This is a genomic window from Catelliglobosispora koreensis DSM 44566 (assembly GCF_000379685.1).
Classification (GTDB): Bacteria; Actinomycetota; Actinomycetes; order Mycobacteriales; family Micromonosporaceae; genus Catelliglobosispora; species Catelliglobosispora koreensis.
Genome location: NZ_KB903258.1, coordinates 54,540 through 106,354, shown reverse-complemented (window position 1 = coordinate 106,354; position 51,815 = coordinate 54,540). Strand labels below are relative to the sequence as shown.

The following is a 51,815-nucleotide window of genomic DNA, read 5'->3' as shown; positions in this document are numbered from 1 at the left end:
CCACTGGGTAGATAGGCCAGAACTGTAAGCCCAGCAATGGGTTCAGGTGACTGGTACTAACCGGCCGAGGACTTCAACACACCACAGCAGAAAACATATGCCCTGCACGCGTCCACTTTGCACATCACAACTTGCAAACAACCCCCGCAAAAGGGAAACAGCAAGTTCATAGAGTTTCGGCGGTTATAGCGGCAGGGAAACGCCCAGCCACATTCCGAACCTGGAAGCTAAGCCTGCCAGCGCCGATGGTACTGCACTAGCGATGGTGTGGGAGAGTAGGACACCGCCGGACAAACATCGATGTTAAGGCCCACCAGCAATGGTGGGCCTTAACTCGTTTCTAACGCTTTTGAATAGCGCCGCGGATTTCCACCATTAACTTCGCTGCCTCGTTTATGGACCGTCCCGGGAATAGCGCTATAGCGATACTTCCGTGGTCGGCCCAACCGCAATAGGTAAGCAAGTCTTGGCCTTCTCCGCTTTCGCCGCACTTCATGTGTCCGTTAAGGGGACCGGGTTCCACTGTGGTGAGTTGGCTGGAGTCACCGCTGCCTCCGGCGATGGCCATGAAGGTGCCTAGTTCGGCTTCTGGGTTGAAGAGGAACACCGTCGCGGCCGCGATGATGACGCTCTTGTTCACGTTCTGGTCGGCGTCCAGGTAGATCGCGTCGATGGTGTTGCTCAGGTCGTCGTCGAATTCAGCACGCAATGCCGTGATGAGATCCGAGGACGCTTGCTTGCCGACTTCGCTCGTGTGGACGGTGAACGTGCCGACGTTTGGCGGGACGGTCAGTTCAGGGGACCGTTGCGACACCATGCGCCAGACCGTGGGGCCAAGTGTCAGCGAAGCCACCACAACGCTCACTCCGAGGACCGCTAGCAGGATTTTTACGCGTGAGGTGCGGGGGCGCGACTCTGGTTCAGTCGGCTCTTGCAGCGAAACGAGCTCTGTCACGACAGTGGAGCGTAACAACGTTTTGGGGCTTAGTAGACTTGCGCGGTGACCGACACACCACAGCAGCTAGCGGCGGCCTACCAACCAGGCGACGTCGAGCACCGGCGTTATGAGCACTGGGTGGCGTCGGGCTACTTCGACGCGGATGCGAAAAGCGATAAGCCCCCGTTCTCGGTTGTCATTCCGCCGCCGAATGTGACGGGTTCGCTTCATGTTGGCCACGCCCTCGATCACACGATTCAGGACGCGCTCGTGCGGCGTAAGCGGATGCAGGGTTTCGAGACGCTGTGGCTGCCGGGCATGGACCACGCGGGTATCGCCACGCAGAACGTGGTCGAGCGAAAGCTTGCGGCTGAAGGACTTTCGCGGCACGACTTGGGCCGGGAGAAGTTCGTCGAGCGGGTGTGGCAGTGGAAAGCCGAGTCTGGCGGTGCCATTCTCGGCCAGATGCGCCGCCTTGGTGACTCCGTCGACTGGAGCCGTGAGCGGTTCACGATGGACGATGGCCTGTCGATGGCGGTGCAGACCATCTTCAAGCGCCTCTACGACGACGGGCTGATCTACCGGGCGGAACGCATCATTAACTGGTGCCCCCGCTGTCTGACGGCCCTGTCCGACATCGAAGTCGAGCACACCGACGATGAGGGCGAGCTCGTTTCGATCCGCTACAGCGACGAAATCGTGGTGGCGACGACCCGCGCCGAGACCATGCTCGGGGACACCGCCGTCGCCGTTCACCCAGACGATGAGCGTTACAAGCATTTGATTGGTACTGAAGTCGAGCTCCCCCTGACCGGCAGGCGCATCCCGATCGTTGGTGACTCGCATGTGGACCCGGCTTTCGGGACTGGCTGTGTGAAGGTCACTCCGGCGCACGACCCGAATGACTTCGAGATCGGCCAGCGGCACAACCTGCCCTCGATCACGATGATGGACGAGCGGGCGATCATCACGGTGCACGGTCCGTTCCAGGGGCTGGACCGTTATGAGGCACGGCCCGCCGTGGTCGCGGCTCTGCGGGCACAGGGCCTGATCGTCGCCGAGAAGCGCCCTTACGTTCACGCGGTTGGGCACTGCTCCCGTTGCAAGACAACGGTTGAGCCCCGGCTGTCACTGCAGTGGTTCGTCAACACCAAGCCTCTGGCGCAAGCCGCTGGGGATGCCGTGCGCGACGGCCGCGTCCGGATCGAGCCGGCTTCCCTTGCGCCGCGGTATTTCTCGTGGGTCGACAACATGCACGACTGGTGCATCTCGCGTCAGTTGTGGTGGGGTCACCGGATTCCGGTGTGGTACGGCCCGAACGGCGAAGTCGTTTGTGTCGGCCCCGATAACGAGCCGCCCTCGGGCGAGGGCTGGGTTCAGGACGAAGACGTTCTCGACACTTGGTTCTCCTCTGCCCTGTGGCCGTTTAGCACGCTCGGCTGGCCCGACCCGACGGATGACTTGGCCAAGTTCTACCCGACTTCGGTGCTCGTCACCGGGTACGACATCTTGTTCTTCTGGGTCGCCCGGATGATGATGTTCGGTCTCTATGGCATGAATGGCAAGCAGCCGTTCAATGTCGTTGCGCTGCATGGCATGGTGCGTGACCAATACGGCAAGAAGATGAGCAAGTCGTTTGGCAACGTGGTGGATCCACTGGACTGGATCGACCGCTTCGGCGCTGACGCGACGCGGTTCACCTTGGCCAAGGGAGCTAACCCGGGCGCCGATGTGCCGGTGAGCGAAGAGTGGTGCCAGGGCTCACGGAACTTCTGTAACAAACTGTGGAACGCCACGCGGTTCGCGCTTATGAACGGCGCGCACGTCGAAGGTGACCTGCCGGCGGAACTGTCCACTGTGGACAAGTGGATCCTGTCGCGCTTGCAGCACACCATCGCCGACGTGAACGAACAGTTCGAGGCGTTCGAGTTCGCGAAGGTCTGTGACACGCTGTTCCACTTCGCTTGGGACGAAGTGTGCGACTGGTATGTCGAGTTGTCGAAGTCGGCCCTCAACCCTCGCGTCCTGGGTCACGTGCTCGACCAGTTGCTGCGGCTGCTGCACCCGATCATTCCGTTCGTGACCGACGAGCTGTGGTGCGCGCTGACCAAGTCGGAGGGTTCCGTCATGGTCGCCTCCTGGCCGGTCGCTGACGAAGCGCTCATCGATGACGTTGCCGAGGCTTCGGTCGAGCTGCTGCAGCGGGTCGTGACCGAGGTGCGCAGGTTCCGTTCGGATCAGGGCCTCAAGCCCGGCCAGAAGGTCGCTGCCAGGATCGAGGGGATGACGGCCCACGAGGACCTGGTGCGCTCACTCGCCCGCCTGGAGCCCGCTGGAGACGACTTCACCGCCACCGCCACCGTCACGATCGCGACCGGCGCGCCAAGCGAGGCGACCGCCGCAAGCGCGGGGACTATCACCGTCGCGCTGGACACGCGTGGGTCGATTGACGTGGCGGCGGAGAAGGCGCGGTTGACGAAGGACCGGGCCGCGGCTGAGAAGGAAATCGCGCAGGCGACCGCGAAGCTGGGCAACGAAGGCTTCCTCGCCAAGGCACCCGCTGACGTGGTTGGAAAACTGCGTGACCGGCTCGCTGTGGCGCAGGCCGATGTGGCCCGGATCGACGAGGCACTGACTAGGCTGACTGCGTGAGCGAGTACGCCGAGGTCGAAGCCGAACTCGATGCCCGTGGGTTCACACGGTATGTGTTTGACCTGAGCCGCATTGTCGAACTGCTCGATGTGCTGGGCAGCCCGCAGCGGGCGTACCCCTCGATCCATATCACCGGCACGAACGGCAAGACGTCGACCGCCCGGATGATCGACAGTTTGCTGCAAGCGCACGGCTTGCACACCGGCCGGTACACGAGCCCGCATCTGGAAACCGTGCGGGAGCGGATCAGTCTCGACGGTGAGCCCATCGACGAGGAACGGTTCGTCGCGGTTTACCGCGAGGTCGGTCCGGTCGCGGAACTGCTGGACGCACGCAACGATGAGTCACTGAGCTACTTCGACATGACGACAGCGCTCGCGTTCGCCGCCTTCGCTGACGCCCCAGTCGACGTCGCCGTCATCGAGGTCGGCTTAGGCGGGGAGGAAGACTCCACCAACGTCATTCAGGCCGGCATCGCCGTGATCACGCCGATCGGGCTCGACCACACCGAGTGGCTCGGCGATACGTTGCAGGACATCGCTTTGGCGAAGTCGGGGATCGTCCACCCTGGAGCGACGCTGATCTGCGCCGCACAGCCGCCCGAAGCGATGGAGCCGATCCTCGACCGCTGTGCCGAAATGGGCGCGACCCTGGCCCGTGAGGGCAGCGAGTTTGGTGTGCTGGGCCGGTCGATGGCCGTGGGCGGTCAAGTCCTGACGCTGCAAGGGCTCGGCGGTGAATACGAGGACATTTTCGTTCCGCTGCACGGCCCGCACCAGGCGCAGAACGCCGCGGTCGCCTTGGCCGCGGTCGAGGCTTTCCTTGGCGCTGGCCCGAATAAGCAACTTGATGTGGAGCTGGTGCGCGAGGGCTTCGCGGGCACGTCGTCGCCTGGACGGCTGGAGAAAGTGCGCACGGCGCCAACGATTCTCGTCGACGCGGCACACAACCCGCACGGCATGGCCGCCACAGCGAAGGCGCTCACCGAGGAATTCGCGTTTGAGCGTCTGGTCGCCGTCGTCGCGATCCTTGGCGACAAAGACGTGCACGGCGTGCTCGAACAGCTCGAACCCGTTGCCGTGCATATCGTTTGCACGCGCAACTCGTCTCCGCGCGCGATGCCAGCCGAAGAGCTCGGCGAGATCGCCATCGAGATCTTCGGCCCGGATCGGGTGACGGTCGAACCAGAGCTGCCTGACGCGATCGGGGCCGCGGTCGGTCTCGCGGAGTCCGATGTGGAGCTTAACTACTCCGGGATCGGCGTGCTGATCACCGGGTCGGTGGTCACCGTCGCGGATGCGCGAAAGCTCTTGCGGCGATGAGCACACGACCGTCGAAGGACCGGGTTGCCCGCCCCGTCAACATGTCGTTTGGCGGAAAGCCCAGTGGGCTGCGCAATCCCAGCAGCGCCATGCGTGGGCTGGGCGCGATCACGCTAACGATGGAAGCACTCGTGCTCTTGCTGGCGATCCTGCCGATCCGGACGCTTGAAGAGGGAATCAGCAACGCCCAGCTCGTCGTGACCGCGGGCGGTGCCGTCGCCGCGATGTTGTGCATAGGCTTGCTGCGTAAGCCGATCGGCTGGCGGCTGGTGCTTGTCTTGCAGGCCTTCTTCGTGTTGTGCGGCTTCCTGCACTGGATGATTGGCGCGGTCGGCGTGACCTTTGGCCTCGCCTGGCTTTACGTCCTTTACGTGCGCCGGCGCGTGCTGCTCTAGGCGCTGCGGGCTTTCCACTGGGTGATGGCGATGCCGTGCCCGTCGGGGTCACGGAACGCGGCTGCGACAAGCTCAAGCCGCTCGCCGTGGTTCACGACGCGGGGCGGGTACGTAAAGCGAACGCCCCGGATCTTGAGTTCCTCGTATACGGCCTCAACGTCGCCGACTTCAAGGTTCAAGTGCACGACGCGCTTGTGCACGGGCGATAGCTCGGCCGCGGTCACGAGAACGAGCCGGGTTTCGCCCGAGGCCAGGATGACGGTCTCAGGACCGCCATCAATCTCGTAGAAGCCCAGCATGTCGCGGTAGAACTCCAGTGAGCGGGCCAGTTCCGTGACCAGAACCGTGATGCCGACACCGTGAATGGAACCAGCGGACGCGGGCCGGGCTTGCGGTGATGAGTGAATTACTTGACTCGGCTCAGCCGCGAAGACCGGGCCCTTTTGCGGCGGTGTGGCTTCGACCGGTTCGGCTAGCGACGAAAAGTCAATGGAATCGACCTGTGCCAGCGGCGGCTGGCCCGGCTCCTGCAGCGGGCTGCGCTGCAACGGAACCAGCTCGCCTTCGAGGACGGCGACGGAATGCGTCTCGGTCTGCGACGCCCAGGCCGGCTGACGGCGGGGGAGTGATCCCGGATCGCCGAGCGACATCGACGGCGCGGCGGGCTGCCTGTCGTCGGGGTCAAAGGCCAGCTCTTCGTCGTCAAAGGACGACTCGTAGCGTTCGCCGTAGGTGCCGACGCGGTCCCACTGGATTTTGATGCGCCGGGCATCGGCGACCGAGACCAGCGCGGGAAGGGTTTCGCCCACGTCAGGCCACTTGGTGACCGGCACCCGCGGGTCGCGGATGACCACTGTCTGCCCAGGATGGCCTGGTGCGTCGACGAGCACCTGCATCTCGCAACGGCCGAAGTCGGTCGTCAATGGAGGAGCCGACACCTTGACCACGTGCACGGTGCCGACCACATAAGCCTTGTCAGTGCTGCGCATGGAGGTGGTCGTCAGCAGCGCGACCGCGACAATGAGCATCGCCGCACCGGCTGCGCCAAACGGCCAGTCCTTCATGCCGGCAGCCATCGATATCACGAACAAGCCGAGGGTGCCGAGGGAGACCGCTATGGTCACCCGGCCCGGCCGCACCGGCTTGCGCCCCAAGCGCGCCACGTCAATTCCTCCCCGATCCTCCCTCTTGCTCAGACTAGGCCCGTGTGTCGATCGTGGAAAGTATGTGTCGGCAGCCTGATCCCACCCGAACGTATCGATACAGGTCATCCATTCGTGGTCATCACAGTGTGTCGAGGCTCGCCGTGCGCCTGCTTTCGTACTCGAAAATCTTGAGCAGGACCGCGGCGATGATGGCGTAGCCAGCACCGATGGCGACCTCGAGTCCCAGTCCGGGAAGGACATTCGCGAGGGTTTCGCCGCCCGCCAGCTCCCGTGCGGCCGCCGCCGCGTGCGTCAAAGGAAGAAAGTCACCGATGGCTCGAAGGGCGGCGGGAAGGTTCTCCCGTGGGACGGTGGTCCCAGATAGTAGGATCATCACGGCGACCATCGAATTGGAGATCAGCCATACGTCGCGGAACCGGAGCCCGATCGAGCCGAGGACGAGGCCGAAGAACGCGGCTGACAGTGAAGCGGCGGCGAGCGTGAGGATCAGCCCGAACCAGGCCGTGCCCGGGACACTCATGTTGAGCAGGAACTTTCCGACCACGAGGGTGAAGGTCGCGACCAGCAAACCGTTGCCGGCGTAGGGAAGCGCCCGCCCGAGAAAGATCAGGGTCCGGCTGCGAGGGGAGAGCAGCACATTGCTCAGCGTGCTGTAACGCCTTTCGTTGGACACCGCCATGGTGCCGCCGAACAGGCACAGAGCAGACGCGGCCAGCACCGCGTTGCCGACGATGTAGAAACCGTCGTTGGCCACACCGAGCTGACGCCCGAGGTAGGCGAAGAAGAGCAGCTGAAAGACCGGGCCAACGAGCAAGGTGCCGATGAACATGGACGGCGTCGTCCAGTTGAACAGGGCGCGGTAGGCGATGGCACCGCCGACGAAGATCAGGCGCATGGCGGTCTCCCTAAGACAGGGCCAGGGTGGCCGAAGCCCGCGCCCGGCGTTCCACATAGGACATCATCAGGGCGCCCGCGGCGAAGCAGGCGGCGCTGATCGCGAGGCAAGCCGCTACGGACGGCCAGACCGCGCCACCTGACGCGGCCTCGTGCACGGCGCGCGCTCCCCACGTCGTGGGCAGGATCGCGGCGAACGGGTTCGTCCAATCCGGAAGGACCGTCAAAGGCACGAGCATTCCTGACAACAACCAGATGGGGTACTCCAAGGTATTGCAGACCGCGTTGGCGTTGCGCATCAAGACGAACGTCGAGGCGAGCAGCAGACCGAACATGCCGAGCCCGATCACACAGGCCGGGACGGCCACCAGGAACAGCAGCGGGTGACTGAAATCGGGCACGATGCCGAACAGCAGCCAGCCCCAGCCCAGCGTCGCCGCCATCGTGTAGAGCCCCTGCAGGCCGGTCGCGATGGTGACCGGGAGCACGCTCAGGGCGAGCGGGCGCGGCGCGATGACCATCATCTCCAGCGTGCCCTGCCAGCGCTGGCGCTGGATCGCGCCGCCGGAACCGAAGATGACCGACGACCAGATGCCCATGAGGCCAGCGCCAACGGCGGCCTTGACCATGTTCTGCGGCTCGTCACCGGCGCGCAGCAGGTAGACGGCCATCGTCGCCTGGATGATGGGAACGATGAGGCCAGTGGCGATCTCGAACAGCCCCCGGCTCATGGTCTTGAAGTGCATCAGGGTCCCGATGCCGATGAGCCGCAGCACCCTCACGAGCGGTCTCCCGCGACGATGGCGACGTAGGCGTCCTCGAGCGTGGGCTGGCGCGCGGCGACGCGGCCAAGCCGGATGCCCCCGAGGCGGGCCAGCACACTGGGCTGAACGTCCACATCGGAGACCGACTGCACGGTCAGCAGCTGAACCGCTCCTTGGGTTTCGAGCGTCGCCTCGCGTACCCCATGGAGGTTTTTGATGTCTTTGAAGGTCTCGTCCTCAAGCCCATAGGCCTCAACCTCAAGCACGGTGCGGCCATCGGCGTGGTGCTTGAGTTCTTCAGGCGTGCCAAGGGCTTTCAGCTCGCCCTGGGCGATCACGGCGATCCGGTCGCACAGCTCGTCGGCTTCGGCCATGTAGTGCGTGGTGAGCAGCACGGTGGTGCCGGTCGCGGCCAAGTCGGCGACGGTGCGGCGCAAATCACGCGCGGCCACGGGGTCGACGCCGATCGACGGCTCGTCGAGGAAGAGCACGGACGGGCGGTGCAGCAGGCCCCGGGCTATGTGCAGACGCTGGCGCATGCCGCGCGAATAGCCCTCGACGCGCTCGCGTTCACGGCCGGTGAGGTTGACGAGTTCGAGCAGCTCGCCGATGCGCTGCTTCTGCTCGCGGGGCGGGATGCCGTAAAGCTCGGCGAAATAGCGGAGGTTATCCAGACCGGAAAGCCGGTCATAAAGGCCCCGGTCGCCACCGAAGACATAGCCGATCCGCTGGCGAACTTCGCGGGTTTCCGCAACGACGTCCTTGCCAAAGATCCGCGCGTGCCCGCCGGTGGGAATCAGCAGGGTGTTGAGCATTTTGATGGTCGTCGTTTTCCCGGCGCCGTTCGGCCCGAGCAGGCCGAACAGTTCCCCCTTGGCAACGGTGAAGCTGACGCCCTTGACAGCCTCGACTTCTTTGACCTTCGGCCTGAGCCACCCCGTGCGGCTGCGGTAGGTGCGGCGCAGCCCAGCCGCCTCGATCGCGTAGTCAGTCACGGCCGTGACCCTAAACGGGTCACGGCCGTGATGATAAATAGATTTCGCTCAGCCCTTGCCGTTGCTGGACGGCTTGGCGGTGATCACCAGAGCCGTGTCGACGGGCACCTGAGTGCCAGCCGGAACGGACTGCTTGGTGACGACATAGCTGACGAGCAGGTTGAGGGGCTGGTCGCTGCCTTCGGCAACAAACTTGATGTTGACGAAACCGGCCGCTTCCAGGGTCGCCTTAGCCGCGTCCGCCTTCATGCCCACAACGTTCGGCATGGCGACGGTCTTGATCGTCGGGCTTGCCGACGGGCTGGGTGAAGCGGTGGTGGGGGTTGGTGAAGGCTTCGGCGCCTCGGTCGTAACCGCGACGGTCGGCGACGGGGATGACGCCGCAGGGGTTGTTGGATCCTTCTTCCACCACTTCATGTAGGCAAAGCCGGCACAAAGGAGCAACAGCAAGATCAGGAGCAGTAACAGGAGGAGTAGCCACCGCTTCTTGCCGTCGTCGTCCTTGTCCTTATCGTTGCCGTCACCATCCTTAGTGGAATCGTGCTTGCTCTTGTAGCGGCCGGATACCGAATCACGGTCCGCTTCACCACCGGGATTGTCCTGTGTGGTGTCTTCGGAGTCTGCCATCAGTGGCCTCTCGTTCTAAATATGAACACCGCACATGATGGGGGTCGATGCACGTCGGCGTCACTCGCCCGTAGGGCCAGAACCTTGTCGGATTCTTAACCCGTTCGCGGTGACCTTTAAGGTTCGGGTAGCATTTGCGCAAAGCATTGACCCGGCTATCACCGGTGAGCTCCCGGAAGAACAGGACGTTGTCCCTAGTAGAACCGGGCGGGGTAAGGCCCGTCACAGCCTTCACGAGCGGCTCGCCTTCGGGTGAGCAAGCGAGGTGGTACCGCGGGTCGTAAAAAACTCGTCCTCGCACTGTTTCGAAAAAACAGTGATCATGAGGAGCTCGCGATGGCATATCCACAGGTAACGCCCTCCCCGGACCTTCCGGGCTTAGAGCGTGCTGTCCTGGACTACTGGAACGCCGACAAGACCTTCACCGCCAGCGTCGAAAACCGCGACGCCGGCGTCAACGGAGCTAACGAATTCGTCTTCTACGACGGCCCGCCGTTCGCCAACGGGCTGCCGCACTACGGCCACCTCCTGACCGGCTATGCCAAAGATGTGGTGCCGCGGTACCGCACGATGCAGGGCCGGCGCGTGGAGCGGCGATTCGGCTGGGACTGCCATGGCATGCCCGCCGAAGTGGAAGCCGAAAAGCAACTCGGCATAACCACGAAAGCCGAGATCCTGCAGATGGGCGTGGCCGCCTTCAACGAAGCCTGCAAGGTTTCGGTGCTGCGCTACACCGCTGACTGGGAACGCTATGTCAACCGGCAGGCGCGCTGGGTGGACTTCAGCAACGACTACAAGACGCTCGACCTGGACTACATGGAAAGCGTCATGTGGGCCTTCAAAACCTTGCACGACAAGGGTTTGGTTTACGAGGGCTTCCGTGTGCTGGCCTACTGCTGGCGCTGTGAGACGCCACTGTCCAATACCGAGACCAGGATGGACGACGTCTACCAGGACCGGCACGACCCGACGCTGGCCGTCCGGTTCCGGCTCGACGATGGCTCGGACATAGCGGTCTGGACCACGACGCCCTGGACCCTGCCTTCCAACTTGGCTTTGGCGGTCGGACCCGACGTTGACTACGCCGTGATGGTCAAAGACGGACACCGTTTGCTCCTTGGGGCGGAACGGGTTTCGTACTACGCGGCGGAGCTTGAGGGCTACTCTCTTGCGGAGACGGTGAAGGGTTCTTCCCTCGTGGGCAAGCGGTATGAGCCGCTGTTCCCGTATCTCGTGGACGCCGCCGGGCCGAATGCCTTCCAGGTGCTCGGCGCCGACTTCGTGACCACCGAGGACGGAACTGGCGTCGTGCACCTGGCACCCGCGTTCGGTGAAGACGACCAGGTCGCCTGTAACGCGGCCGGGATACCGACCGTGGTGACCGTCGATGAACGCGCCCGGTTCACCTCGCTGGTGCCTGACTATCAAGGCCAGCAAGTGTTCGAGACCAACAAGCCGATCATCAAGGTGCTCAAGGAGCGCGGGGTCGTGCTGCGGCACGAGACCTACACCCACTCCTATCCGCACTGCTGGCGCTGTGAAACCCCGCTGGTCTACAAGGCTGTGTCCTCTTGGTTCGTTCAGGTGACGGCTTTCCGCGACCGCATGGTGGAGCTCAACCAGGAAATCAACTGGGTGCCCGGGCACGTCAAGGACGGTCAGTTTGGCAAGTGGCTGAGCAACGCGCGCGATTGGTCCATCAGCCGCAACCGGTTCTGGGGTTCCCCGATACCGGTGTGGAAGTCCGACGACCCCGCGTATCCACGTTTGGACGTCTACGGATCGCTCGCCGAACTCGAACGCGACTTTGGCGTGGCGGTGCACGACTTGCACCGTCCGTTCGTCGACGACCTCGTGCGCCCCAACCCGGACGACCCGACCGGCAAGTCGATGATGCGCCGGGTGCCAGAGGTGCTCGACTGCTGGTTCGAATCCGGGTCGATGCCGTTCGCCCAGGTGCACTACCCGTTTGAGAACACCGAATGGTTTGAGCACCACTACCCGGGTGACTTCATCGTCGAGTACATGCCGCAGACCCGTGGCTGGTTCTACACCCTGCACGTGCTGGCGACCGCGCTGTTCGACCGGCCAGCATTCCGATCCGTTGTGTGCCATGGCATCTTGCTGGGCGACGACGGGCGCAAGATGTCCAAGAGCCTGAAGAACTACCCGGACGTCTACGAGATGTTCGACAAGTACGGCTCCGACGCCATGCGCTGGATGCTGATGAGTTCGCCGATCCTGCGCGGTGGCGACGCTCTGGTGTCAGAGGCGGGAATCAGAGACGCGGTGAGGCAGGTTCTGCTTCCGCTGTGGAACGTGTATTACTTCTTTACCTTGTACGCCAACGCTTCTTCGTTTACCGCTTCCTGGAAGACGTCGTCGTCACATGTCTTGGACAGGTATGTGCTGGCCAAGACCAGAACACTGGTCGCTGACGTGACGGCGCAGATGGATCTCTACGACGTCTCGACGGCGTGCGCCACGGTTCGGTCCTATCTGGACGCGCTGACCAACTGGTACGTGCGGCGCAGCCGGGACCGGTTCTGGGCGGGCGACGCGGACGCGTTCAACACCCTCTACACGGTGCTGGAGACGGTTTCCCGGGTCATAGCGCCCCTGGCGCCGCTGACCGCTGAGGAAGTGTGGCGTGGGCTGACCAACGGGCGGTCCGTGCACTTGGCGGACTTTCCGCTCGTGACGGACTATCCGGCCGACGACGACCTGGTGTCCGCGATGGACAAGGTCCGCGACGTCTGTTCCGCCGCGCTGTCCTTGCGCAAGGCCAAGGGATTGCGGGTACGCCTGCCACTGTCCACTTTGACCGTTGCCGTCCCCGGCGCCTCGTCGCTCGGCGACTTCCGCGATCTCATAGCCGATGAGGTCAACGTCAAGGAGGTCGTGCTCACCGACGACGTCAAGGCGCACTGTGAGCAGGTTCTCACGGTGGTGCCGCGGGTCCTCGGGCCACGCGTTGGCGGGTCCGTGCAGCAGGTCATCAAGGCGGTGAAGGCCGGCGACTGGACACTCGTTGACGGGCAGCCCACGGCGGCCGGAGTCACGTTGCAGGAAGGCGAATACGAGCTGAAGCTTGTGGCCGCTGACGCGTCGCATTCGGCTGCCTTGCCGGGAGAGTCGGGAGTGGTTGTGCTCGATACCACAGTGACCCCTGAGCTGGAAGCCGAAGGGCTGGCCAGGGACGTGATCCGGGTCGTGCAGCAGGCTCGCCGTGAGGCCGGGCTTGACGTGACCGACCGCATAGATCTCGTGGTCTCCGGATCGTCATCGGTGAGCGCGGCTGTCCATGCACACGAGAAGTTCCTGGCTGGCGAGGTTCTCGCGGAGTCGGTCAGCTTCGGTGAAGTGGAGGACGGCTTCGCTGGCGAAGCGGGCGAAGAGCAAGTCAAGGTGCGAGTAAGCCGCCGCTAGGGTTACCGGCGCGGTTACGGTATCTTCAGCGACCGTCAGGTTTATGAAGGGACGTTACTGTGCCGGTGCTCTACACGATCGGGATGTATACGGCTGGCCCAGCCATCCGTGTGCTTTGGCGTCCCAAGGTGGAAGGACTGGAGCACGTTCCCGCGACCGGCGGGGCGATCTTCGCTGGCAATCACCTGTCGGTGGCCGACGAGTTCATTCTTGGCGCCGTCGTGCCACGGCCGATCGCGTTCTGGGCCAAAGAGGACTACTTCAACGGCACTGGCGTCTCGGGCCTGTTCTTCAAAGGACTGATGAACGGGCTCGGCGCCATCCCGGTGCACCGTGCTGGCGGACGGGCCGCGCTGAGCGCCTTTGACGAGGCCATCCCGCACCTGCAAAACGGCGGTCTCGTTTGCGTCTATCCCGAAGGCACCCGCTCACCGGATGGCCGCCTCTACCGTGGCCGCACGGGCGCTGCCCGGCTCGCCATGGCCGCCGGGGTGCCGATTGTGCCGGTCGGTTTCATTGGCACGGAGAAGATTCAGCCCATCGGGCAGGTGCTGCCGTCGGTCAAGCGCGACCAAGTCACGATCAAGTTCGCCAAGCCCATCGACGTCACCGAGTGGAACGACGCCGAGTCGCAGAGCACCGCCGCGCGCGAGATCACCGACCAGCTCATGCGGACCATTCAGCAGCTCACGGGCCAGCACTACGTGAGCCGCTACGCTCCGAAGAAGGACGACTGAGCGCGCCAGGTAGCCTTATGGGTTATGCGCGGAGAGTCGTTATTCCCCCAGCTTGAGCAGTTGCTGCCGCAGGTGAGCAAGCCCATCCAATACGTGGGCGGCGAGCTTGGCGTAACTGTCAAACCGTGGGACTCCGTCCCTGTGCACTGGGCGCTGATGTACCCAGACGCCTACGAGGTCGGCCTGCCCAACCAGGGCGTCCAGATCCTTTACGAGGTGCTCAACGAGCGCGCGGACGCGCTGGCCGAGCGCACCTACGCGGTGTGGCCGGACCTTGAGAAATTGATGCGTACCTATCAGGTTCCGCAGTTCACGGTGGACTCGCACCGGTCGGTCGGTCACTTCGACCTGTTCGGCGTCTCGTTTTCCACCGAGCTCGGCTACACGAACCTGCTGAACGCGCTCGACCTGGCGTTTATCCCGCTGCTGTCAAAGGACCGCACGGACGAGCACCCGATCGTCATCGCCGGCGGCCACGCCGCGTTCAACCCGGAGCCGATCGCCGACTTCATCGACGCTGCCGTGCTCGGTGACGGTGAGGAAGCCGTGCTCGAAATCACGGACATCGTTGCCGCGTGGAAGGCGGAAGGTTCGCCTGGCGGGCGCGACGAGTTGTTGCTGCGGCTGGCTAAAACCGAGTCGGTCTATGTCCCGCGTTTCTATGACGTGGACTATCTGCCCGACGGCCGTATCCAGCGCGTGATCCCGAACCGGGCCGATGTGCCCTTCCGAGTGCACAAGCGCACCACCATGGACCTCGACGCGTGGCCGTATCCGAAGAAGCCACTCGTGCCATTGGCGGAAACGGTGCACGAGCGGTTCGCGGTGGAGATCTTCCGCGGCTGCACGCGCGGTTGCCGGTTCTGCCAAGCGGGCATGATCACGCGGCCGGTCCGCGAACGGTCCATTTCGACCGTGGGACAGATGGTCAAAGAGGGGCTGGAGTTCTCCGGCTTCCACGAGGTCGGTCTGCTATCGCTGTCGAGCGCTGATCACTCCGAAATCGGCGACATGTGCAAGGGCCTTGCCGATCAATACGCCGGGACCAACGTGTCGCTGTCGTTGCCATCGACTCGCGTCGACGCGTTCAATATCGATCTGGCGCAAGAACTTTCGCGCAACGGGCGCCGTTCCGGTCTCACCTTCGCGCCCGAGGGTGGATCCGAGCGCATTCGCCGCGTCATCAACAAGATGGTGTCCGAAGAGGACCTCATCCGGACCGTGGTGACGGCCTACACCAACGGCTGGCGGCAGGTGAAGCTCTACTTCATGTGCGGCCTGCCCACTGAGACCGACGAAGACGTGCTCCAAATCGCCCGTCTGGCACAGGAAGTCATCAAGAACGGGCGGGCCGCGACGGGTTCGCGCGATGTCCGCTGCACGGTCTCCATCGGAGGGTTCGTTCCCAAGCCGCACACGCCTTTCCAGTGGGCGCCAATGGAACACCCCGAGGTCATCGACAACCGGCTCAAGCAACTCAAGCAAGCCATCAACTCCGATAGGTCTCTGGGCAAGTCGATCGGTATGCGGTACCACGATGGTGAACCCTCGCTCATCGAAGGTTTGCTCGCGCGCGGAGACCGCCGTGTCGGTGCCGTGATCCGTGAAGTGTGGGAACAGGGCGGCCGTTTCGACGGGTGGAGTGAGCACTTCTCTTATCAGCGCTGGATTGACGCTTGCGCTGCCGTCGGCATCGACGTCTGGTGGTACACCACGCGTGAACGCAAGCAGGAAGAGGTTCTCCCCTGGGATCACCTCGACTCCGGTTTGGACAAAGACTGGCTGTGGCAGGACTGGCAAGACGCGCTAACGGAATTCGAGCAAGACGACTGCCGCTGGACGCCGTGCTTTGACTGTGGCGTATGCCCATCGATGGACACCAGCATTCAGATCGGCCCTACCGGCCACAAACTGCTGCCGCTGACGCCTGTTAACGGCCTGCGGGTGACCACATGAGCAAGCGCCAGCCTCCGGGTGGGCAAGCACCTGTGGTCCAGCGGGTCCGGATTCGCTACGCGAAGCGGGGACCGTTGCGGTTCACGTCGCACCGCGACTTCGCCCGTGCGATTGAACGGGCGATCCACCGGGCTAACGTGCCGATCGCCTACTCGCAGGGGTTCACGCCGCATCCCAAGATCTCGTTCTGCTCGGCTGCCCCGACCGGGGTGGCGTCCGAAGCTGAGTACCTTGAGCTGGGCTTGCGTGAGGCTGTTGAGCCAGAACAGCTGCGCACAGCGCTCGACTCAGCCCTGTCTCCGGGACTCGACATCCTGGAAGCGGTCGTATCGAGTACACCCGGAAGTCTCGCGGACCGGATCACGGCGGCCCGGTGGCGAGTCGAGGTGCCGGGTGTGACCTTATCCTCACTATCCAGCGCGGTGGACGCCTTCATGGCACAGGAAGAAGTGCTGGTAGAGCGGCTAACCAAGCAAGGAAGGCGCAACGTAGACGCACGCGGGGCCGTGGTGAATATGGCACCTTACGGTTCCGAGGGGGCACCGTGTGCCATACTCGACCTTGTCGTACGGCAGGTCACCCCGTCCGTGCGGCCCGATGACGTCCTGTCCGGCCTGAGCGTCGTGGCTGGCCTTGAATCCTCGGCGCCTGGCGGCTTCTTGAGCTGCAGGGCGACCCGGCTGGTTCAGGGCACACTGACACCGCAGGGGGAGATCGTCGATCCGCTAGAGCTGGATCGCGCGACACCGGCCGTTAACGGTTAACAGACTTTGCACAGGCGGTTCCTGAGTGGCTGCGTGAGGTGCTTGAACGATCCGGTGTGGATCGCCAGAGCATAAGTGCGCCCGGGAATGCCAGAACTGGGAGACAAGTCCGGATGCTCGACAACGAGCCCACACAACCAGAAAACGCGCCGGAGAACGAAAACGAGGCGCCACCCAAACGACGGCGAGTCCGCAAGACCGCCGAAGCCGCTGACGGGGAAACCCCCACACGCCGGCGCCGTAAAAGCGCCGACAGCAGCACTGAGGACGACAGTGCGGGCGAGTCAGCAACAGACGCTGACAATTCGCCTAAACCGTTCGCCACCTCCGTGCTGTTCATGGCTCCTTCCGCTGTGCCAACGGCGCAAGCTGCCCCAGCCGCTTCGGCCGCTGAAGAACCGGTGACCCGCAAACGCCGCAAGCGTTCGCGTGACACCGAGGAAACCGCGGCCACAGAAGAAGCACCGGCTGAGGCTCCCGCCGACGACGAACACGACGATGACGAGGAAGCCGGCCGTCGCCGTCGCCGCGGCCGTCGTGGCCGTGGCCGGGGCAAGGGCACCACTGACGAAAACGGCGATGAGACTTCAGATGACGCCTCTGAGGAGGCTCACGAAGACTCCTCAGACGATGACGAGCCGTTAACCCGACGTCGCCGGCGTCGCCGCCGCAAGGGCGAGAGCGACACCGAGACCGAAACCGACGTGCACACCGTCGTCAAGATCCGGGAACGGCGCAAGCCCGACTCCAGCTCTTCCGACGAGGTCCAGGGCGTCACTGGCTCGACCCGGCTGGAAGCCAAGCGGCAACGCCGTCGCGATGGCCGCGAACAGCGCCGGACCAGGCCACCGATCCTGACCGAAGCCGAGTTCCTGGCGCGCCGGGAAGCGGTCGACCGGGTCATGGTGATCCGGGAGAGCGCGGACCGTACGCAGATCGCCGTGCTCGAAGACAACGTGCTCGTGGAGCATTACGTCACCAGGTCGGCGGCCAGCACCATGGTCGGCAACGTTTACCTCGGCAAGGTCCAGAACGTGCTGCCCAGCATGGAAGCCGCCTTCGTCGACCTCGGCCGGGGCCGCAACGCCGTGCTTTACGCCGGTGAGGTCAACTGGGACGCCGCGGGACTGGAAGGCAAAGCCCGTTCGATCGAGCAGGCCCTCAAGTCCGGTGACACCGTGCTGGTGCAGGTGACCAAGGATCCGGTCGGGCACAAAGGCGCCCGGCTGACCAGTCACATCGCGCTGTCCGGCCGTCACCTCGTCTACGTGCCCAACGGCAACACCTCGGGCATCAGCCGCAAACTGTCCGATGTGGAGCGTCGCCGGTTGCGCGACATCCTCAAGAAGCTCGTTCCCGAAGGCGCGGGCGTCATCGTGCGGACCGCCGCCGAGGGAGCGTCCGAAGAGGACCTCGAGCGCGACGTCACCAGACTTCAGGCCCAGTGGGAAGACATTCAGGCCAAGGCGGCCGAAGGTGGCGCCCCGGTGCTGCTTTACGCCGAGCCTGACCTTGTGATCCGGGTTGTCCGCGACCTGTTCAACGAGGACTTCAAAGAGCTTGTCATCCAAGGCGATATCGCCTCGGAGACGGTCGAGACCTACCTCGGGCACGTGTCACCAGATCTCGTTGGCCGGGTCCGCCGGTACGCGGGAGTGACCGACGTCTTCTCGACCTACCGCATCGACGAGCAGATCCTCAAAGGCTTGGACCGCAAGGTTTTCCTGCCCTCAGGTGGCCACCTCGTCATCGACCGCACGGAAGCGATGACCGTCGTGGACGTCAACACCGGTAAGTACACCGGTGCGGGCGGCAACCTCGAAGAAACGGTTACGCGCAACAACCTTGAAGCGGCCGAAGAGATCGTGCGCCAACTGCGCCTGCGTGACCTCGGTGGCATCGTGGTGATCGACTTCATCGATATGGTGCTGGAGAGCAACCGCGAGCTCGTGTTGCGCCGCCTGACCGAGTGCCTCGGCCGTGACCGCACCAAGCACCAGGTCACCGAAATCACGTCACTCGGCCTCGTGCAGATGACGCGTAAGCGCATCGGCGCCGGGTTGCTCGAAGCCTTCAGCGAGCCGTGTGAGCACTGCAAGGGCCGGGGAGTCGTGGTCCACATGGACCCGGTGCCCGAGCGCAAGCAGCTGGCAGCACCGGTCGTGGAACGGCCCGAGCGCGTGGAGCGGCCCGCCAAGGAAGAGCGCCGTTCGCGTGGCACGGAAGCGTTCGTCGACACCGAGGGCTACGACCTGTCGCGTTATGAGAGCGTGACGGACCCCGACGACGATGACGACATCGAAATCACTGACGAGGAAACCGCTGAGGCCAGCGGTGACGAGACAGGCGATGCTCCGGTGCGCCGCCGTACGCGGCGGGGCGGACGCCGCCGTACCCGGCCGTGAGCCCTTTCTGACTCGCCCTCGATCTGCGTAAGCTGCCCAGTGGACCTGAACGGTTCATTGGGCAGTTTTCTTACGCCATCATCGTGGGGAGAAATAGATGCGACGCATGCTGATTGCCGCGGCCTTGTGCCTGAGCTTGTGGCCCGCGGCGGCCTGTTCCAGCGGCGGGACATCGGGGGATACAGGCAAGAACAACACGGCTTCTCCGGGCGCGTCAGCCGGGCAAGACGGGGCTAGCCCGGGAGCGTCGGGGTCACCGGGCGCGACGACCGGTGGCACGTCGACTGACAAGGCCGCGTGCGACGCCGTCACGGCCAAGCTGAGCGCGTGGGGCACCACGTTCGCCGAGATCGTTGGCCGGCTGGGATCAGCGGGCAACGACGTGAAGAAGATCGAGCCGATCGTCAAGGACGCTCAGGCCGCCAACACCAAGTTCGCGGGCGAGTTGCGCGCTGAGGCCGCCAAGGCCAAGGACGCCGAGCTCAAGAAGACGGCCGAAGGCCTCGCCGCGACGCTCGACAAGATCAACGGTTCGCTGAACGCGCAAAAGATCGCCCAGGATCCCAACTCCCTGTTGGCTATCTTTGATTCACCCGAGTTCGCCGCGTCCGCTGAGGCTTTTGAGAAGATTTGCGGCGCCTCCTGATGGCGTGACTTAGCCGACTGCCCGCCCGGTTTGGGTAACTGGGCGGGCATGACGTAGGCTTTCTCTTTGTGTGTGCCGCCCTGGCGTGCGCGCGCGAAATCATCCGCCAGCAGCTAACGACAGGAGTCCGCGTCTCATGTACGCGATCGTCAAGACCGGCGGCAAGCAGTACAAGGTCGCCGAGGGCGACGTGATTGAGGTCGAGAAGCTCGCAGGCGAGCCCGGCGACGCAGTGGCGCTCACGGCAGTGCTCCTCGTTAATGGGGACGACCTGGTGACCGACGCCAAGAAGCTTGCCAAGGTTTCCGTTTCCGGAGAGCTCGTGGCCCACACCAAGGGCCCGAAGATCCGGATCCACAAGTTCAAGAACAAGACTGGCTACCACAAGCGCCAGGGTCACCGCCAGCCGCTGACCCAGGTCAAGGTAACCGGCATTAAGACCGGGAAGTAGGCAGAGCGATGGCTCATAAAAAGGGTGCTTCCAGCTCGCGCAACGGCCGTGACTCAGCGGCCCAGCGCCTCGGTGTGAAGCGTTTCGGCGGTCAGGTTGTCAAGGCAGGCGAGATTCTCATCCGCCAGCGCGGCACCAAGTTCCACCCGGGTGACCTGGTGGGCCGTGGCGGCGACGACACGCTCTTCGCGCTCGCAGCCGGTTCTGTGCAGTTCGGCCGTAGCCGTAACCGCAAGACCGTCAGCATTGTGCCGATCGAGGCCTAGCAAGTTCTTTTAAGCGGGCGGGAGACGTGAAGTCTCCCGCCCGCTTATGTTTTTTTAGAAGGAGAATGGGGACGTGGCGACTTTCGTAGACCGGGTAGTGCTGCACCTGCAGGCAGGCGATGGCGGTCACGGCTGTGTCTCCATCCACCGGGAGAAGTTCAAGCCGCTTGGCGGCCCCGATGGCGGAAACGGCGGCCATGGCGGCGGCGTTTTGCTCGTCGTCGACCAGAACGTGCATACCTTGCTTGACTTCCACTTCCGCCCGCACATCAAGGCGAAGAACGGCGCCGGTGGCGCGGGTGGCAACCGCGACGGTGCCAATGGCGGCGACCTCGTGCTCAAGGTTCCGACGGGCACCGTCGTGCAGACCACCGATGGCCAAGTCATCGCCGACCTTGTCGGCGTGGGCACCACGCTTGAGGTCGCCCGTGGCGGCCGTGGCGGCCGTGGCAACGCCTCGCTAGCCAGCTCGAAGCGCAAGGCACCTGGCTTCGCCGAGCTTGGCGAGCCCGGCGAGCGCCTTGACGTCGTGCTTGAGCTCAAGAGCGTGGCCGATGTGGGGCTCGTTGGCTTCCCCAGCGCTGGCAAGTCTTCTTTGATCTCGGTGATCTCGGCGGCCAAGCCGAAGATCGCTGACTATCCGTTCACGACACTCGTGCCCAACCTGGGCGTCGTGCAGGCCGGTGCGCAAACGTTCACTGTGGCCGACGTTCCGGGGCTCATCCCGGGTGCCGCGACCGGAAAAGGCTTGGGACTACAGTTCTTGCGGCACATCGAGCGATGTGCGGTGCTGGCTCACGTCGTCGACACGGCGACCTTGGAGCCCGGCCGCGATCCCGTCGCCGACATCGAAGCCCTCGAAGCGGAACTGTCCGCTTACGGCGGGCTCGCCGAGCGGCCACGCATCATCGTGCTGAACAAGATTGACATTCCCGACGGGCGCGACCTGGCCGAGATCGTGTTGCCAGATCTGGAGAAATTTGGCTGGCCCGTTTACCAGGTGAGCACGGCGACGCGCGAAGGCCTTCAGGAACTCGTCTATGCCTTGGCGCGCTTGGTCGAAGAACACCGTGCGGCGCAACCGGTGCTAGAACCAACCCGTCTGGTACTACGCCCGCATGCCGTGGACGACAGCGGTTTCACCGTCGAGCGCGATGACGAGGATGTGTGGGTCGTGTCCGGGCCCAAACCCGAGCGGTGGGTGCTGCAGACCAACTTCGACAACGACGAGGCCGTGGGCTTCCTCGCCGACCGCCTCAACCGGCTCGGCGTCGAGGACAAGCTGGCCAAGCTCGGCGCACAGGCCGGCGACCCGGTTCGCATCGGCAAGATGGAATTCGACTGGCAGCCAGCGGTTCTGGACGATTTCGTGCCGACGCACCGTGGTGTCGATGAGCGGCTGGAGGACAAGCCGCACCGTGCCAAGGCCGCCGACCGTCTCGCCGCGCGCAAGATGCGCCGTGTGCGTGAAGAAGGCGACACCGCGGGCGACTTCGCACCTGACCCGGAGTAACAGAGCGGAAACACAGGCTGTCTAGCCTCGGGTGGGTGTTGATCCAGAACAGGGAGATCACCCACCCTGACGTCACCCTTCTCGTTCGCAGTGCCGAGGACGAGTTGCGCATCCGTTACCCGGACGAGGTGCCGTCTTTGCTTGCCGCGCATGCCAAGTTCGTTGTCGCCTATGTCCTCGGCCGCCCTGTGGGTTGCGGCGCATTGGTGCTAATGGACGCCGGCGTCGCCGAAATCAAGCGCATGTTCGTGCAGGAGACCAGCCGTCGTGGTGGTGTCGCCCGGCGGCTCCTTCACGCACTGGAGCGCCGGGCTGACGCGGCTAACGTGACCACGTTGTTGCTAGAGACCGGAAACAGCAACACCGGGGCCATCGCGCTTTACGAGAGCGCTGGGTTTGAGCGCATAGAACCCTTCGGTGAATACGTTGGTAACCCGCTGTCCGTCTGCTTTAGAAAGAAGATTTAGACGGATGGCACAGTAAGGCCGATCGCTTCCGAGGCCCGGCGCAGTGTGGCGGCGGCCCGGGGCCTGGCCCGTTGCGAGCCAGCCGTGAGCACGTCACTCACATCGCTCTTACTCAGCGCCGCGAACCGTTGCTGAATCGGCTCCAGCACCGAGATCACGGCATCGCAGACCGCCGCTTTGAGCTGTCCGTAGGAGGCGAAGTCGCCCTCCTGGCCGGAACACGCTGTGTAGATCTCCATCAGGTTGGTCACCCCAGGCTGCCGCTGACGGTCGTGCCGCACGAGGGTTCCCGTGTCGGTGACTGCCCGCATTACCTTGCGCCGCACTACATCCAGCGGATCGAGCAAGCCGATCACGCCGGAAGTCACCCGGTTGCTCTTGCCCATCTTGGCGGTCGGTTCCGACAGGTCCATCACCCGCGCGGCGACCTTGGGCAGCACGCCACGCGGAACGGTAAACGTCTTGCCGTAGCGCGTATTGAACCGGTACGCGACGTCGCGCGCCAGCTCAAGATGCTGTGCCTGATCCTCGCCCACGGGCACCTCGTCGGTGTCGTGCAAGAGAATGTCGGCGGCCATGAGCACCGGATAAGTGAGCAGGCTCAAGCGAACCGGATCGGGCCCAGCCGACTGCTCCCGGAACTGAATCATGCGCCGGGCCTCGCCGTAGCCGGTCGTGCACTCGAGCAAATAGTGCAGCTGAGCGTGCTCGGGCAGGTGTGATTGGACGTACAAAGTGGTGCGTTCGGGATCGATCCCCGCCGCGAGCAGCAGGCCGGCCGCCTCAATCGTCTTGTCCCGCACGCGCTCTGGGTCGTGGTCGACCGTGAGCGCGTGCAAGTCGACGATCATGACGACGGCGTCACTGTTTTCCTGACTCGCGACCAGTGGCCGGATCGCGCCCAGCAGATTGCCTAACTGAAGCTGCCCCGTGGGCTTGACTCCGGTCAGGGTGCGGGTGCGCGTGGTGATGGTGGTGGTCATCTGGCTCTCCTTAAGACAAAAGCCCGCCGGACAGCCAGCAAAAAGGCCGCCCGGGCGGGCGGCCTGTGAGTGTGGGAACGCGAATGCGGGCCGCCCGTTAGGGCAGCCACCAGCTCATGTTGGCTTTCATTCGCACGTGGGCATTTTCTCGTGAATGCCTTGTTTTGACAAGGGGCCACTGGCTCCTCTTGCTGGGGTGATTTTTGGGTTAGCTGGACTTTGTGTCGCAGCGGGTTTTTGCGGTTGTCCGGGGAGACGGGGCTCTGGTGCGTGAGATGCGGCCAGACAGCGTCCGGGAATTGGTGCGTGCCATCCAGGAGGCGGAGCTGGCGGGTGGCGAAGTGATCAGGGTGGTCGGCCCGCACGCTGGGGTAGTGGCGGCCATCGATCTCATTCTGCGCTTGCGGGCGGCGTCGGCTGACCTGTCCGAGGAGGAGATGCTCACGCTGCTGGAGCTGTTGCCCTTGTGACCCGCTGCTAGCCTGCGCCCAGGTGATCAGGCAGGATGGCTGCATGCCGCATCTAAGCCTGACGCACAGCGAGGCCACCGCCCGCGCTGCCGCCATTCGTGGTCTTTCCTACGACCTGGAAGTCGACCTCACGGGTGACGCGAAGACCTTCACCACGGTAACGACCGTCAGGTTCGGCATCGATCCGGGTAGTTCCACGTTTTTGGAGGTGCGGCCGGAGTACCTGATCGATGTCAGGGTCAACGGTGAGCGGGTAGACGCGAGTGTGGAGAAAGGCCGGCTGGAGCTGACCGGGCTCGCCGCGATCAACGAGGTCATCGTGACCGCGGAATACGCCTATTCGCACTCCAGCGAAGGCATGCACCGCTTCGAAGACCCGGCTGACGGAGCGGTGTACATCTACGCGCAACCGTCCATTACCGACGCTCCGGCCTTCATGGCCGCCTTCGATCAGCCCGACCTCAAGGCGCCGGTGAAACTGACCGTCAAGGCTGACCCAACATGGCTCGTGCGGGGAAATGCCGAAGGCGAGCAAACCTCGCCGGGGCGCTGGGAGTTCGAGCCGACGAAGCCCATCGCGACCTACCTGATCACTTTGGTGGCCGGGCCCTACTTCCAGCTGCATGACGAGCACGACGGGATTCCGCTCAGTGTGCTGTCGCGTCAGAGCTACCGCGGTGTTCTTGAGCGCGACGCCGCCGAGATCTTCGAAGTGACCAAAGCTTGCTTCGACCGCTTCCACGAACTGTTCGGCATCCGTTACCCGTTCGGCAAATACGACCAGGCTTTCGTGCCCGAGTTCAGCTGGGGCGCCATGGAATTCCCCGGCTGCGTCGTGTTCCGCGACGAATACCTCTTCCGTGCCGCGGCGACCGACACCGAGCGCCTCGAGCGTGCCGCCGTCATCGCGCACGAGATGGCACACATGTGGTTTGGCGACCTCGTCACCATGCGGTGGTGGGATGACTTGTGGCTCAACGAATCCTTCGCCACGTACATGGGATACCGGCTCACCGCCGAGGTGACGAAATGGCCGCAGGCGTGGACCCGCTTTGGGGTCAACCGCAAAAATTGGGGGTACGCCGCGGATCAGCGCCCCTCCACGCATCCCGTTGCGCCGCAAGAGGTTCTCGACACCGACGACGCGATCAACAACTTCGATGGCATCTCCTATGCCAAGGGTTGCTCCGCACTGCGCCAGCTTGTCGCGTGGATCGGTGACGACGCGTTCTTCGCCGGGCTGCGCAAGCACTTCGAGCGGCACGCCTGGGGCAACGCGACGCTGGCCGATCTGCTCAGTGCGCTGTCAGAGTCCAGTGGGCGCGATCTTGAGGCGTGGGCACAGGTGTGGCTGCGGGAACCACAGGTCAACACGTTGCGGCCACACGTGTCCTACGACCCGCAAGGGGCGATCGAACGGCTGACCGTGGAGCAGATCGCCGCCCCGGTGCTGCGGTCGCACCACATCGGCATCGGCTGGCTTGAGCCTGGGGGCGGCTGGAGGCGTACCCACATTGAAATTTCTGGCGAAACCACCGAAGTGCCGCAGCTTGCCGGGGTTAAGGCCGAAGCGTTGCTGCTCAACGACGGCGACCTGACCTTCGCTAAGGTCCGGCTCGATGACCGTACGCGCGCAGGCCTCGCCGGGATCATCAAGGCGCACCCAGACTCCCTGGCGCGCGCTCTCATGTGGACGTCGGCGTGGGACTCCACTCGCGACGGTGAGTGGCCGGCCAGCGAGTTCGTCAGCCTTATCGCGGCAGCCCTGCCAGCTGAGCAAGACGTGACCGTGATCGAGTCGGTGTTTCAGCTGGCGCGCACGATCGGCGTGCCGCGTCTCCTGCCGCCAGAGCAATACGCCTGGGGCATGGCGGCATTGGCCGAGACCGGACTGGCCATTGTGGACAGTTCCGAGCCGGGCAGCAGCCGTCAGCTCGCCGGATTACGCGGCTTCAACGCGACGACCTCTGACGTAGCCCACTTGCGTGGGCTGCTCAATGGTGGCCAAGTGCCCCCTGGACTGACCGTCGACGCCGATCTGCGCTGGCAGATCCTGTGCCGGCTGTCCGTGCTCGGCCAGGTCACCGAGGAAGAAATCGCCACTGAACTGGCCAGCGACCAAAGCGCCCGTGGCAAGGAAAGCGCGACCCGGTGCCGGGCGAGCCGTCCTGAGCCGGAGGCCAAGGCCGAGGCGTTCGACATCTTGATGCGTGAGCAAAGCTTGTCCAACCGCATGGTCGAAGCGGCCGGGTTCGGTTTCTGGCAGCCGGAGCACGCGGAGCTGACCGGCTCCTATGTGGAGCGGTTCTTCACCGAGTTGCCGCAGGCAGACCGATCCGGAGACATGCTCAAGACGGTCGGTCACGCGGGCTACCCGGTGTTCGCCGTGTCGGAGAACACACTCAGCCTCGCTGACGATGCTCTGGCCGGTGACATGCACCCGCAGCTCAGAAGGGCACTGGCCGATGAGACCGACGATCTGAGGCGAGCACTTAAGGCGCAGCAAGCGACAAGATCGGCTTAGGATAGAAGACGTGGCACACCGGGTGGGCGTGATGGGCGGGACCTTCGATCCCATTCACCATGGTCACCTGGTCGCTGCCAGTGAAGTCGCCGACAGCTTCGCCCTCGACGAGGTCATCTTCGTCCCGACTGGACAGCCGTGGCAGAAGTCCAACCGGGCCGTTTCGCCAGCGGAAGACCGCTATTTGATGACCGTCATCGCGACCGCGTCAAACCCCCGCTTCACGGTCAGCCGGGTGGACATCGATCGTGATGGGCCGACGTATACCGTTGACACGCTTAGGGATCTGCGCGCCAAACTCGGCGACAAGACCGATCTTTACTTCATCACCGGCGCTGACGCTCTGTCCAAGATTCTGTCCTGGAAAGACGCCGCGGAGATGTTCAAACTGGCCCACTTCATCGGGGTGACCCGGCCGGGGTTCCGGCTGACCGGCAAGCACCTGCCCGAGGAAACGATCAGTCTCGTGCGCGTGCCAGCTATGGCGATCTCCTCTACGGAATGCCGTAATCGTGTGGCCGCTGGCCAGCCGATTTGGTACCTGGTGCCAGATGGTGTTGTGCAGTACATCACCAAACATCACCTTTATCGTCAGCAGAGCCCTGCGCGAGTGTGAGAGGCTAGAGACAGGTCTACCTAAAGGAGAACTGTGCCCGCATCCGAGCGTGCCGTGGAGATGGCGCTCGCCGCCGCCCAGGCTGCTGCCGACAAAAAGGCAGAAAACATCGTCATTCTCGATGTCGCGGACCAACTCGTTATCACTGACGCGTTTGTGCTGGCTTCTGCGCCCAACGAACGCCAGGTGACAGCGATTGTGGACGCGATCGAGTTTGCCCTGCTTCAGCTGCCGGAGAAGGCTAAACCGATCCGCCGTGAGGGTGAGCGCGCGGGACGGTGGGTGCTGCTTGACTTCAACGACATCGTGGTGCACGTCCAGCACAACGATGAGCGTGAATTCTATGCGCTGGACCGGCTCTGGAAGGACTGCCCGCGCATCGAGTTCGTCGATCAGGCACTCATCTCGTGACAACGGTCATCCTCTGGCGTCACGGCAACACCGACTGGAACAACGCCCGGCGTTACCAAGGGCAAACCGACATCCCGCTCAATGAGCGGGGCGTCGCGCAGGCTGCCGCCGCCGCGACTCGGTTGGCGCTGTACAAGCCGGGGTTGATCATTTCCAGTGATCTCAGCCGGGCGGCCACGACCGCTGCCGAGCTGGGCCGGGTCACCGGCCTGGCGGTGGAGCGCGACGCCCGTCTGCGAGAGCGCAGCTTCGGCCCGTGGGAAGGGCTGACTCGCGACGAGGTCACCGAACGCTATCCAGAGGCCATGAAGCGCTGGAAAGTGGGCGAGACTCTCCCTGAGGATGGGCTTGAGCCCCTCGCTGACCTCGGCAAGCGCGTCACCGAAGCGATCCGCCAAGCGGCCGACCGGGTTCCCGGAGGTGTCGCGGTGGTGGTCACGCATGGTGCGTCCGTCAAATGGGGCATTAGCACCCTGCTCGGCTGGCCCGACGAAATCGCCCGAACCGTCCGGCCACTCGACAATTGTCACTGGTCGGAGTTACGCCTGGAAGACGGCAAGTTCTGGGTGCTGGCCAGCCACAACGTCGGTCCGCACGCAGGCGTGTGAGTCTCGCGCAACGCAAGCCCGGCGAGTAGCGTCCGAGCTGTTATGACTACTCGACTGCGCATGCTGATAACCGTGGCACTGGCTAGCGGCGTTTTTGTGGCCGGCTGTGCTCAGGCGAACCCGGAGAATAACGTGGCCACACCCTCTCCCTCCGCTTCCGAGCCGGTGCCGCGCCTTAGCGCCTCCCCGGAGCCGACCGGCAAACCGACACCCGGCGCTGGTGAGGTCACTCTCACCGGCATGGTGGAACGCTTGGAGATCGAAGGCGGCTGCCTGGTGCTGCGCGCCGACACCGCCAAGACCTACGAACTCAAGGGCGGCGACCCCAATACCCTCAAAGCCGGCAGCCGCGTCACGGTCACCGGCAAGGTCCGGTCCGACATCATGACGGTCTGCCAGGTCGGCCCGGTGCTCGAAGTCATCTCGTCACGGCCAGCCTGATCGGCTAACGTGCCCGCATGCCCGTAGTGGTCGTCACCGACTCCACCGCTTACCTGCCCGAGACCGCCGCGGCCGGCGGGATCACGGTCGTGCCCTTGCACGTGGTGATGGGCGGCGCCTCCGGACGGGAGGGGGTCGAGATCGGCCCTGCCGCCGTCGCCGAGGCGCTTTCCGCGCATCGCGGGCGCGTGTCCACTTCGCAGCCCACCCCCGGCGAGTTCGCTGCCGTCTACCGGTCGTTGCTGGGCTCAGGCGCTTCGGCGATCGTGTCGGTGCACCTGTCTGGCGCGCTTTCGGGCACCAGTGGGAGTGCCGAGACGGCGGCCGGCGATGTGGACGGTGAAATCATCGTGGTGGACTCACGGTCCACGGGCATGGGGCTCGGTTTCGCCGTCCTCGCCGCGGCAGCCGAAGCCGCGCGCGGTGGTACTGCCACGGAGGTTGCCGCGGCAGCAGAGGCAGCGATCGCTAAGACGTCGACGTTCTTTTATGTCGACACGTTGGAGCACCTGCGGCGCGGCGGCCGGATCACCGCCGTGTCGGCGTTGCTGGGCACCGCGCTAGCCGTCAAGCCGCTGCTAGCCGTTGTGGACGGCCAGATCGCCTTGCGGGACAAGGTGCGCACCGCTGGGCGGGCACTGGATCGCTTGGTAGCTCTAGCGTTTGAAGCAGCGGGTGACAGCCGGGTAGACCTTGCCGTGCACCATCTCGCCGCGCCCGCCCGCGCCGAAGCCTTGACCGCGGCGTTGCGCGACAAGCTTGGTGACCGGATCAGAAACCTTTACACGAGTGAGGTTGGCGCCGTCGTGGCGGCACATGCCGGGCCTGGCCTGGCCGGGGTTGTCGTGCACCGGCTTGACTGATATCCACAGGAGCGTTGCTATCCACAGGTGACAAGATCGCTTGGGGGATAAGGGCTTTTCGTTTTTCTAACTTCTTTTTGTGCGTACTCCGTATGACCCGGCGATGCCGAAATCGCTTGTGGGCTCAGCCTTTGACCCCGGCCGGCGTGGCTTGAAGGCGCTAGCCGCGGCCGGCGCGCTCGCGTTGCTCGCGGCCGCCTTCTTCGCCTGGCAGTCAACACCCGTGCCAGAGCCGGTCCCGGTCACCTCAGCGATCACAAGCGCGCCCGTTGAGGGATATCTCGTGGTCGCGGTGTCCGGCAAAGTGCACCAGCCGGGCCTGGTGAAGCTGGCCCCCGGAGCACGCGTCGCCGACGCCCTCGCCGCGGCCGGAGGACCGCTGCCCGAGGCGGATCTGTCCACCCTGAACCTGGCCCGCAAAGTGACCGACGGTGAGCTGATCGTCGTCGGCCAGCCCAGCGGTGACGTGGGCCAAGTCGGCAAGGTCAACCTCAACACGGCCACGCTGGCGCAATTGGACAGTCTGCCGGGGGTCGGGCCGGTGCTCGCTCAGCGGATCATCGACTACCGGGCGAAGAACGGTGGCTTCCGTGACGTGGCCGACCTGCGTCGCGTGGACGGGATCGGCGAGGAGACCTACGCCAAACTCAAAGACCTGGTCGTCATCGGGTGAAACACGACCTGCGCCTAGCGCCCGCAGCGATCGGCTGCTGGCTCTCAGCACTGACCACCTTGCACACCGGCATCATCACCGGCCTCTGGCTAACCGCAACCGCCGTGGCACTCGCCGCCCTCTTCGGCTTCCTCCGCTTCCCACCGCACCACAGCGGACGGCACGAGTCAGACCGAGCCGCGAGGGCGGTGACACACGGGTCAAGCGACATCGCGCGGCCGGTAAGCCCGGCGCGTTCGATGGCGATTCGCATGCCGCGCCAGGGAGCATCGGGCCCCCACGGGGCGCCAGACGAAAGTGCGCTGGGTCGGCCAGGCGAAGGCGTGCGGTTGGCGACTCGTGTGCGCGGCGAAGATGTGGCGGGGGTGCCGTGGGCGGGTCATGGAGCAGGAAGCAGCCGATGGCGGCTGGTGGCGTGGGTGGGGGCGTGGCGGTGGACGATCGCGGCAGCGTGTGCGGGGGCGGCCTGTGGCGCCGGGGTGACTGTCGCTCACTTGGCTGTTCGTGATGCGGAACCGGTCGCCGAACTGGTCGCGCAGCGGGCGACTGCCGAGGTGGAGCTGGCTGTCCGAACCGATCCGCGGCTGATCAAAGGCGGATCGTGGCTGGTGCAAGCCGACCTCGTCAACGTCACGGGCCAGTTCACGGCTGACGTGCGCGTCCTCGTGCTCAGTCGCGACCAGGGCTGGCGGCCGCTGCTGCCCGGACAGCACGTGACGGCGACTGTCCGGTTCGGACCGCCCCGGGGAGGCGACCTCACCGCAGCGGTCTTATCCGCCTCGTCAGCGCCTGTGCCGAAGGGTGAGGTCCCGTGGGTGCAGCGAGCGGCCGGCGGGCTGCGGGAGCGCTTACAGACGGCCGTAGAGCCGTTGCCGGACAAGCCTGGCGGTCTGCTGCCGGGACTCGTCGTCGGGGACACGAGCCGCCTCACGCCCGAACTGGAGGAGCAGTTCCGCGAAACAGGCATGACGCACTTATGTGCAGTGAGCGGAAGCAACGTGGCCATCGTGGTCGGGTTCATCCTGTTGCTCGCCAGGTGGGCCAGGCTCCCTCCACTGTGGACCGCTGTTGCCTGTGTGATCGCGTTAGCCGGGTTCGTCATTCTCGTGCGGCCGTCGCCCAGCGTCGTGCGGGCGGCCGCGATGGGGGCGATCGGCCTGATGTCGCTCGCGAGTGGACGGCCGAAGGCGGCATTGCCAGCGCTCGGCGCCGCCGCCATCACGCTGATCCTGCTCGATCCGGAGCTGGCCAGCGATCCAGGTTTCGCCCTATCCGTGACGGCGACATCGGGCTTGCTGTTCCTGGCACCACCGATGCGAGACGCGTTGCGCCGCAAAGGAATTCCGTCCGGGTTGGCCGAAGCCCTAGCTGTGCCAGCTAGTGCTCAGCTCGCCTGCGCGCCCATCATCGCCGGCCTGAGCGGTTCGGTCAGTCTGGTGGCGGTCCCGGCCAATCTGCTCGCCACGCCCGCCATCGCGCCCGCCACGATCATCGGAGTGGCCACCACGCTCATCGCGCCGCTGTGGCCCGCCGCGGCGGAGTTCACAGCGTGGCTGGCGAGCTGGCCCGCCTGGTGGCTCGTGCGCCTGGCCGAGACGGGCAGCGGCATGCCAGCAGCCGAGGTCGCCTGGCCGGGTGGCATAGAAGGGGCGCTGCTTCTCGCGGCGATCACCGCCGCCGTGCTGATTTACGTCCGCGTCCCTCAGGCTCGCCGCCTCACTGTGGCGGTAGCTGCCGTTAGCGCCCTTCTCCTCGGCACGACGCGATTCATCACCCCAGGCTGGCCGCCCGACGGCTGGCTCGTGGTCGCCTGCGATGTGGGGCAAGGCGATGCCACGGTGCTCAACGCCGGGCAGGGAAGAGCGATTGTCATCGATACTGGGCCGGACCCAGCCGCAGTGTCCGGGTGCCTGGAGCGCCTTGGCATCACGGAAGTGGACCTGCTCGTCATCAGCCACTTTCATGCCGATCACGTGGGCGGCTTGTCTGCCATGAAAGCCCGGCACGTGCTCACGCCAGCGTTTCCGGAACCGGTCGCCGGCCGTGACGCGGTCCGCCGCAGTGGACTACCGCAAAGCGAAGTCACCGGCCCGGTGGTGTTCGCGGTCGGTGAAGCGGTCTTAGAGGTCCTCTACAGCGGTCCGCTGCGCGGCACCCGGTCGGACCCCAATAACAACAGCGTCGTCCTGCTCGCGACAGTCCGTGGCGTCACGGTGCTCCTGCTGGGCGACGCCGAAACCGAGCAGCAGGAACGGCTGCCCCGGCGGACCGTTGACGTGCTGAAAGTCGCCCACCACGGATCGTCCTATCAGGACCATCGGCTGCTGGACGTGTTGCGGCCGAAGGTGGCGCTCGTCTCCGTTGGCGCGAAGAACGACTACGGCCACCCGAGCCCACATATCCTGGCCGCTTTGCAGCGCAATGGTGCCGTTATCGCGCGCACCGACCACGACGGTGACATAGCGGTCTCGCTCAGTGCCCGTGGCCTGGCGCTGAGCAGGCGTGGCACATCCGGGTGACGTGGCGCGGGCTGAGGGTGGACTCGTGCCCCGGTGCGCATGCGACTATGGGCAGCGTGGTGAGTCAGGTTGCGTCCCCCAAACTGCCACCGGTCGTCCTCGTGCTCGGTGACGAGGAACTGCTGGTGTCGCGTGCCATCGCTGAAACCACCGCTCAGGCCAAGGCCGCCGACGCTGGTGCCGAGGTCCGGGAGTTTGACGCGGGGAGCCTGTTGCCCGGCGAGCTAGCTGAGCTGCTGAGCCCCTCGCTGTTCGGTGGACGCCGTGTCGCTGTGCTGAAGAACGGCCAGGACGCCAAGAAGGACCTCGTGCCGGTCATCATGGCCTACGTGGCCGACCCTGATCCCGAGGTCACGCTGCTCGTCACACATGCCGGTGGGGCGAAGGGGAAGGCGTTCGGCGACAGCCTGCAAAAGGCTGGTGCGACGGTGGTTCCCGCCGTGAAGATCGCCAAGCACAAGGACCGGATCGACTTCGTCACCGGAGAGTTTCGCCGTCTCGGGGGCAAGTGCGGGGCAGACGCCGCGGAGGCACTGCTTGAAGCCGTTGGCCACGACTTACGCGAGCTCGCGGCGGCGTGCTCACAGCTCGTCGCCGACACCGGCGGACGGATTGATCTAGCGACAGTCGCGCGTTACTACCGTGGCAAGGCCGAGGTCAGCGGGTTCAGCGTCGCTGACGCCGCCGTCGCGGGGGACACCGCAGCCGCGCTGGAAGCACTGCACTGGGCTTTGCACACCGGCGTTGACCCAGTACCCATCGCTGATGCTCTTGCTGATGGGGTGCGGACCGTGGCGCGGGTCGCGGCGGCCGGGCGCGGGAATGCTTATCAAATGGCTGCCACGCTTGGCATGCCAGCGTGGAAGATCGAGAAGGCGCAACGTCAGGCCCGGGGCTGGTCTCCGGATGGCCTGGTGTCAGCGATGCGGGCCGCTGCCGAGTGCAACGAGGCCGTCAAGGGAGGTTCCGAGGATCGCGCCTACGCGATTGAGCGGACCATCTTCGCGTTCGCGAAGGCTCGCCAAGGCGGCCCGCGATGACAGTGGTGCGATCGCGGCGGGCCGGGATCGGCCCGGAAGAGGCGAAGAACCGCCCGCTCTACGCCAGAGTCCTTGGGCTGCAATACCTTCGGCCCAGTGGACTGCTGTGCTTCCTCTACTTCGAAGGCGCGATCGCGCTCGGTGCCCTGCTGGCCCTAGCTGAGCTGGTGGACTGGTGGGTCGTCCTCGTGCTGCCGGCCACGATCGCGGTGATGGTGAAAATCAACGACGTCATCGCTGGAGCGGCCCTGCTTTCAGCCAGTGCCCGGGTGCCAAAGGCTCGCGGGCGGGCGAAGGTGCCGGCGGCCCCGGTCAGCCCGGCACCCGCCGAAGACTGGCGTTCCAGGCAATCGGCAAGCCGCCGCTACGAATAACAGGCGCGTGCGGGCACGCAGAAAGCCCGGCCCTCACCGAGGACCGGGCCAACAAGACCTGATTAAGCGGAGATCGAGCTCAGCTTCTTGGCGATGGCCGACTTGCGGTTGGCCGCCTGGTTCTTGTGGATGACGCCCTTGCTGACAGCCTTGTCCAGCTTGCGTGAGGCGTCACGCAGGAGGGCAGCGGCGTTCTCGGCGTCACCGGCAGCGCTGGCCTCGTGGAACTTGCGGACAGCGGTCTTCAGCGCCGACTTGACCGACTTGTTGCGAAGCCGTGCCTTCTCGTTCTGCTTGTTGCGCTTGATCTGAGACTTGATGTTCGCCACGCGACAGCCTTCGTCCTGCTCGTCAGTGTTGATTAGTTTGGGAGCGGCCGTTTCCAGCCGCGACGTGCCAGATTACCAGGCCGCCCCGCCTAGGGCCAAAACGGGCCTAGTGTGACCATCCCCGCCGTCGCGAAAGCCAGTGCATCGCCAGGTCACGGTAGTAGCCCTGATGCGTGCGGATGTGCGGTGAGCTGTCGATGCCCGGACGTTGCGCCGCGTGGGTGTAGAACCCGGCCAGCGACGCCAGAGCGGCGTCTAGCAGCTCAGGGCTGACCCCAGCGCCAAGTGGGTGTGCCGCGAACAAGGCGTCGGTGTCAAAGCCGCTGCCTTCGGCGGTCAGCAGCAGGGTCACCAAATCGAACCAGGGCGGACCGTAAGCCAGCCAGTTCCAGTCGCAGATCCAAGCGCGCCCGGCGTCGTCGAGCACGATGTTGTCGAGGCGCAGATCACAGTGGAAAAGCCCGGTGGCGTCCCTGGTCTGGCTGTGAAAGCCGGCTTCGAGTTGCCGCAGCTCGTCGAGGTGTGGGTGCTCGCCAGTCGAGGAGGCCCAGTTGGTCAGGGCGTCGGCCACGACCTCGTCCCAGGGCGTGGGTTCGAGTTCGAGCAACGCTCGCGGGGGATTGGCCAGAGCCGCGTGAGCCTGGGCGACGGCGCTCAGCGCCGCGTCGAGGCCAGCCGTGCTCCAGGGCATGGCAGGCGCGTGCGCTCCGGGGATCGCGTCGAAGCACAGCACGAAGAACCCGGAGAGTTCCGTCGCCCAGCGCAGGGGAGCCGCCGGTACGCCGGCCGGCAGTGCCGCGGTGAACACCGCCTCCTGCGCATACCATTGAGCGACGTCACTTCCCTTGGGTGCGGCCTTGATGAAGTGATCCTTGCCATCTTCTGTCGTCAGCACGGCCGCGAACCCAGGCGTAAAGCCCGTTCCGCTTACCCGCGCCCGCGAGACGACCGCGCCCAAGTGATCGGCCAGTGAGGCGTGAAGCGTTGGTGGCAACTGCTCCCAGCCAGGACGCACGGAGGTGCGGTCGTAGGAAACGGGGGGTAAGAGCAGGCCGGTCATGCCGCCGATGGTGCCGGGGGAGCGCACGTAACCGCCAGTGGTTTATCCCTCGGCAAGTTCCTGGACGGTCATGGGAACATAGAGTGTCAACCCACGCTGATATAGATCGGACCACCGTGCCACCGACGCTCGGATCGAATTTGCCCGGCGCCACCGCCCCCGACGCCATTCGCAACTTCTGCATCATCGCCCACATCGACCACGGCAAGTCGACGCTGGCGGACCGGATGCTGCAGTTGACCGAGGTCGTTGACCCCCGCTTGATGCGCGCCCAGTACTTGGACCGCATGGACATCGAGCGTGAGCGGGGCATCACGATCAAGAGCCAGGCGGTCCGGATGCCGTGGACGATCCGTGAGGGCGAGCGCACGGGCGAGCAAGCTGTGCTCAACATGATCGACACCCCTGGCCACGTGGACTTCACCTATGAGGTGTCGCGCAGCTTGGCGGCGTGTGAAGGAGCCGTGCTGCTGGTTGACGCCGCGCAGGGGATCGAGGCGCAAACGCTGGCGAACCTCTACCTGGCGATGGAGAACAATCTCACTGTCATCCCGGTCTTGAACAAGATCGACCTTCCGGCGGCTCAACCGGAGAAATATGCCGAGGAGCTCGCGCACCTGATCGGCTGTCAGCCCGAGGACTGCTTGCGTGTCTCGGGTAAGACGGGCATCGGCGTGCCGCACCTGCTCGACGAGATCGTGCGGCAGCTGCCCGCGCCAGTGGGTGACGCGAGCGCTCCCGCCCGAGCGATGATCTTCGACTCCGTGTACGACATCTACCGCGGCGTGGTCACCTATGTCCGTGTGATCGACGGCCGCATCGAGGCCCGTGAGCGGATCAAGATGATGTCCACGGGAGCCGTGCACGAGTTGCTGGAGCTGGGCGTCATCTCGCCGGAGCCGGTGAAGTCGCAGGCGATCGGCGTTGGCGAGGTGGGCTATCTGATCACGGGTGTGAAGGATGTGCGCCAGTCGCGCGTCGGTGACACCATCACGATCAACAACAGGCCAGCCAAGACGGCGCTCGGTGGCTATAAGGACCCGAAGCCGATGGTCTACTCGGGACTGTATCCGTTGGACGGTTCCGATTATCCCGACCTGCGTGAGGCTCTGGACAAGCTGAAGCTCAACGACGCGGCACTGGTCTACGAGCCGGAGTCGAGTGCGGCGCTCGGATTCGGGTTCCGCGTTGGCTTCCTGGGCCTGCTGCACCTGGAGATCATCCGGGAGCGGCTAGAGCGCGAGTTCGGGCTGGAGCTCATCTCGACCGCGCCCAACGTGGTCTACCGCGTGATCATGGAAGACGGCAAAGAGGTCACGGTCACCAACCCGAGCGAATACCCGACCGGCAAGATCGGCGAGGTGCACGAGCCGACCGTGCGGGCCACGGTGCTCACGCCCAACGACTACGTCGGTGCCGTGATGGAGCTTTGCCAGGGGCGCCGCGGTTCGCTGCAGGGCATGGATTATCTGTCGGCTGACCGGGTCGAGCTGCGCTACACCATGCCGCTAGGCGAGATCATTTTCGACTTCTTCGATCAGCTGAAGTCACGCACTAAGGGTTACGCGAGCCTCGACTACGAGCCCAGCGGTGAGCAGGCTGCGGATCTGGTCAAGGTGGACATCCTGTTGCAGGGTGAGGCGGTGGACGCGTTCTCCGCGATCGTGCACAAGGAAAAGGCTTACGCCTACGGCACGATGATCGCGGCGAAGTTGCGTGAACTGATCCCCAGGCAACAGTTTGAGGTGCCCATTCAGGCTGCCGTGGGCTCCCGGGTGATTGCCCGCGAAACGATTCGCGCGATCCGGAAAGACGTTCTCGCCAAGTGCTACGGCGGTGACATCAGCCGTAAGCGCAAACTGCTGGAGAAGCAGAAGGAAGGCAAGAAGCGCATGAAGATGGTCGGCCGCGTGGAGGTGCCGCAAGAGGCCTTCATCGCCGCTCTGTCCACTTCGGAGTCACCTGACGCGAAGAAGAAGTGAGTAACTTCTGCTCCCGGTGTGGGGCGAAGCTTGACGCGATGCGCTGTCACGATTGTGGCTACGAGCATTACGTCAATCCTCGCCCCACAGCCAGTTTGCTGATTCTCAACGACCGTGACGAACTGTTGCTGCTTAAGCGCGCCCGCGATCCCAAGAAGGGCATGTGGGAGACGCCTGGCGGTTTCTGCGACACGTGGGAGGAGCCGGCTGACGCGGCTGTCCGCGAAGGCAGGGAAGAACTCGGCGTCGATGTCCATCTTGGACCGTTCGCGGGGATGTGGATTGGCAGCTATGAGTTCCAGGGCGAGTTGCTCTCGGTGCTCGACTGTTTCTGGTGGGCCCGGCTCCCGCACGGGGCGTCGCTCATCATCGACCCGCAGGAAACATTGGAATACCAATGGTTTTCGCTAAGGGATTTGCCAGAGCTAGCGTTCAGCACAATGACCCGCGCGGTTCAATGTCAAAAACCCGACAGGTTCGAGTAACTGCCTGATCAGCACATCGTTACCCAGAGTGCAGTGTTTTGCCGCTTTCGCCTGATATGAGGCTATCGCGGATACCAAAATCGCACAAGGAGTGACGATGCAGATTAAGAAGGCCGGAGTCGTCGCCACAGGCGCGCTCGCGAGCGTGGCGATCATGGGGGCTCCTGCCGCGGCGGCACCCTCCGTAGATGCCTCAGCGCTCACCCAGGCCAGTACTTTGAACCTGGCTCGTGGCGGCTGGAGCGCACCGTGGGACCAGCCGGCGCAGTCAGCCATCTCGGTTGGCACAGGTTCGGTGGCCCAGGCAGCCGCTTGGCAGATCTGTGGCTCAGCCGCGGTTGCCGGTGTCGGTATTACGGCGGACCTCATCTCACCGAACACTGTGTTCGGTGACTGCAACAACGGCAACATCAAGCTCAAGCAGGACACGATCCCTGCCGTGATCTCAGTTCTGAACGACAGCGCGCTGTCGGTCGCGACCTGGCAGGCCTGTGGCTCCACCGTCATGGGTGGCGTTGGTGGCACGGTTTCCCTGCTGTCGGCGAACACCGTGATCGGTGACTGCAAGAACGGCAACATCGTGATCACCCGCGAGCACGGCTACGAGGAGTCGGCGACAGTGGGCGCCGAGCTGGTTCGCGCGGCCACGAACAAGGTTGCGGCGGCCAAGAAGGACGCCGCGACGGACGCCCGCAACGCGTGGGCGACCCGCCAGGCATCCGCCAAGGCCCCGGCTGCGCCGCAGGCCCGCAACGGCTGGTCGGCGCCGTGGGAGCAGGAGCCGCAGTCGGCGATCTCCGTCGGCTCGGGCTCGGCAGCGACCGCTGCCACCTGGCAGGCCTGTGGCAGCGAGGCTGTCTGGGGTCTGGGTGCTGTTGTTTCCGGACAGTCGCCGTCGACCATCTGGGGCGACTGTGACAACGCCAACGTCTGGATCGACCAGGACGACCCGACCGCCATCATCTCGGTGCTCGACAACTCGCGTCTGAGCGTTGCTGACTGGCAGGTCTGCGGCTCGACGACGGTTTCCGGCGTCGGTGTCACCGCCAACCTCGGTTCGCCGAACACCGTTTACGGCGACTGCAACAACGCCAACACGGTCATCGACTAGTCGGTAGCCGGGTAAGCAAAACCGGGCGGGTCGCGCCAGCGGCCCGCCCGTTCCTGCTAAATGGACTGTTTACAAGGAGTGACGATGCAGATAGGCAAGGCGGGAGTTGTCGCCGCTGGTGCACTGGCGACAGTGGCGGCAATGGGAACCGCTGCCGCTGCTGCACCCCCGGCATCCGTGGCGAAAGCTGACTCCACCCCGACGACGGCTCTGCGGGTCGACAAGAACCAGCTGGCGAAGCAGGGGTTGCTTGGCCTTGACGGCAATGTCGACCAGCCGCTCATCACCATCGGTGTGGGTAGCTCGCTCAAAGCAGCGCCGTGGCAAGCCTGTGGCTCCAACGTTCCGGCCGGCGTGGGCTTGGTGGCTTCGGCCGGCAACGCCAACACGGTCATCGGAGACTGCAAGAACGCCAACGTGTTGCTCAAGCAGGACACGGTGCCTGGGCTCATCTCGATTCTGGATGACTCGTCGGTGAGCGTTCTGCCGTGGCAGGTTTGTGGCTCCAACGCCGTCGCTGGTGTCGGCGCGACCGTGGCGGTCAACTCACCGAACACGGTGACGGGCGACTGCCACAACGCCAACCACGTAATTGAGGCACCGGACGGCACTGGGCCTAACAGCTTCCTGTCTGTCCTGAGTGGATCGGTGCTCGCGGTAGCGCCGTGGCAGGTTTGTGGCTCCAGCGCGGTCGCTGGCGTCGGCGCTGTGGTCGCGGCGAATTCGCCCACCACGGTTCTCGGCGACTGTGTCAACGGCACGGTCACCATCGAACCCCGGGCCAACCAGGCCGAGGTGCCGATTCTCAGCAACGTTGACATGACGCTGCTGCCCTTCCAGTGGTGTGGCGAGAACAGCCCGCTGTCCCTGGTGGGTCTCGTGATTCCGCTCAACAGCCCGGCGTTCGTCGGCGGGGAGTGCATCACGCATCCGTAAGGAAACGCGAAAACCATGAAAGGCCGTCCACATTGGACGGCCTTTCATCATGTGTAAACGCTAGCGCAGCCAGGGAACGGAACGGTCGAGCAGACCGCGTTCCCTGAGTTCCTTGCGCAGCGGAATGTTCTCGTCGATGAAACCGTCCCAGTTGACGCCGTAGTAGTTGGCGGTGTGCGGCGCGTCTCCGAGGAGCTGCTGCTGGACCGGAGTGCGGTTGGCCCACCACTGGCTCGACTTGTCGATCGGCATGTCGTCGAGCGGGCGGATCCACCGGTAGGTATATCCGATGAACAGCATTTTCCGCGTGATCGTGGACAGGTTCGTCGAGCGGGAGTGCCACATGCGGCGGTCGAAAATGAAGCAGTCGCCCGGGTTAGCCGTGATTTCGAGCGTGCCTTCGGGATCCGGGTTGTGCACGCTCGTGTCAGCCGGGCGCGGCAGCGTGTTTCGCAGGTGACTACCGGGAATCACCTTGGTGGCGCCACGGCCGGTCTCGCTCAGGTCAGAGATGACGTAGCCGACCTTCAGCGACAGCATGGGCCGGGGCAGGTTCGGGTCCATCGTCTCCGGGTCGGAGTTCTGCCGGTAGCTGTCCTGATGCCAGCCCCAGTAGGGCTTCTCCGGCTCGGAGGCGGGCGGTGTCACGTCGAGGTGATTGTGGTGCGTGTAGATGTTCCAGCCGGCCAGGCCCCACATGTAGCGGAAGACGGGGCCGTGCGTCAGCAGCTCACCAAAGAGCTCGTCGCGGTTAAGGAAGCCAAGCAGGTGGACGGTGCCGTCCTTAGAACCCTTGCCGGCCGCGATCTCCTCCGCGTAGACGCGGTCCATCGCGGCCTCAAGCCGCTGACGGTGATCTTCTGCGAGCACATTGCGGACTAGCAAAAAGCCCTGGTCGAGGAATTCCTTACGTTCGACATCGCTAATCGGGGTGTAGGCGACATCGTCTTGAGGGGTGATACTCATTTCCTCCCCTAGCTTTCCGGCAACAAGGAGCCGATAGTAACTCGCGTTTACCGGGCCGGGAGAACCTGTGCCGTCACTTCGTTGCTGATCGAAGTCTTAGTCACCCACGTGCCGTTATCGGCCGACCACTCTTGGTCGCGATATGCCACTTTTGTTACCCCAGTGACATCTGCCTGGGCCACCAGCCAGTGCGCGACTTGCCAGCCGGAGCGGGTATCGGCGACCGGCATCACGAGGGTGTCCTGGCTGGCATGAACCGTCGGTGCGGCATCGCCAAAGTCGCCGCGCAGGTGGTCAGCGGCGGGCAGGGGAGGCTCGGCGTAGGCGGGAGTGGCGCACTCGACCGACCCAGGCGTGCCTCCGGTCAACGCTCCAGCGAGAACCTGAGCCTCGTCGGCCCACTTTTCATAGGCCTCTGGATAAGCAGATTTTTGTACTCGCTGAGCCGCCTCCGTGATCCGCAACGAATCCCAGCCCTCGATCTTGAGCAGGGCATCAAAGAACGCATTAGCCGCGAAACGGGGATCGAGCAGTTGCTCCTCGGTGCCCCAGCCCTGGCTCGGCCGCTGCTGGAACAAGCCCACCGAATCGTGATCGTTGCGGCTGCCGAGGTGCTGGAGATTGCGCAGCTTGGATTCCTGCAGCGCCGTCGCCAGCGCGATGACGATCGCGTGCTCGGGCAGCTCACGGCCGATGCCGACGGCGGCGATAGTGGACGCGCTCGCGAGCTGGCCTTGATCGAGGGAGACTTTGCCGACCGTGCACTGGGCATGATCCTCATCGGGCACGGTGCTGAACTGCTGGCGTGCTAAGTAGACACCGAAGCCGAAGACCACGGCGAGCAGGACTAGCGCGATGACCCCTTTGCCCGAGCGCATCCTCCAACCTTACGCACTGGGAACCCAGGATGCCGATCGCTTCTCGCGGAAAGCCATGACTCCTTCGCGGCCTTCGGCGGAGGTGAAGAACTCCAGCGATAGGACGGACAGCTCGGGCAGGTCGGCCAGGGATATGTTGCGGCGCAACAGTTCCTTGCTCGCGGCGAGGGCACGGGGCGCACCGCGCACGAGCGACGCGGTCCATTTGTCCACTATGGAATCAATGTCGGCCGCAGGAACGGCCACATTGACCAGTCCCGCTGACGCGGCCCGCGCCCCATCGAAGACATCACCGGTCAAATACAGCTCCGCAGCGTCGCGCGGGCGCAGTCGCGGCAGGACGGTCGAGGAGATGAGCGCGGGGACGACACCGATGCGCACTTCAGAGAACGCGAACGTGGCCTCGGTCGAGCAGACGGCCAGGTCGGCGGCGGCGATCAAGCCGACACCTCCCGCGCGGGCCGGTCCGCGCACGGCGGCGATGACCGGCTTGGGGCAGGTGGCGACAGCTTCGAGAATTTCGCCGAGCGTGTTCGCGGGCATCTGCCCGGCCGAGGTGGCCGCCGCGGTCTCGGCGAGGTCGGCGCCGGAGCAGAAGACCGGGCCGGTGTGATCGAGCACGACGACACGGGTCGCCTCATCAGTGGCAGCGTCAGCAAGCGCGGCAAGCAGCTCGCGCATGAGCCCGGAGGACAGGGCGTTGCGGTTCGAGGGTGAGTCCAGGGTGATCTTCGTGACCCCGGCCGCCTGGCTTAGCTGGATGAAGGACATGCAGGCAGACTAGACGGTGTGGCACAGCTTCCCGACGGCGATCCGGTTCCCGATGATGGCTCGCTTCCCGCAGGCGCGCATGAGATCGCGGGCAAGCGGGGCTTTGGCGTCTATCTGCACGTGCCGTTTTGCGCCAGCCGCTGTGGCTACTGCGACTTCAACACCTACACACCGGGCGAGCTGGGCGGCGCGGATATAGACGGCTACTTAGAAGCCGTCAAACGTGAGCTAAAGCTGGCCAAGGAAACCATCGCGCCTGGGCAGGTGCGGACGGTTTTCGTTGGCGGCGGCACCCCGACAATGCTGACCCCAGGGCAACTTGGCGGTCTTCTCGACGAGATCGACAAGACCTGGGGACTAGAGAAAGGCGCCGAGGTCACGACGGAAGCCAACCCGGAATCCGTGACGCCAGACAGCCTCAAACAGCTCAGGCGGCTTGGCTTTACCCGCATCAGCCTCGGCATGCAGTCGGCGGCCAGCAACGTGTTGCGCATCCTCGAACGCCAGCACCGGCCGGGCCGCGCACCACAGGCCGCCACCGAGGCCCGCGAAGCGGGGTTCAAACACGTCAACCTAGACCTGATTTACGGGACACCCGGCGAGTCCAAAGAGGACTTTGAACTCTCGCTTGAGAAAGCCACCGGCGCTGGGGTCGATCACATCAGTGCGTATTCACTCATCGTCGAAGACGGCACGAGGCTGGCGCGCCAGGTGCAAAAGGGTGAGATCCCGCAACCCGACGACGATGTGGCCGCCGACCGTTACCTGGCGGCGGAGGAACACTTGAGCGCCAAGGGTTTCCAGTGGTATGAGGTCTCCAACTGGGCCACCTCCCCGCAGGCGCAATGTCAGCACAACTTGCTCTACTGGCGTGGCGGCGACTGGTGGGGCCTAGGCCCCGGAGCACACAGTCATTACGGCGGCGTCCGGTGGTGGAATGTCAAGCACCCCAAGCGTTATGCCGAGCGCCTCGGGCAAGGAAAGTCACCTGGGCTCGCCCGCGAGATCCTGACGGCAGAGCAGCGTGAAACCGAAGATGTCTTGCTTCAGACGCGTTTGCGCGAAGGGCTGGATACCAGCACCGTCGACGTGTCCAAAGTGGAGCCAGGCCTGCTGGAGATAAGCGAAGGCCGCGCAACGCTGACGCTGCGCGGCCGGTTGCTCGCGGACGCTGTGGTCCGGTCGTTGCTTACTTGACCAGGCGAAGGGTCGCCGGGTAGCGGTAAAGAACGCCCTCGTTGGCCTTCATGCCAGCCAGGACAGCGAAGATCGTGGCAGCGATCCAGACCACGAAAGGCAGGAATGCCAGGATCACGGTGCAGCTCAGGATGATTGAGACTACGTAGGCGATAGCCACCGTGATCTGGAAGTTCAGTGCCTCGACCGAGTGGGCACGAACCGTCGGGGATTCGTTGCCCTTGACCAGCATGGCGACCAGCGGGGCGAGGAAGCCGACGAGGATGCCGCCGAAGTGGGCGATGAGAGCCCACGTCTTCTCATCGCTGTTGGCGTAGCCGGTTGGGGCGACATTGCCGGAAACAGGCGGGCCTGCGTATCCGCCACCCGGGGGCGGTGGTGGCGGAGCCGGGGCCGAAGGCGGTGCGACCGGCGGCGTCGACGCAGAAGGATCCTGCGGCACGCCGGGCGGGGTGGGTTCACTCATGCCCGACAGGCTAGGACTAACGATCAAACTGCGCCAGTCAACACACGTGACTGGTTCGTGACATCCAGGTCAGCCCGCTGGGCCGGGCAGAAAGGCCACCCGAGGGCTAACCGAAGTAAACTGGCACTCGCTACAGTCGAGTGCTAGCGGACTACGGTGATGGGAGGGCGTGCATGGCATTGGATGACCGCAAGCTAGATGTGCTGCGGGCCATAGTCGAAGACTATGTCGCCACTCAGGAACCCGTCGGCAGCAAAATGCTGGTGGAACGGCATTCCCTCGGGGTGTCTCCGGCCACAGTGCGCAACGACATGGCCGTGCTGGAGGAGGAGGGTTACATCCGCCAGCCGCACACCAGTGCGGGACGGGTGCCCACCGACCGTGGTTACCGGCTGTTCGTGGACAGACTGTCCAAAGTGAAGCCGCTCTCACCGGCTGAGCGCCGGGCGATCGAGCGGTTCCTCATTGGCGCCGTCGACCTTGACGATGTGGTGCACCGGGCGGTTCGCCTGCTCGCCCAGCTGACGCGCCAGGTCGCCGTCGTGCAGTACCCAAGTCTGAGCCGCAGCTCCGTGCGTCACCTGGAGCTGGTGCCGGTCTCGACGACCCGCTTGCTGTTGGTCATGATCACCGACACCGGCCGGGTGGAGCAGCGCGTGGTCGAGCTGCCCGAGCCGACCCCGGTGGAGGACATCGAAACCCTGACCCGGCACCTGAATGAGAAGCTCGTCGGTGCGAAGCTCGTCGATACCCCACCGCTGGTTCAGGCTCTGGCCGATCAGCTCGCGCAGCCAGCGATGAACGCGCTCGCCGTGGTGCTGCTGGAGACGCTCGTGGAGCGGCACGAAGAGCGGATCGCGCTCGCCGGGACAGCCAACCTGACTCGTTATAACGGCCTCGACCTGGCCGGCTCACTGCGCCCGATCCTTGAAGCGCTTGAGGAAGAGGTCATCCTGCTCAAGCTCTTCGATGAGGTGAAGGCAGGCAGTGCGCTCGTGCGCATTGGCGATGAGAATGAATACGCTGACCTGCGCACCACTTCGGTCGTCAGCACCGGTTACGGTCCTGGCAGCACCGTGGTGGGTGGGCTCGGCGTGCTCGGCCCCACCCGCATGGACTACCCCGGCACCATCGCGACGGTACGGGCGGTCGCCCGTTACGTCGGCGACCTCCTGACACAGCATTAACCTCGACGAACGGCCCGGCGGCTCGCTGGCGGGATTCTCGTGCGGAGACGAAAAGGACAAACGTGGCCAAGGATTACTACGGCATTCTGGGCGTGCCCAGGGATGCCACTGCTGACGACATCAAGCGGGCTTACCGCAAGCTGGCGCGCCAGTATCACCCCGACGTCAACGACGACCCCGGTGCCGCGGAGAAGTTCAAGGACATCAATAACGCCTACGAGGTCCTGTCGGACGACCAGAAGCGGCAGATGGTGGATCTGGGCGGCGATCCGCTCGGCCCAGGCGGCGGTGGCATGGGTGGGCCTGGTGGACCGGGCGGCCCGTTCGTCGGGTTCCAGGACATCATGGACGCCTTCTTCGGTGGTGCGCAGGCTCGCGGCCCGCGCCCGAGGACGCGTCCCGGTGCTGACGCGATTCTGCGTCTCGACCTGGATCTCGTGGAGACGTCCTTCGGCGTGGAAGCGCCGATCACCGTTGACACCGCTGTGCTGTGCACCACGTGCACCGGCGCCGGGACAGCGCCGGGAACGCACCCGCAGACCTGTGACACCTGTGGCGGCCGTGGCGAGGTCCAGTCGGTGCAGCGCACGTTCCTGGGCCAAGTGGTCTCGTCGCGGCCCTGTGGGGCGTGCGCGGGCTATGGCACGGTCATCCCGCACCCTTGCTCCACGTGTGGCGGCGACGGCCGGGTCCGCACCCGCCGCAGCCTGACCGTGAAGATCCCGGCCGGGGTCGAAGATGGCATGCGCATTCGCCTGGCCGGTCAGGGTGAGGTCGGCCCGGGTGGGGGTCCGTCAGGGGACCTATACGTCGAGATCCACGAACGGGCGCACGATGTGTACGCACGTAAGGGCGATGACCTGCACTGCAAAGTCACGGTCCCGATGACGGCGGCCGCTTTGGGCACGCGCTTGACCATCAAGACGCTCGACTCCGAGGAGCAGCTCGAAGTCAAGTCGGGCACGCAGCCGGGGTCCACTTTGCGCATTCGCGGCAAGGGCGTTCCGCACCTGCGGGGCCAGGGCCGGGGGGATCTGTTCGTGCACCTCGACGTGCGCACGCCGACCAGGCTTGACGCCGCTCAGGAGCAGGTCCTGCGCGAGTTCGCCCGCCAGCGTGGGGAAGAGGTCGCTGAACTGTCCAAACAGGGCGGTTTCTTCTCCCGGATGCGGGACGCCTTCAACGGTCACTGATGTCACTGCCGCTCTTTCTCGTTGATCAGCTGCCCGCCGGGGAACACTTCGAACTCGGCGGGCCGGAAGGCCGTCACGCCGCGGCCGTTCAGCGTCTGCAACCCGGCGAGGAACTGCTGCTTAGCGACGGGCAAGGGGCCTTCGCCACCGCGCGTGTCCAGGCCGCCGGCAAGTCCAGCCTGTCGCTCCTCCTAACCCATCGGGGGTACTCCGAGAGCCCGTCGCCAAGACTCGTCGTCGCCCAGGGCTTGCCCAAAGGCGACCGGGGCGAGCTAGCGGTTCAGGCGATGACCGAGACGGGCGTTGACGCGATCATCCCGTGGGCGGCTCAGCGTTCGGTCACGCAATGGCGCGGTGACCGTGGCGACAAGGCGCGCGAGAAGTGGGCGTCGACCGCTCGTGAAGCGGCCAAGCAGTCGAGGCGTTACCGAGTACCCCCTATTAGTGATCTTCAAAGCACGAAGCAGTTAGCGGCGTCGCTGGATGGACCCGCGTTTGTCCTGCATGAAGACGCCAAAGAGCGCCTGAGCACGATCGGCCTGCCCGAGGCTGAGGTCATCACGCTGATCATCGGCCCGGAAGGTGGCATCGACGACAGTGAGATCGCCGCCTTCGCGGCACGCGGAGCGATCCCGGTGAAGCTCGGCGACACGGTCCTGCGCACCTCCACCGCCGGCGTCGCCGCGCTCTCGGTTCTGAGCACCCGCCTGGGCCGTTGGTAGATTGAACCCCGTGACCGACTGCCTGTTTTGCCGGATCGTGGCGGGCGAGATTCCCGCGACCGTGGTCTACGAAACGCCTGCGACGCTAGCGTTTCGCGACATCAGTCCAAAAGCGCCGGTGCATGTGCTCGTTATCCCCAAGCAGCACCATGCCGATGTGGCGGCGCTCGGGGCGGCTGACCCGGCCCTGGCGGGCGAGGTGCTCGCCAGCGTGGCGGCGGTCGCCGAGAAGGAAGGCCTGCTCGAAGGCGGCTTCCGGGTGGTGTTCAACACGGGTTCAGCTGTGGGCCAGACAGTGTTCCACGCACACGCTCACGTATTAGGCGGGCGCACATACGGGGACTTGTGACTACCATAGGAGTCACACTTCGAGACAGAGAGCAGGTGGCGGTAGGCCGGCTGGCCGCTTTATGAGCGCTGCTACACAAACCAAGATCACGGTTGCAGACCCACGCGTCATGGTCCAGCTCCTTGGCACCGGGGACAAGGTCCTCCGGCTCATCGAGAAAGCTGTGCCCAGCGACATTATGGTGCGGGGCAACGAAATCACGATCAGCGGAGCGCCTGCCGACAACGCCCTTGCGGAGCGGCTCTTTGGCGAGCTGCTGGAGCTCATTGAGAAAGGCGAGACACTGACCGAAGACGCCGTCCGGCGCACGGTGGACATGCTTACCCAGGGGACCGCCGAGCGCCCGGCTGAAGTGCTTACCCTCAACATTCTCTCCCGTCGCGGGCGCACCATCCGTCCCAAGACTCTCGGGCAGAAGAAATACGTCGATGCGATCGATGCCAATACGATCGTGTTCGGCATTGGCCCCGCCGGAACGGGCAAGACCTATCTGGCGATGGCCAAGGCCGTGCAGGCGCTGCAAGCCAAGCAGATCAACCGGATCATCCTGACGCGGCCAGCGGTCGAGGCGGGGGAGCGGCTCGGGTTCCTTCCGGGCACGCTCAACGAGAAGATTGATCCTTATCTGCGGCCGCTCTATGACGCGCTACACGACATGATCGACCCCGACTCGATCCCGCGCCTGATGACGCAGGGAACGATCGAGGTCGCCCCACTGGCCTACATGCGTGGCCGCACGCTCAACGATGCGTTCATCATCCTCGATGAAGCGCAGAACACGACGCCGGAACAGATGAAGATGTTCCTGACGCGGCTCGGGTTCAACTCGAAGATCGTGGTCACCGGTGACGTGACGCAGGTCGACCTTCCAGGAGGCACGCGCAGCGGTCTTCGCGTGGTGCAGGAGATCCTGCACGACGTCGAAGATGTCCACTTCTCTAGACTCACCAGCGCGGACGTGGTCCGGCACCGGCTTGTCGGTGAGATCGTGGATGCTTACGAAAAGTGGGACGCGGCGCAGGAGGAACCCGCTTCGGCGGTCCACGCCATGCCAGCCCGTCGCCCGGGCCGGCGAAGGTAACGGCAGGGGCACATGTCAATCGAGATCGCTAACGAGTCCGGTGCGGATGTGGACGCCGACGCGATCGTCGCCGTCGCCCGGCACACCCTGGCTCAGATGGGCGTCAATCCGCTCGTCGAGCTTTCCGTGCTGCTGGTCGATTCGGCCTACATGGCGGAACTCAACCATCTGTGGATGGGCAAGGACGGCCCGACGGACGTCCTTGCCTTCCCCATGGATGAGAGCAGCATCGATCACGGGCCGGCCGAACCAGCCGCCGCGCCAACGCTTTTGGGCGACATCGTGCTCTGCCCAGAGGTGGCTGAGGCGCAGGCGGCGAAGTATGGCAGCCCTGACCCTCGCATGCGGCTCGATGGTGCTGAAATAATCAAGCCAGTCGATAGCAACTACAACGCGGCTGATGAGATGACGATGCTGACCATCCATGGAGTGCTGCACTTGCTCGGCTATGACCATGCCGAGCCGGAGGAGGAGCGGGAGATGTTCTCCCTGCAGGGCAAGCTGCTGGAAAGCTGGCAGGCGCGACGGTGAGCGGGGATTTAGGCGGGCTGCCAGATGCCACATTGATTGGCGCGGCAGCGGTACTGGTCGTCTTCGCCGGCGTCTTCGCGATGACCGAGGCCGCGCTCGGAGCGGTGTCTCCTGCCCGCGCGGCCGAAATGGCGCGCGAGGGCAAGCGTGGAGCCGCTGCGCTGCAAGCGGTTTCTGGTGAGGCCGTCAAGCACATCAACTTGCTTTTGTTGCTGCGGTTGCTCTTTGAGCTGACCGCCACCACCCTGGTCGCGCTCGTCGCGGTAGAAACGTTCCGGGGTTCGGCGTGGAAGGCCGCGATCGTGACGGCCGCCGCGATGACAGTCGTGAGCTATGTCGTCGTTGGGGTGGCGCCCCGCACGATCGGGCGTCAGCACGCCTACAAGGTCGGCCGTGCAACCGCGCCGGTGCTGCGCGGGCTCGGCCGCATCCTCAACCCGCTGGCTAATCTGCTCATCAAAATCGGTAACGCGGTGACCCCGGGCCGGGGTTTCCGTGAAGGTCCTTTCGCGACTCAGGTGGAGCTGCGCGAGCTGGTCGACCTGGCCGAGCAGCGAGGCGTCGTGGAGCACGGCGAGCGCGAGATGATCCATTCCGTGTTCGCTCTCGGCAACACGATCGCCCGCGAAGTCATGGTGCCCCGCACCGAGATGGTCTGGATCGAGGCTTCCAAGAACGCGGAGCAGGCGCTGGCTTTGGCGTTGCGCTCAGGGTTCTCACGCATCCCAGTCGTCGGTGAGTCCATTGACGACGTTGAGGGCGTGGTCTACCTCAAGGACATCGCGCGCCGCGTTCAGGAAGGCACCGCCGCCCGCACTCAGGTCAGCATCCTCAAGCGGGAAGCCGTTTTCGTGCCCGAGTCCAAGCCGGTCGACGATCTGCTCTCCGAGATGCAGGCCGCCCGCACGCACATCGCCATCGTCATCGACGAATATGGCGGCACGGCGGGTCTGATCACGATCGAAGACATCCTTGAGGAGATCGTCGGTGAGATCACTGACGAATACGACGTGGAAAGGCCACCGATCGAGCGCATCGATGAGGAGCACGTGCGGGTTTCGGCGCGGCTGCCCATCGAAGACCTCGGTGACGTGTTCGATGTCGAGTTGCCCGCCGACGAAGTCGAAACCGTGGGCGGTTTGCTCGCGCAGGCGCTCGGCAGAGTACCCATTCCTGGGTCTTCCGCGGCTGTCGGCGGTCTGACCCTGGTTGCCGAAGGCACAACAGGGCGCCGCAATCACATTGATACAGTTCTGGTTCACCGCACCGCTCCCGATCAGGAAAGGCACCTGGCCGATGTCTGACCTCTCAGCTGAGGACGCCAAGCTCGTGACGCTCGCCAAGTCGGCCCGCGCCCGGGTCGGTGCGGCCGAAGGCGCGGCGGTGCGCGATGGCGATGGGCGCAGCTACACGGGCGTGACGATCAGCCGCCCCTCATACACGATCACCGCGTTACAGCTCGCCGTGGCCAACGCCGTGGCCGCTGGTGCGTCCACTTTGGAGGCCGCGGTGGTCATCACCGCGGCCGGCGATGTCGATCAGGCTCCGGTCACTGACTTGACGCCCGCGGCGCCCGTGCTCGTCGTGCCAGTCTGAGCCCCAGCCACGTCAGCAGCGCGAGCACCAGCCCGGCTGAGATCAGCTGGAGCCAGGTGTTGAGCGGCCCACGGTCGGTGAACCATCCCGCTGGGCGGACCTGAACTATGGGCAACATGGCATAGGCGAACTGCATCTGGCCCATGTGGAAGTTGTCGAACGGGCCTGAGTTGAACCGGCTGATGACCCGCGAGACCCCTGTGTCCACATCGGATTCGATGAGACCCCCGCCGCTCGTCAGCACTTTCCGCTCACTGATCCACGCCGCCCCTTGCGGACCGCCAATGCCAAGTGGCGCAGGCACGGGCGCTCCGGTGCCGGTCGCGTCGGCGAAGGACAGGCCCTGACCGTCTTGCCAGGTGATAAGCAACTTTCCGTCTGGGGACCACGACGATCCGTTGAGCAGCAGCTGGGTTCCGGTGCCCAGCTTGCGTCTTTCGTTGCCGAACAGGTCGATCACGAGTAGCTCGTTGCCGTTTTGGACTGCTAGTTCGGTGCCGTCAGGCGAAAAAGCCGCCATCGAAACGTCTAAGTAGCTGAGCTGGGTGACCTGTCCCGTGTCGACGTCGAAGAGCATGAGTGGGCCGCCGTCGTGCTGCCAGCCCTGCCAAACACCAGCGAGGTAACGGAAGTTGGGCGACCAGGCGACCGGCATGAACGGGCGCGGCGTCTCGAAGAGCTTCGTTTGCCCGGTCACCAGGTCCACCATGGACAGTCCCGTGAGTGGAATGCGGGAGCCGACAGCGACGCGGTCGCCGGCCGGTGACAGCAAAGCTGGGCCAGAGTTGTTTTCCGCGACGTCCACGCGACGATAGCGATCCGTGAAAGCGCTCAGCACCAGGGTTTGCGGGTAGTCAAAGAGCTCACACCCGCAGCCTTGGTGGTAGTACGCGATCACGGGACCGGGCGGCGACTCGGAGACACTCGCGGTCAGGTAGGAGTAGGCGGCGAACTGATCCGGAAACGCCCACGTCTGACCGGTGCCGCCATCAGAGGCAGCCTCCAGCAGCACGCGGTCGGGCCGCACCACGACAATGAACAGCACCGCGAACACCGCTAGCGCGGCC

At 64.7% G+C, this 51,815-nt stretch carries 50 protein-coding genes, 1 rRNA gene and 1 pseudogene (1 of these 52 only partly in view); 38 read left to right on the top strand and 14 right to left on the bottom strand.

What is annotated here, in order from left to right:
* The first annotated feature begins 175 nt into the window (after positions 1-175).
* Positions 176-292, top strand: a 5S ribosomal RNA gene (gene rrf / locus A3E1_RS0118620).
* 48 nt (positions 293-340) lie between these two features.
* Here the strand turns inward: rrf and A3E1_RS44885 are convergent.
* A complete protein-coding gene (locus A3E1_RS44885; RefSeq protein WP_051105065.1) occupies positions 341-955 on the bottom strand; it encodes a hypothetical protein in 615 nt (204 codons plus the stop codon).
* 45 nt (positions 956-1,000) lie between these two features.
* On the opposite strand from A3E1_RS44885, the gene A3E1_RS0118610 reads away from it, so the two are divergent.
* The 3 genes from A3E1_RS0118610 to A3E1_RS0118600 are packed head-to-tail and all read left to right on the top strand — an operon-like array spanning position 1,001 to position 5,306.
* Complete coding sequence (locus A3E1_RS0118610; RefSeq protein WP_020522310.1) at positions 1,001-3,589, top strand: valine--tRNA ligase; 2,589 nt, start codon at positions 1,001-1,003, stop codon at positions 3,587-3,589.
* A complete protein-coding gene (locus tag A3E1_RS0118605) occupies positions 3,586-4,911 on the top strand; it encodes a bifunctional folylpolyglutamate synthase/dihydrofolate synthase (RefSeq protein ID WP_020522309.1) in 1,326 nt (441 codons plus the stop codon). The genes A3E1_RS0118610 and A3E1_RS0118605 overlap by 4 nt, the downstream gene beginning before the upstream one ends.
* Positions 4,908-5,306: a DUF4233 domain-containing protein gene (locus A3E1_RS0118600; protein ID WP_245571265.1), complete on the top strand. Its 399-nt coding sequence runs from the start codon at positions 4,908-4,910 to the stop codon at positions 5,304-5,306. Before A3E1_RS0118605 ends, A3E1_RS0118600 begins: the two co-directional genes overlap by 4 nt.
* Here A3E1_RS0118600 and A3E1_RS0118595 read toward each other — a convergent pair.
* The 5 genes from A3E1_RS0118595 to A3E1_RS0118575 all read right to left on the bottom strand — a co-directional run bounded on the left by A3E1_RS0118595 (position 5,303) and on the right by A3E1_RS0118575 (position 9,752).
* Positions 5,303-6,469 (bottom strand): VOC family protein, encoded by a 1,167-nt coding sequence (locus A3E1_RS0118595; RefSeq protein WP_020522307.1) that lies wholly within the window; start codon positions 6,467-6,469, stop codon positions 5,303-5,305. The two genes, A3E1_RS0118600 and A3E1_RS0118595, sit on opposite strands and share 4 nt — an antisense overlap.
* A 121-nt stretch (positions 6,470-6,590) precedes the next feature.
* A complete protein-coding gene (locus A3E1_RS0118590; RefSeq protein ID WP_020522306.1) occupies positions 6,591-7,367 on the bottom strand; it encodes an ABC transporter permease in 777 nt (258 codons plus the stop codon).
* A gap of 10 nt (positions 7,368-7,377) precedes the next feature.
* Positions 7,378-8,148 (bottom strand): ABC transporter permease, encoded by a 771-nt coding sequence (locus A3E1_RS0118585; RefSeq protein WP_020522305.1) that lies wholly within the window; start codon positions 8,146-8,148, stop codon positions 7,378-7,380.
* On the bottom strand, positions 8,145-9,125 hold the full coding sequence (locus A3E1_RS0118580) for an ABC transporter ATP-binding protein (protein WP_020522304.1): 981 nt from the start codon (positions 9,123-9,125) through the stop codon (positions 8,145-8,147). Before A3E1_RS0118580 ends, A3E1_RS0118585 begins: the two co-directional genes overlap by 4 nt.
* A 48-nt stretch (positions 9,126-9,173) precedes the next feature.
* The gene (locus A3E1_RS0118575; protein WP_020522303.1) at positions 9,174-9,752 is read right to left on the bottom strand and encodes a PASTA domain-containing protein; all 579 of its coding nucleotides are present in this window, start codon (positions 9,750-9,752) and stop codon (positions 9,174-9,176) included.
* 336 nt (positions 9,753-10,088) lie between these two features.
* Here A3E1_RS0118575 and ileS point away from each other — a divergent pair, with 336 nt between their 5' ends.
* The 10 genes and pseudogenes from ileS (at position 10,089) to A3E1_RS0118525 (ending at position 22,386) form a co-directional block, all read left to right on the top strand.
* Positions 10,089-13,181 (top strand): isoleucine--tRNA ligase, encoded by a 3,093-nt coding sequence (gene ileS, locus A3E1_RS0118570; RefSeq protein ID WP_020522302.1) that lies wholly within the window; start codon positions 10,089-10,091, stop codon positions 13,179-13,181.
* A gap of 59 nt (positions 13,182-13,240) precedes the next feature.
* Complete coding sequence (locus A3E1_RS0118565; protein WP_020522301.1) at positions 13,241-13,918, top strand: lysophospholipid acyltransferase family protein; 678 nt, start codon at positions 13,241-13,243, stop codon at positions 13,916-13,918.
* Between the two features lie 24 nt (positions 13,919-13,942).
* A complete protein-coding gene (locus A3E1_RS0118560) occupies positions 13,943-15,874 on the top strand; it encodes a TIGR03960 family B12-binding radical SAM protein (protein WP_020522300.1) in 1,932 nt (643 codons plus the stop codon).
* Positions 15,871-16,638 carry a TIGR03936 family radical SAM-associated protein gene (locus A3E1_RS0118555; RefSeq protein ID WP_020522299.1) on the top strand — a complete coding sequence of 256 codons (768 nt, stop codon included), beginning with the start codon at positions 15,871-15,873 and terminating at the stop codon, positions 16,636-16,638. Before A3E1_RS0118560 ends, A3E1_RS0118555 begins: the two co-directional genes overlap by 4 nt.
* Before the next feature lie 59 nt (positions 16,639-16,697).
* Positions 16,698-19,043 (top strand): annotated as a pseudogene (locus tag A3E1_RS40880) (Rne/Rng family ribonuclease); the annotation flags it as partial.
* Between the two features lie 97 nt (positions 19,044-19,140).
* Entirely contained in the window at positions 19,141-19,689 is a 549-nt protein-coding gene (locus tag A3E1_RS0118545; RefSeq protein WP_026208575.1) for a hypothetical protein, read from the top strand.
* 136 nt (positions 19,690-19,825) lie between these two features.
* Positions 19,826-20,140, top strand: a complete 315-nt coding sequence (gene rplU, locus A3E1_RS0118540) for a 50S ribosomal protein L21 (protein WP_020522297.1) — start codon at positions 19,826-19,828, stop codon at positions 20,138-20,140.
* A gap of 8 nt (positions 20,141-20,148) precedes the next feature.
* Positions 20,149-20,406 carry a 50S ribosomal protein L27 gene (rpmA, locus tag A3E1_RS0118535; RefSeq protein ID WP_020522296.1) on the top strand — a complete coding sequence of 86 codons (258 nt, stop codon included), beginning with the start codon at positions 20,149-20,151 and terminating at the stop codon, positions 20,404-20,406.
* A gap of 73 nt (positions 20,407-20,479) precedes the next feature.
* The gene (obgE, locus tag A3E1_RS0118530; RefSeq protein ID WP_020522295.1) at positions 20,480-21,919 is read left to right on the top strand and encodes a GTPase ObgE; all 1,440 of its coding nucleotides are present in this window, start codon (positions 20,480-20,482) and stop codon (positions 21,917-21,919) included.
* A gap of 35 nt (positions 21,920-21,954) precedes the next feature.
* Complete coding sequence (locus A3E1_RS0118525) at positions 21,955-22,386, top strand: GNAT family N-acetyltransferase (RefSeq protein WP_020522294.1); 432 nt, start codon at positions 21,955-21,957, stop codon at positions 22,384-22,386.
* Here the strand turns inward: A3E1_RS0118525 and trpS are convergent.
* Complete coding sequence (trpS, locus tag A3E1_RS0118520) at positions 22,383-23,369, bottom strand: tryptophan--tRNA ligase (RefSeq protein ID WP_020522293.1); 987 nt, start codon at positions 23,367-23,369, stop codon at positions 22,383-22,385. The genes A3E1_RS0118525 and trpS overlap by 4 nt on opposite strands.
* Before the next feature lie 221 nt (positions 23,370-23,590).
* On the opposite strand from trpS, the gene A3E1_RS0118515 reads away from it, so the two are divergent.
* The 11 genes from A3E1_RS0118515 to A3E1_RS40875 all read left to right on the top strand — a co-directional run bounded on the left by A3E1_RS0118515 (position 23,591) and on the right by A3E1_RS40875 (position 33,908).
* Positions 23,591-23,839: a hypothetical protein gene (locus A3E1_RS0118515; RefSeq protein ID WP_020522292.1), complete on the top strand. Its 249-nt coding sequence runs from the start codon at positions 23,591-23,593 to the stop codon at positions 23,837-23,839.
* A gap of 43 nt (positions 23,840-23,882) precedes the next feature.
* Complete coding sequence (gene pepN / locus A3E1_RS0118510) at positions 23,883-26,363, top strand: aminopeptidase N (protein WP_020522291.1); 2,481 nt, start codon at positions 23,883-23,885, stop codon at positions 26,361-26,363.
* Between the two features lie 10 nt (positions 26,364-26,373).
* Positions 26,374-26,979 carry a nicotinate-nucleotide adenylyltransferase gene (gene nadD, locus A3E1_RS0118505; protein ID WP_020522290.1) on the top strand — a complete coding sequence of 202 codons (606 nt, stop codon included), beginning with the start codon at positions 26,374-26,376 and terminating at the stop codon, positions 26,977-26,979.
* Positions 26,980-27,012: 33 nt separating this feature from the next.
* Positions 27,013-27,390, top strand: coding sequence for a ribosome silencing factor (rsfS, locus tag A3E1_RS0118500; RefSeq protein ID WP_085952245.1), 378 nt, complete (start codon positions 27,013-27,015; stop codon positions 27,388-27,390).
* Positions 27,387-27,998 (top strand): histidine phosphatase family protein, encoded by a 612-nt coding sequence (locus A3E1_RS0118495; protein ID WP_020522288.1) that lies wholly within the window; start codon positions 27,387-27,389, stop codon positions 27,996-27,998. Before rsfS ends, A3E1_RS0118495 begins: the two co-directional genes overlap by 4 nt.
* 42 nt (positions 27,999-28,040) lie before the next feature.
* Positions 28,041-28,439, top strand: coding sequence for a DUF5818 domain-containing protein (locus tag A3E1_RS47990; RefSeq protein ID WP_211215957.1), 399 nt, complete (start codon positions 28,041-28,043; stop codon positions 28,437-28,439).
* A gap of 17 nt (positions 28,440-28,456) precedes the next feature.
* On the top strand, positions 28,457-29,302 hold the full coding sequence (locus tag A3E1_RS0118485) for a DegV family protein (protein ID WP_020522286.1): 846 nt from the start codon (positions 28,457-28,459) through the stop codon (positions 29,300-29,302).
* 79 nt (positions 29,303-29,381) lie between these two features.
* On the top strand, positions 29,382-29,975 hold the full coding sequence (locus tag A3E1_RS0118480) for a ComEA family DNA-binding protein (protein WP_322786263.1): 594 nt from the start codon (positions 29,382-29,384) through the stop codon (positions 29,973-29,975).
* Positions 29,972-32,494: a ComEC/Rec2 family competence protein gene (locus A3E1_RS0118475; RefSeq protein ID WP_020522284.1), complete on the top strand. Its 2,523-nt coding sequence runs from the start codon at positions 29,972-29,974 to the stop codon at positions 32,492-32,494. Before A3E1_RS0118480 ends, A3E1_RS0118475 begins: the two co-directional genes overlap by 4 nt.
* A 47-nt stretch (positions 32,495-32,541) precedes the next feature.
* Positions 32,542-33,534 (top strand): DNA polymerase III subunit delta, encoded by a 993-nt coding sequence (gene holA, locus A3E1_RS0118470; RefSeq protein WP_020522283.1) that lies wholly within the window; start codon positions 32,542-32,544, stop codon positions 33,532-33,534.
* The gene (locus A3E1_RS40875) at positions 33,531-33,908 is read left to right on the top strand and encodes a hypothetical protein (protein ID WP_020522282.1); all 378 of its coding nucleotides are present in this window, start codon (positions 33,531-33,533) and stop codon (positions 33,906-33,908) included. Before holA ends, A3E1_RS40875 begins: the two co-directional genes overlap by 4 nt.
* A 62-nt stretch (positions 33,909-33,970) precedes the next feature.
* Here A3E1_RS40875 and rpsT read toward each other — a convergent pair whose 3' ends face one another.
* Positions 33,971-34,237, bottom strand: a complete 267-nt coding sequence (rpsT, locus tag A3E1_RS0118460; protein ID WP_020522281.1) for a 30S ribosomal protein S20 — start codon at positions 34,235-34,237, stop codon at positions 33,971-33,973.
* A 106-nt stretch (positions 34,238-34,343) separates the two neighbouring features.
* On the bottom strand, positions 34,344-35,297 hold the full coding sequence (locus A3E1_RS0118455) for an aminoglycoside phosphotransferase family protein (protein ID WP_026208570.1): 954 nt from the start codon (positions 35,295-35,297) through the stop codon (positions 34,344-34,346).
* Positions 35,298-35,413: 116 nt separating this feature from the next.
* On the opposite strand from A3E1_RS0118455, the gene lepA reads away from it, so the two are divergent.
* From lepA to A3E1_RS0118435, 4 genes are all read left to right on the top strand, one after another.
* Positions 35,414-37,279 (top strand): translation elongation factor 4, encoded by a 1,866-nt coding sequence (lepA, locus tag A3E1_RS0118450; protein ID WP_020522279.1) that lies wholly within the window; start codon positions 35,414-35,416, stop codon positions 37,277-37,279.
* A gap of 38 nt (positions 37,280-37,317) precedes the next feature.
* Positions 37,318-37,764, top strand: a complete 447-nt coding sequence (locus A3E1_RS44880; RefSeq protein ID WP_085952247.1) for an NUDIX hydrolase — start codon at positions 37,318-37,320, stop codon at positions 37,762-37,764.
* A gap of 97 nt (positions 37,765-37,861) precedes the next feature.
* Complete coding sequence (locus A3E1_RS0118440) at positions 37,862-38,875, top strand: hypothetical protein (RefSeq protein WP_020522277.1); 1,014 nt, start codon at positions 37,862-37,864, stop codon at positions 38,873-38,875.
* 84 nt (positions 38,876-38,959) lie between these two features.
* Positions 38,960-39,811 (top strand): hypothetical protein, encoded by an 852-nt coding sequence (locus A3E1_RS0118435; protein WP_020522276.1) that lies wholly within the window; start codon positions 38,960-38,962, stop codon positions 39,809-39,811.
* A gap of 60 nt (positions 39,812-39,871) precedes the next feature.
* Here the strand turns inward: A3E1_RS0118435 and A3E1_RS0118430 are convergent, their stop codons facing one another.
* Genes A3E1_RS0118430 through A3E1_RS0118420 form a run of 3 tightly spaced genes read right to left on the bottom strand, consistent with a single transcriptional unit; the run spans position 39,872 to position 42,426 of the window.
* Complete coding sequence (locus A3E1_RS0118430) at positions 39,872-40,777, bottom strand: phytanoyl-CoA dioxygenase family protein (RefSeq protein WP_020522275.1); 906 nt, start codon at positions 40,775-40,777, stop codon at positions 39,872-39,874.
* A gap of 47 nt (positions 40,778-40,824) precedes the next feature.
* Positions 40,825-41,655, bottom strand: coding sequence for a hypothetical protein (locus A3E1_RS0118425; RefSeq protein ID WP_020522274.1), 831 nt, complete (start codon positions 41,653-41,655; stop codon positions 40,825-40,827).
* Positions 41,656-41,664: 9 nt separating this feature from the next.
* Positions 41,665-42,426: an enoyl-CoA hydratase-related protein gene (locus tag A3E1_RS0118420; RefSeq protein WP_020522273.1), complete on the bottom strand. Its 762-nt coding sequence runs from the start codon at positions 42,424-42,426 to the stop codon at positions 41,665-41,667.
* Positions 42,427-42,444: 18 nt separating this feature from the next.
* On the opposite strand from A3E1_RS0118420, the gene hemW reads away from it, so the two are divergent.
* A complete protein-coding gene (gene hemW, locus A3E1_RS0118415; protein ID WP_020522272.1) occupies positions 42,445-43,623 on the top strand; it encodes a radical SAM family heme chaperone HemW in 1,179 nt (392 codons plus the stop codon).
* Here hemW and A3E1_RS0118410 read toward each other — a convergent pair.
* On the bottom strand, positions 43,616-44,089 hold the full coding sequence (locus A3E1_RS0118410; protein WP_020522271.1) for a DUF4870 domain-containing protein: 474 nt from the start codon (positions 44,087-44,089) through the stop codon (positions 43,616-43,618). The two genes, hemW and A3E1_RS0118410, sit on opposite strands and share 8 nt — an antisense overlap.
* A 173-nt stretch (positions 44,090-44,262) precedes the next feature.
* Between A3E1_RS0118410 and hrcA the strand changes: the two genes are divergently transcribed.
* The 8 genes from hrcA to A3E1_RS0118370 all read left to right on the top strand — a co-directional run bounded on the left by hrcA (position 44,263) and on the right by A3E1_RS0118370 (position 50,748).
* On the top strand, positions 44,263-45,276 hold the full coding sequence (gene hrcA, locus A3E1_RS0118405; protein ID WP_020522270.1) for a heat-inducible transcriptional repressor HrcA: 1,014 nt from the start codon (positions 44,263-44,265) through the stop codon (positions 45,274-45,276).
* A gap of 62 nt (positions 45,277-45,338) precedes the next feature.
* A complete protein-coding gene (gene dnaJ / locus A3E1_RS0118400; RefSeq protein WP_020522269.1) occupies positions 45,339-46,469 on the top strand; it encodes a molecular chaperone DnaJ in 1,131 nt (376 codons plus the stop codon).
* Positions 46,469-47,191: a 16S rRNA (uracil(1498)-N(3))-methyltransferase gene (locus A3E1_RS0118395; RefSeq protein WP_020522268.1), complete on the top strand. Its 723-nt coding sequence runs from the start codon at positions 46,469-46,471 to the stop codon at positions 47,189-47,191. The genes dnaJ and A3E1_RS0118395 overlap by 1 nt, the downstream gene beginning before the upstream one ends.
* A 10-nt stretch (positions 47,192-47,201) precedes the next feature.
* Complete coding sequence (locus A3E1_RS0118390) at positions 47,202-47,540, top strand: histidine triad nucleotide-binding protein (protein ID WP_020522267.1); 339 nt, start codon at positions 47,202-47,204, stop codon at positions 47,538-47,540.
* 61 nt (positions 47,541-47,601) lie between these two features.
* Complete coding sequence (locus tag A3E1_RS0118385; protein ID WP_020522266.1) at positions 47,602-48,621, top strand: PhoH family protein; 1,020 nt, start codon at positions 47,602-47,604, stop codon at positions 48,619-48,621.
* Between the two features lie 12 nt (positions 48,622-48,633).
* Positions 48,634-49,152: an rRNA maturation RNase YbeY gene (ybeY, locus tag A3E1_RS0118380; protein ID WP_020522265.1), complete on the top strand. Its 519-nt coding sequence runs from the start codon at positions 48,634-48,636 to the stop codon at positions 49,150-49,152.
* Positions 49,149-50,456 (top strand): hemolysin family protein, encoded by a 1,308-nt coding sequence (locus A3E1_RS0118375; RefSeq protein ID WP_020522264.1) that lies wholly within the window; start codon positions 49,149-49,151, stop codon positions 50,454-50,456. Before ybeY ends, A3E1_RS0118375 begins: the two co-directional genes overlap by 4 nt.
* Positions 50,449-50,748 carry a hypothetical protein gene (locus A3E1_RS0118370; RefSeq protein WP_020522263.1) on the top strand — a complete coding sequence of 100 codons (300 nt, stop codon included), beginning with the start codon at positions 50,449-50,451 and terminating at the stop codon, positions 50,746-50,748. Before A3E1_RS0118375 ends, A3E1_RS0118370 begins: the two co-directional genes overlap by 8 nt.
* Here the strand turns inward: A3E1_RS0118370 and A3E1_RS0118365 are convergent.
* Positions 50,702-51,815: the 3' portion of a hypothetical protein gene (locus tag A3E1_RS0118365; protein WP_026208567.1), read on the bottom strand. Its footprint extends 113 nt past the window's final position; only the last 1,114 of its 1,227 coding nucleotides appear in the window; its start codon lies beyond the right edge, outside the window; its stop codon occupies positions 50,702-50,704. The two genes, A3E1_RS0118370 and A3E1_RS0118365, sit on opposite strands and share 47 nt — an antisense overlap.

Bases quoted from the DNA above. Each gene is read 5' to 3' on its own strand.
- ileS (WP_020522302.1), top strand. From the start codon at position 10,089: ATGGCATATCCACAGGTAACGCCCTCCCCGGACCTTCCGGGCTTAGAG.
- A3E1_RS47990 (WP_211215957.1), top strand. From the start codon at position 28,041: ATGACTACTCGACTGCGCATGCTGATAACCGTGGCACTGGCTAGCGGC.
- A3E1_RS44880 (WP_085952247.1), top strand. From the start codon at position 37,318: ATGCGCTGTCACGATTGTGGCTACGAGCATTACGTCAATCCTCGCCCC.
- A3E1_RS0118575 (WP_020522303.1), bottom strand. From the start codon at position 9,752: ATGGCAGACTCCGAAGACACCACACAGGACAATCCCGGTGGTGAAGCG.
- ybeY (WP_020522265.1), top strand. From the start codon at position 48,634: ATGTCAATCGAGATCGCTAACGAGTCCGGTGCGGATGTGGACGCCGAC.
- A3E1_RS0118385 (WP_020522266.1), top strand. From the start codon at position 47,602: ATGAGCGCTGCTACACAAACCAAGATCACGGTTGCAGACCCACGCGTC.
- A3E1_RS0118435 (WP_020522276.1), top strand. From the start codon at position 38,960: ATGCAGATAGGCAAGGCGGGAGTTGTCGCCGCTGGTGCACTGGCGACA.
- A3E1_RS0118430 (WP_020522275.1), bottom strand. From the start codon at position 40,777: ATGAGTATCACCCCTCAAGACGATGTCGCCTACACCCCGATTAGCGAT.
- A3E1_RS0118425 (WP_020522274.1), bottom strand. From the start codon at position 41,655: ATGCGCTCGGGCAAAGGGGTCATCGCGCTAGTCCTGCTCGCCGTGGTC.
- A3E1_RS0118560 (WP_020522300.1), top strand. From the start codon at position 13,943: ATGCGCGGAGAGTCGTTATTCCCCCAGCTTGAGCAGTTGCTGCCGCAG.
- A3E1_RS0118555 (WP_020522299.1), top strand. From the start codon at position 15,871: ATGAGCAAGCGCCAGCCTCCGGGTGGGCAAGCACCTGTGGTCCAGCGG.
- A3E1_RS0118395 (WP_020522268.1), top strand. From the start codon at position 46,469: ATGTCACTGCCGCTCTTTCTCGTTGATCAGCTGCCCGCCGGGGAACAC.
- rplU (WP_020522297.1), top strand. From the start codon at position 19,826: ATGTACGCGATCGTCAAGACCGGCGGCAAGCAGTACAAGGTCGCCGAG.
- holA (WP_020522283.1), top strand. From the start codon at position 32,542: ATGGGCAGCGTGGTGAGTCAGGTTGCGTCCCCCAAACTGCCACCGGTC.
- rpmA (WP_020522296.1), top strand. From the start codon at position 20,149: ATGGCTCATAAAAAGGGTGCTTCCAGCTCGCGCAACGGCCGTGACTCA.
- A3E1_RS0118420 (WP_020522273.1), bottom strand. From the start codon at position 42,426: ATGTCCTTCATCCAGCTAAGCCAGGCGGCCGGGGTCACGAAGATCACC.
- trpS (WP_020522293.1), bottom strand. From the start codon at position 23,369: ATGACCACCACCATCACCACGCGCACCCGCACCCTGACCGGAGTCAAG.
- A3E1_RS0118455 (WP_026208570.1), bottom strand. From the start codon at position 35,297: ATGACCGGCCTGCTCTTACCCCCCGTTTCCTACGACCGCACCTCCGTG.
- A3E1_RS0118370 (WP_020522263.1), top strand. From the start codon at position 50,449: ATGTCTGACCTCTCAGCTGAGGACGCCAAGCTCGTGACGCTCGCCAAG.
- A3E1_RS0118590 (WP_020522306.1), bottom strand. From the start codon at position 7,367: ATGCGCCTGATCTTCGTCGGCGGTGCCATCGCCTACCGCGCCCTGTTC.
- A3E1_RS0118410 (WP_020522271.1), bottom strand. From the start codon at position 44,089: ATGAGTGAACCCACCCCGCCCGGCGTGCCGCAGGATCCTTCTGCGTCG.
- hrcA (WP_020522270.1), top strand. From the start codon at position 44,263: ATGGCATTGGATGACCGCAAGCTAGATGTGCTGCGGGCCATAGTCGAA.
- pepN (WP_020522291.1), top strand. From the start codon at position 23,883: ATGCCGCATCTAAGCCTGACGCACAGCGAGGCCACCGCCCGCGCTGCC.
- A3E1_RS0118440 (WP_020522277.1), top strand. From the start codon at position 37,862: ATGCAGATTAAGAAGGCCGGAGTCGTCGCCACAGGCGCGCTCGCGAGC.
- A3E1_RS0118600 (WP_245571265.1), top strand. From the start codon at position 4,908: ATGAGCACACGACCGTCGAAGGACCGGGTTGCCCGCCCCGTCAACATG.
- A3E1_RS40875 (WP_020522282.1), top strand. From the start codon at position 33,531: ATGACAGTGGTGCGATCGCGGCGGGCCGGGATCGGCCCGGAAGAGGCG.
- A3E1_RS0118485 (WP_020522286.1), top strand. From the start codon at position 28,457: ATGCCCGTAGTGGTCGTCACCGACTCCACCGCTTACCTGCCCGAGACC.
- A3E1_RS0118545 (WP_026208575.1), top strand. From the start codon at position 19,141: ATGCGACGCATGCTGATTGCCGCGGCCTTGTGCCTGAGCTTGTGGCCC.